Origin of the sequence: Mesorhizobium sp. M1217 (assembly GCF_040318275.1) — a bacterium.
In the GTDB taxonomy this organism is placed as follows: domain Bacteria; phylum Pseudomonadota; class Alphaproteobacteria; order Rhizobiales; family Rhizobiaceae; genus Mesorhizobium.
In genome coordinates this window covers 1-53,627 of the sequence record NZ_JAMYMA010000011.1, presented here as the reverse complement: position 1 = coordinate 53,627, position 53,627 = coordinate 1, and the positions used below count along the sequence as shown (strand labels likewise).

Below are 53,627 nucleotides of genomic sequence, written 5' to 3'. Positions count from 1 at the left end.
CGCGGTCGCGTGAAATTTGGTCCCGTTCCGATCGATGCGGCCGAAGGGGCAGTGCTGGCGCACGCCACCACAGCCGGAGAGCGCCGCTTCCGCAAGGCGCACAGGCTAAGCGCCGAGGATGTGTCCCTGTTGAAGGCCTCCGGGATTTCCGAGGTCGTCGCGGCGGTGTTGGCGCCCGATGATCTCAGCGAGGATGCCGCGGCCGAAAAGCTCGCCGCATATATGATCCATCGCAACATCGAGGCGAAGCGCGCTGCGACCGGCAGGGTCAACCTCCACGCGCAGGCTGCCGGCATATTCACCGTCGACGCGGCGATGATCGACGCCATCAATGCCGTCGATCCGACGATTACCATCGCCACGCTGGCGCAGCATGCGCCGGTCGAAAAAGGTCAGATGGTTGCGACGGTGAAAATCATTCCGTTTGCGGTCGCCTTCGCTTTGGTCGATGCGGTGGCAAGGATCTGCGCCGAGGGCGAGATTTTTGCGGTCAACGCCTATCAGCCGGTGCGCGTCGGCCTCATCCAGACGGTGCTGCCCGGCATCAAGCCGAGCGTGCTCGACAAGACGCTGCGCGTCACCGAAGCGCGCCTGGCGCGTTCGGGCAGCCGGCTGACGACGGAGCGTCGAACCCCGCATGAGGTCAGCCCCGTCGCCGAGGCTGCCGCCTCGCTGATCCGCGACAACGATATGGTGGTGATCTTCGGCGCCTCGGCGATGGCCGATTTCGGCGACGTCGTGCCCGCCGCCATCGAAAGGGCAAGCGGCACCGTCATTCGCGCCGGCATGCCGGTCGATCCTGGCAATCTGCTGGTGCTCGGCAATCTAGGCGGCAAGCGCATCATCGGTGCGCCCGGTTGCGCCCGTAGCCCCAAGGAGAACGGCTTCGACTGGGTGCTCGACCGGCTGATTGCTGGTCTCGACGTGACCGCCAGGGATATTGCCGGCATGGGCGTTGGCGGGCTGCTGATGGAAATTCCGACGCGGCCGCAGCCGCGCGAGCCGCTGCCGGCCAAAGCAGAACCAAGGGTCGAGACGGTGCTTCTGGCGGCCGGCCGCTCCAGCCGCATGAGCGGGCCGAACAAGCTTTTGGCGCTGTTCGACGGCAAGCCCCTGGTCCGCCGCACCGCCGAACGCGCGGTCGGTTCGAAAGCCGCGGCCACCATCGTCGTCACCGGCCACGAGCGCGAGCGCGTGCGCAGCGCACTGTCGGGCATGGATGTGACCTTCGCCGACAATCCGGATTTCGCCGAGGGTCTGTCTTCGTCGCTGAAGGCAGGCATCGCCAAGGTTTCTGGCGACGCCGCCGGCGCCCTGATCGTCCTCGGCGATATGCCGGGCGTCGCCTCGGCCGACCTCGACAGGCTGATCGAGGCGTTCCGCAAGTCCGAAGGGCGATCGGTGGTGCGCGCCTCTCATAATGGCCGGCGCGGCAACCCGGTGCTGCTGCCGCGCTCGCTGTTCGCCGCCATCGCTCACCTCGAAGGCGATACCGGTGCCCGTCATCTGGTCGAGGCCGAAGGGCTCGACGTCATCGATGTCGAGATCGGCGAAGGGGCGGCCGTCGATGTCGACACGCGCGAGGCGCTGGAAAGCGCCGGCGGCGTGCTGCAGGATTGACAAACCGAAGCCGAAAAACGCATGGCTGCGGGATGGCCTTTCGTTCTTGCTTCCGGTTCCGCTTGCCCCCCTCTGGCCTCCCGGCCCTGCTGATCGCGATTCTTTTGTCGCTCTCTTGTGCCGCCTACGCCAACGCTCTCGAACTCAAACCCTTCAAGGATGATCTGTTCGCCTATCCGGCGACGCTCTCATCCGAAAACAACGGCGCCTATACGGTCATCGACTATCGTGAGTTGCGCGACATCAACGCCCGTGACGAAGTGCCTGAGCGTCGTGTGCACGCGCAATACACCGATACCGGCGTGCGCAAGGTGCAGCAGGATCTGTTGCTGAAGACCGACGCTGGAGATGTCCGCCACATTGCCGTCGGCAAAGTCGGGGGCGCCAGCATCATCGTGCTTTACCTGCACGGGCAGGGCGGCAGCCGTAAGCAGGGCACCGACGACATCACCTTCGGCGGCAATTTCAACCGCATCAAGAACCTGATGGCCGGCAATGGCGGCCTCTATCTGTCGCCGGATTTTTCCGACTTCGGCGACACCGGTGCCGCCCAGATCGCTGCGTTGATCGGCCACTATGCCGAGCAGTCGCCGGGCGCAAAAATCTTCGTCGCCTGTGGCTCGATGGGCGGTTCGTTATGCTGGAAGCTGGCCGATCGCAAGGACACCGGCGGGCGCATCGACGGGCTGCTGCTGCTCGGCTCGCTGTGGGATGAGAGTTTCTTCTCAAGCCCCGCATTCAAGCGTCGTGTGCCGGTCTTCTTCGGCCAGGGTAGCAAGGACCCGGTGTTTCCAATCGAGAAACAGGAAGGCTTCTTCCGATCGATCCTAGCCAAATCGAGAACCTATCCGACCCGCTTCGTCCGTTTTGAAACTGGCACGCATGGCACGCCAATCCGCATGACCGACTGGCGGGGTACACTCAACTGGATGTTATCGAAGGCCCCCTAGGGCGCGGTGTTGTAGTCGACGACCGTCTGCGGATTTTCCTCGCCGTCGTAAGACGCGTCGACGTCGTACTGGACCAGGGAAAAATCGCCGTTGCGAAACAGATATGTCCCCGATGAAGAGGCATCGCCGATGCCACGCCATTTGTTGAACGTAGCGATCGTCTTGGTCTCTTCGTCGTAATCGGAATTGGTTGCCCAGCCGGAGGTCTGGAAGCCAACTATGGTCATGCCCAGCAGTTTGCCTTCGCTGTCGTTGTTTTCGTAGCGAATGTCCATTTCGGGTTCGGCGAACTGCAATTGCCTGACGCCGAGCACGTCGTCGCTCATGTAATAAATAGAGCTTTCGTTATAGGCCGCGGCCGAGCAGGAGAAGTGGAAAAGCCGCGTTTCCCTTTCGGGATCACTGGCAGCCGCATCCTTGTCTTTATACTGGATCGAGAAAATGTCCGGCTCGGTGCTTAGAAACTCCTTGTCACATTGGTCGCCATAGGTGGCGCCAAACGCCTTTTTGGCCTGCTCAAGCGCCGCGTCCTTCTTCGGCGGCGGCGGTCCTTCGCCGCAGCTTGCCGGCACGGCATCTTCGAAATCGGCCCTTGACGGTTTCAGCGCACCCTTGTCGATGAAGATCGGGCGAAATGGCGGTTCCTGGATCGAGGCGTTGATCTGTCGCAGCGTATAGCAGCCGGCAAAGACATTTTGGCTGCCGTCCTTGGCCGTCGCCCGAATGGCGACCGGAACGCTGTAATAGATACTGCCGGCAGCACCGTCTTCGGACACACCACCGGTTTTTACGTCGACCGTGTCGGTGCCGTCATAGCCTTTGACGAAGGAGTTGAAATCCTTGGCCGGCTTGGTGTCGCCGAAATAGTCCCAGGCGCGCGCGAATTCGTGCCGGCTGATGGCACTATAAAGCGACCGGATGACCGCTTCGGCATTCGACCTGTCGTCGATATAAGGCGCGTCTGCGGCGAGCGCCGATTGGCCGGCAAGAGAGATAAAAGCGGCCGTTGCGAAAAGGGCGCGTCTCATCGGGAACCTCCACTCGATGAAAAATCCTATCATATCGATTGCGGCGACGTGGTGACGCTTGAACAATCGCGTGCGAAAGCGCTACCTCTCGCCGTCGGCAGTCGGGCCGCGTGGAGATTTCTTGTGACCATATCAATGTATGAAGCATCCGTGCCGGTATTTTCGGCGAGGCTGAAGGCACTGGCCAACGTCCTGAGCATTGCCGAGCAAAATGCGGCTGACCGGAAGATCGATCCGCAGGTGTATCTCACGGCGAGGCTGGCGCCGGACATGTTCGCCCTGACCAGGCAGGTACAGATTGCCACCGATCACGCCAAGGGCGCGCCGTCGCGGCTGGCCGGGCGTGAGGTGCCAAAATACGAGGACAATGAGGCGAGCTTCGCCGATCTGCAGGCCCGCCTTAGCAAGACATTGGCTCATCTCGCGACATTTTCGGCGGCCGAATTCGATGGTTCAGATGACAGGATGGTCGAACTGAGGCTTGCGGGACGCGAGGTTTCGATGCCAGGAATGCAGTATCTGTTGCATGCCGCCATGCCCAATTTCTATTTCCACCTGACCACTGCCTATGACATCCTGCGCCACAACGGCGTGCCATTGGGCAAGTCGATCTTCCTCGGATTGCGTTGAGATTCGCTCAGGAGATATCCCGGCCGCGCCGGGATATCTCGCGGTGCACTGTTTAGCGCAAGGACATTTCCCGGGCGATGCGTGGGAAATCGGCCGGCTTGACCCCGATATCGGCGCGATCGGCATTGCTCATCGAATGGAGTAGCGCCAGTGCCGCGCGATAGCGCAGCTGTTCCCGCGGACGCGGACGGGCGAACATTTCAGTGAAGAATCCCATGATTCAAGCCCCTCTATTGAAACCTCCGCGGCCTTCAATATAGGCGGATCATGACGATTGTGCAGTGCAGCATTCGCATGGCAGCCATGCTGCCCCGATCTTTTTTGACATAATTCGGCTGGTCCGGCGAAACTTCTGCGGCACTTCGACCGTATGCGTCAGTGCCGGCATTTGGCCGGTTTTTCCTCGCCATTCCTGGCGAACTTCCGGACTGCATGCACATGCAGTCCGGCTTTTTATTGGCCGTGGGGATAAACCCCGTTCGCCGGCATCCTGGGAAAGTCGCCTGGCCTGCCGGCGGCGGGCTTGGAAGCGGCCGGCGCTTTCCTGTATGCTATTGCTTCCTCCTCGCGCAGCCGCGCAAAATTCCCGCCGGAGAACCTCCATGCACAAACGCCGCATCGGCCAGACCGATCTTTTCGTGTCGCAGATCTGCCTCGGCTCGATGACCTGGGGCCAGCAGAACACCGAGGCGGACGGTCACGCTCAGATGGATTTGGCGTTTGCGCGCGGCGTCAATTTCATCGACACCGCCGAACTCTATCCGATCCCGCCCAAGGCCGAGACGCAGGGCCGCACCGAGACAATCATCGGCAACTGGATGAAGGAGAAGCGCAATCGCGGCCAGGTGATCATCGCCTCGAAAGTGGTTGGCCGCACCGCCAACACCTGGTTTCGCGGCGACCGCCCGTCGAAGCTGGTGCGCGCCGACATCTTCGACGCTATTGATAAGTCACTCGCCAGGCTCAACACCGATTACATCGATCTCTACCAGATCCATTGGCCGGAACGCGACGTACCGTGGGGCGCCAATCCGAACCGCATCGGCGCCGTGCCGCGACGCTCCGATGCCGCCGGCGTGCCGGAGGGCGAGACGCCGATCGCCGAGACGCTTGGTGTGTTCGACGAGCTGGTGAAGGCCGGCAAGATCCGCCACTTCGGCCTGTCGAACGAGAATTCCTGGGGCGTCATGCGTTTCATTGCCGAAGCCGACAAGGGCCTCGGCCCGCGCGTCGTCTCGTTGCAGAACGCCTATAATTTCGTCAACCGCACCTTCGAGGTGAACCTTGCCGAAGTCTGCGAGCGCGAGCAGGTGTCGCTGCTTGCCTATTCGCCGCTGGCGCAAGGCTATTTGACCGGCAAATACGATCATGGCGCGCGGCCGCAGGGCTCGCGCTCGCAGTTGTTCAACCGCGGCCAGCGCTACGAGACGCCGAATGCTGCCGAAGTGCAGCTCGAATACAACCGGTTGGCGCGCACCTTCGGCATGGAGCCGGCCCTGTTTGCCAATGCCTATGTCTCGAACCGGCCCTTGGTCACTTCGAACATCATCGGTGCCACCACCATTTCGCAACTCGAAATGGCGCTCTCTTCCGCCAACGTGGTCTGGACCGAGGACATGCAGAAAGCCGTCGATGCGATCCACCAGCGCGTCGGCAATCCGTGCCCGTGAGGCGTCGAGACGTGATCGTCCGATGATCATAAGGGGAGGGGAACAGCCATGGACTTCCGGATCGACGCGGTGCGCGCAAAATTTCCGGCCTTGTCGCTGACCGACAAGGGCCGCAGGCGCATCTATCTCGACAATCCTGCCGGCACGCAGGTGCCGCAGGCGGTGGCGGACGCGGTGTCACGCTGCCTGCTGACCACCAATGCCAATCTCGGCGGCTTCTTCGAGACCACCATCGCGGCACAAGACATCGTCGACGAGGCCCATCTGGCGATGGCGGATTTCCTTGGCGCGGCAAGTCCGCGGGAAATCATCATCGGCGCCAACATGACGACGTTGACCTACCACATGTCGCGAACGCTTGGCCGTACGATGAAGCCCGGCGACGAGATCATCCTCACCCGCATGGACCATGAGGGCAACGTCTCGCCCTGGCTGCAACTGGCTGAAGACCTTGGCCTTGTCGTGCGCTGGCTGCCTTTCGACCAGCAGAGCTGGCAAATCGAGGAGGCGGCGCTTGCCGCGTTGCTTTCCGAGAGGACGCGGCTCGTTGCGCTCAACTACGCCAGCAATCTCACCGGGTCGATCAACCGGGTGAAGGCGTTGACCCGCACTGCCAGGCAGGCCGGTGCGTTGGTCTACGTCGATGGCGTGCAGTTCGCCCCGCATGGCCTGATCGACGTCCAAAATCTCGGCTGTGATTTCCTGATCTGCTCGGCCTACAAGTTCTTCGGCCCACATATGGGAATTTTGTGGGGCAGGCTGGACGTCGTCGATGCGCTGAAGCCGTACAAATGCCGTTGCTCGTCCAATGCCTTGCCGGAGCGCTTCGAGCTCGGCACGCCGCAAATTGAATTGATGGCCGGCCTGTCGGCGGCGGTCGATTATCTTGCCGAGCTGGGCGGGGCGGCCGGCGATCAAGCATCGCGCCGCCAGAAAATAACCAAGGCCTTCGAATTGTCGATCGCTTACGAGAACCCGCTGGCGCAACGGCTGATCGACGGTCTGTCGGATATTGCCGGCCTGACCATCCACGGCATCACCGATCCGAAGCGGATCAATGAGCGCGTGCCGACGGTGTCCTTCACCGTCCAAGGCATCGTGCCGGAGGCGATCGTGCGGCAGATGAATGCGGAAAACATCTTCCTATGGTCCGGCCACAACTACGCCTGGGAGATTGTGCACCAGCTCGGCATTCCGGCCGACCAGGGCGTCGTGCGCATAGGCATCGCTCATTACAACACTTTAGCCGAGATCGACGAGACGCTGGAGAGTGTGCACCGCGTTGTCGCCATGCTGAGGCAGGAACGATCCTGAGCGCGCCTCGCGGGCCGATCATCGCTTGTGGGCGCCGCCAAAACCGGTGAGGAAGGCGGTGAGATTGTCGCCGAGCTCGTCGCAGAGATAGCCGCCTTCCTGGACGATGACTGTCGATAGGCCGAGACCGGCGATGGCCTCGCCAATGCGCGAGAAACCGGGCGTGCTCACCGACAGCCCACCGAACGGATCGCCCTCGAAGGCGTCGAGGCCGAGCGCCACCACCAGCGCTTCTGGCGCAAAGGCGCGGATACGCTGGAAAGCCACGTCCAGTGCTTCGAGGAATGCGGCGTCGCCGGATTTGCGCGGCAGCGGCAGGTTGAGATTGTAGCCGAGGCCGGCGCCTTCGCCGCGCTCGTCGGCATGGCCCCAGAAAAACGGATAGAAGCGCACCGGGTCGGCATGCAGCGACACGGTGAGCACGTCCGGCCGGGCATAGAAGATGCCCTGCGTGCCATTGCCGTGATGCAGGTCGACGTCGAGGATCGCCACCCGCGCCGCTTGCTTGCGCAGAACCCGTGCGGCGACCGCCGAATTGTTGATGAAGCAGAAGCCGCCGGCGACCTCGGCAAAGGCGTGATGGCCGGGCGGACGGCAGAGCGCATAGGCTGAAGGCACGCCCGACATCACCGCCTCGGCTGCTTCAACCGCGCTCCAGGCGCTCCACAGTGCGCTCTGCCACGTCTCGCCGGAGATCGGGCAGGCGGTGTCGGCCATGTGGTAGCCGGCCTGGCCGACTGCCGAGGCAGGATAGGAGCCGTGCCGCGCGATCGGATGGATGTTGGGAATGACCTCGGCAGAGGCACCCTCGATGCGCTGCCAGCGCGCGAAGATATGCTGGAGGAAATCGAGATATTCGGGCGTATGCACCGCCGCAATCGGGCCGAGCCCGTGATCCCGCGGCCGTTCGATCGTGCAGCCGGCAGCCTTTGCGCCGGCTAGCAATCGCTCGACCCGTTCCGGCTTTTCCGGATTGGGCTGCGGCGCGCCGCTTGAGAGGAACGCCTTCGGGTCGTGGCGCTTCTGTTCTTCGGCATAGAAGGCTTTCATGTTGGCTCCTCCGGTGCATCGGCGAAGGCGAAAAAGGCGTCGCCGACGATCTTCTGCACCTGCTCGTAGCTCGACCAGGCAATGCCCAACCGTTCGTAAAAAGCCTTGGCGGTCTCGTTGTCGGTATCGACGGACAGCCTGAGATAGACGCCGCCTGCCTTCCGGCACTGCGCCGCCACCCGGCGCAGCAGGCGCTCGCCGATCCTGCGGCCGCGAAACCGGTCCTCGACGTAGAGGTCCTGCACATAGACGCCGGGTCGTCCCATCCATGTCGAGAAGATCGGAAAATGCAGGCAAAGCCCGGCAAATTCGCCGCCGACTTCGGCGATCAAGGTCGAGAAGGCAGGCTTTTCGCCAAAGCCATAGGTGCGGAGATCCGCAGCTGTCGAGGTGATCTCCTGATGTGCGCCGACATGCGCGCCGAGCCGTAGGAGTGCGGCGTGGATGGTTTCGACGTCCTCCACCCGGCCGGGGCGGATAAGCACGTTTGTGGATGGCGTACTCACGGCAGGCAGGGCGCCCAGGCACCCCCCTCTGTCCTGCCGGACATCTCCCCCTCAAGGGGGGAGATTGGATGTCGCGCCGGGTTTCGCCATTCACCAACGTTGCAGGGTGGGCAGCGAGATCGAAGCTGCCGATCTCTCCCCTTGAGGGGGAGATGGCCGGCAGGCCAGAGGGGGGTGTGCCGGAGCGCAACCATCAGAACGCCACACGGTCGCCGCCCTTGAGCGCCAGCATCTGCCGCGCCTCGGCCGGCGTCGCGACGTCCAGCGACAGCCCGTCGAGCACGCTGCGGATACGGCGGACCTGGTCGGCATTGGACTTGGCCAGTTGGCGCCCGTCGTAGAGGCTGTCCTCCAGCCCGACGCGGACATTGCCGCCCATCGCCGCCGCAATCGAGATCATCGGCATCTGATGGCGTCCGGCGGCCAGCACCGAAAACTGGTAGCTGTCGCCGAACAGTTTGTCGGCGATGCGCTTCATGTGGATCAGGTTTTCGGGATCGGCGCCGATGCCACCGAGGATGCCGAACACGAACTGGATGAACAGCGGTCCCGACACCAGCCCGCGGTCGCGGAAATGCGCCAGCGAGTAGAGGTGGCCGACATCGTAGCACTCGAATTCAAAGCGCGTGCCGCAACCACGCCCAAGCTTCTCAAGCACCGTCTCCATGTCGGCAAAGGTGTTCTTGAAGATCGTGTCGCGGGTCGCCTCGAGCAGCTTCGGCTCCCATTCGTGCTGCCACTCCCGCGGCCGCTCGAGCATGGGGAACAGCGCGAAATTCATCGAGCCCATGTTGAGCGAGCACATTTCCGGCTCCGCCCTGAGCGGGGCGGCCAACCGCTGGTCGAGCGTCATCAGCGAGGAGCCACCGGTGGTGATGTTGATCACTGCGTCGGTCGCCTGCTTGATGCGCGGCAGGAACTGCATGAACAGCTCGGGGTCGGCGGTCGGCCTTCCATCCTTGGGGTCGCGGGCGTGAAGATGCAGGATCGAGGCACCGGCTTCGGCGGCGGCGATCGCGTCGGCGGCGATCTGGTCCGGCGTCACCGGCAGATGCGGCGACATCGATGGTGTGTGCACCGACCCGGTGACGGCGCAGGTGATAATGATTTTTCGCGGCGCCATGGTTCGCCCCTCAGCCTTCGACCGGCAGGTCGAGTTCACCGGCCAGCACTTCGAGCGAGTCGCCGATGATGGCTACGATCTCGCCGATCTGCGCGGCGGTGACGATCATCGGCGGCGCGACCATGAAATTGTCGCCGTCGACGCCGCCCTTGACCTTGCGTCCGTAGATGATCAGTCCGCGCTCATAGGCGAGGTCGAGCAGCCGCTGGGTGGCCTTCTTTGCCGGCTCGATCGGCCTCAGCGTATCTGGGTCGGCGACCATTTCGGCACCTGTGAGCAGGCCCTTGCCGCGGACGTCGGCGATGAACGGAAACCGCTTCGCCAATCCCTTCAGCTCGTCCATCAAAAGCTTGCCCATATCGGCCGCATTGGCGATCAGGCCGAGACGGTCCATCTCGCCGAGCACGGCGAGCCCGGCGGCGCAGGCGAGCGGGTTGCCGGCATAGGTATGGCCATGCTGGAAGCCGCCCGATGCGAGCAATGGCTGCACCAGCCGCATCGGTGCCGCCAGCGCGCCGAGCGGCGCGTAGCCCGAGCCCAGCCCCTTCGACAGCGCAACGATGTCGGGCTTGCAGTTCCAGTGATCGCCGCCGAGGAATTTTCCGGTGCGACCGGCGCCGCTCATCACCTCGTCATGGATGAGCAGGATGCCGTAGCGATCGCAGATCTCGCGGATGCGCGGATAGTAGCTGTCCGGCGCCACCAGTGCTGCCGTGGCAGCGCCGCCGACCGGCTCCATGATGAAGGCGAGCACGCTGTCCGGCCCCTCGGCGAGAATCTTCTCCTCCAGCATGTCGGCATAGCGGATGCCGCGCTGTTCCATCGAAAGATTGTCGCGGTCGCGCCAGGCGATGGGCGCCGGCACGGTCGGCATCACTTGCATCATCGGCGCAAATGTTTCGGCCAGCGCATCGTCGCCGGTGACGGCGAGCGCACCCAGCGTGCCGCCATGATAGGACGGAAAACGCGTGATCACCTTCCAGCGGCTGGGCTGGCCGGTGGCGACCGCCCATTGCCGCGCCAGCTTGACGCAGGATTCCGTTGCCTCCGAGCCGCCGGAGACGAAAAAGATGCGGTCCAGGCCCTCGGGGAGTTTGGCCGCCAGTTGCCGCGCGAGCTCCTCGGCCGGTTCGTTCTCGAAATGCAGGCGGTAGGCGAAGGTGGCGCGGTCCATCTGCCGTTTCATCGCGTCGAGCACGTTGCGGTTGGAGTGGCCGATATTGGCGACCATCGGCCCGCTCGATCCGTCGATGAAGCGGCGGCCATCCTGCGTCCACATGTAGATGCCTTCGGCGCGGTCGATCAGCGGCCGACGCAGGCTGGACAGATAAAACAGATGCGAGGCTTCGCGGGCTTCCGGGACAGGGGACTTCAGCATGTCATGGCTTTCCAAGATAGCGGTCGAGGACATTTCTGGTGACGCGCTCGACCATCGCGTCCTGCCTTAGCAGGCCGGCGACCCATTCGCAGCTTCCTGCGTGAAACACCTCGCCCTTGCCGCGCGGGAAATTGACGATCATGCCGTTGCCGCGTTTGACCTTGTCGAGATTGGCGTCGCTTGCCTCGCCGAACAGCGTTTCGGCGGTGAAGCGACCGTCCTCGTCGCCGAGGAACTGGTCCTCGAACGGAATGTCGGCGCTTTCCTCGACCTGGGCAGCCATGCCGACCGCGAGCACCTGCAGGCCGTCCGGTGCGCCGCTGTCGGGCGTGGGGTAGGGCAGGCCGCCGCGGATCTCGAAATCGAGCCCGTCGACCTCGTAGCCATAGACATGGCTGTCGGCGCCGAGCAGGTCGCCATAGTAGATGCCGGTGCCGGCAAACGCCCAATGCTCAGGCCGGTAGACCGGAAAGCCGCGTACGCCGCGCGGCGCGCAGCCGCCCCAGCCCGCATAGACGCCTCTTGTCGCATTGAGGCCGAAGGTCGCCGCACCCGGCCGGCCGATTTCCGGCGCTTCCCAGGAATTGGTGGCGCGCCTTATATCGCCGCCGCGATAGGCCGGGTCCTCTGCGCGAGCGCGGTATTTGTAGCAGACCTGCCGGCGGCCTTCGTCCTCCAGCCTGGTCTGCCACATGAAATTGCCGGCGAAGCGCGCCGCATGGCCGCCGCGCTCGACATAGGTGTCGACCGCATCGCGCATCTCCCAGGTCCAGTATTCGTCGTGGCCGACGAAGACGACGCAGTCGTAGCCGTCGAGAATGTCGGGCGAAAAATGCAGATCGTGCTGGCTGGCAAGATCGACGGCGTAGCCGGCACGCTCGGCGAAGCGGAAGAAATGGCTGTCATAGCTTGCCCAGCCGGACGAGGCGTATTTCTTCGAATGGCCGGTGGCAAACGCCCATTCCATATGCGGATAGCGCGGCACGGTTTTCGGCGGCACGGCGACTTCGAGCGGCACGCGCGGCGCGTCCCTGGGCAGCACGACGAAGCCGCGGCACCAAGGCCGCTGCGTCGACACCATTCGTGCATACTTGTCGCGGCCTGGCCCGGTGATGCCTTCGTAATGGTTGGAACCGCCCCATGTGTTGTAGGCGAGCCAGGTGCCGGTGGCCGCCACCTGCAGCACACGACCAAGCTTCTTGCCGGGCTGCGGCGCGACGATGAAAAGATGATGGCAGCGGATCGGGTTGCCGTCGCGAGCGTCGGCTTCAAGCGTGACGCGATAGGCACCGGACGGCCAGTCGTCGCCGATGCGAAATTCGAACGATGCTTGCCAGCCGCAGCCCTCGACCGAACACTGATCCGGCGTATCCTGCCAGCGCGCCGCGATACCGGCCTCCTCGAACGTCGTCACTTCCATGCCGCCGTCACGGACGACCACAATGCCGAAGCTGGCGGCCGTCGAGCTGACATGCAGCGCCACCATGTCGCCGGGGCGGTAGGAAAAACGATCGCTATAGCACCAGATCTCGCCGCGCCCGCCATCCATGCCCGGCCATTCCCAGTAATGGCTGCGCACCGCCTGGCGTCGCTGCTCCGGCGTCAGTCCGAAATCGGGAAACTCGGTCGGCAGATGGTTCATGGACACCGCTAAGGTCGAAAGGCCGCCATTTCGGCCATCCGCCGGCCAAGCGTCAATTGGAAACGATCGGGCCAGCCATCGCCGGGCTGCTCCCTTGGCCTTGCCGGACAAACAGACTATCTCACAAACCGCGGCCTTGTCCGCCACGGGAGCCGATATGCTGAGAGTGCAAAAGGTTAGGGTCAACGACATTTACGTGCCGACCGCGCGCAAGAAGACGCTGCATCCCGAGACCGTCCGCCATCTGGCCGAGGACATTCTGGAAAACGGCATGAAGACGCCGATCCAGGTGCGCCATGACGGCAAGCGCCACATCCTCGTCGAAGGCCTGCACCGGTTGGAAGCGGCCAAGTGGCTGGGCGAGACCGAGATCGACGCCTACCTCGTCCAAGCCAAGCGCCACTGAAGCCACTCGGTTCCGTCGTTCGAATCTCCGGTCCCGCGGATTTTTTCTCGCGGACCCGTGTCGGCTTGCGTCTTGTCGGTTCGTCCTAGACACGAAAGCCAAACCCGACATGTGAGGAAACACCATGACCACCAAGCTCGACATCGCCCCCAACTCCGACCGCGAACTGGTTCTCGCCCGCATCATCGATGCACCGCGCGAGAACGTCTATCGCTGCTGGACCGAGCCGAAGCTGTTGACGCAATGGTTTGCGCCGAAGCCGTGGACGACGCCGCGCGCTGAGATGGACGTTCGCGCCGGCGGCACCAGCCTGGTCGTCATGGCCGGTCCCGACGGCAACGAGTTTGCGAACCCCGGCGTCTTCCTCGAAGTCGTGCCGGGCAGGAAGCTCGTCTTCACCGATGCCTATACCAAGGCGTGGGAGCCTTCCGCCAAACCGTTCATGACCGGCATTGTGACACTCGAGGACGAGGGCACGGGCAAGACCCGCTACGTCGCCCGGGTTGCGCATTGGTCGGTCGCCGACCGCGAACAGCACGAGAAAATGGGTTTTCACGAGGGCTGGGGCCAGTGCGCCGAACAACTCGAGGAAGTCGCAAAGCGACTTTGATGCAAACGGGAGAGGGAGACTGACATGTCCAGATCGATATTTTTCGCCATTTTCGCTTCGGCCGCCGCGCTGTTTGCGGCGCCGGGCACCATCAACGCTGAGGAGGCCAAGCCCGCCATGACGACCGCAACCGCAACATTGCCGAAGCCGGAAAAATCCGGCCTGCTGCCGATCAACGGTTTGAACTATTATTACGCCGTCTATGGTAAGGGAGAGCCGCTGCTTCTGCTGCATGGCGGGCTCGGCACGACGGATATGTTCGCGCCGATCCTGCCGAAGCTTACCGAAAACCGCACCGTCATCGGCGTCGACCTGCAGGGCCATGGCCGCACCGCACTCGGCGACCGGCCGCTCAGCCTGGAGGCGATGGGCGACGACATGGCGGCGATCGTCAAGGCGCTCGGCTACGACAAGGTCGACGTCATGGGTTATTCGCTGGGTGGCGGCGTCGCCTTCCGCATGGCCGTGCAGCATCCCGAGGCGGTGCGCCGGCTGGTGCTGGTCTCGACCCCCTACGCCGCGGACGGCTTCTATGCCGAGATGCGTGGCCAGCAGGCACAGGTCGGCGCGGCGATGGCTGACATGATGAAGGACACGCCGATGTACAAATCCTACGTCGCCGTTGCGCCGCATCCGGAGGATTTTCCGAAACTCCTCGATCAACTTGGCGCCTATATGCGCAAGGACTACGATTACTCCGCCGACGTGCCGAAGCTGAAAATGCCGGTGATGCTGGTGTTCGGCGACAGCGACATGTACCGGCCCGAGCACGAGATCAAATTCTACCAGATGCTCGGCGGCGGATTGAAGGACGCCGGCTGGATGCGCGAGAACCTGTCGCAGAACCGCCTGGCGATCGTGCCGAACCGCACCCACTACGATGTGTTCTTCGCGCCGGAGCTGACAGCTGCCGCGCTGCCGTTCCTCAATGGCGAGACCAAGGTCAAGACCTGGGACGAAGTCGTCAACGAAACGAACTGACACGCAGTCAATTGTCTGCCGGCCGTCTCCCGCGAGACGGCCGGCATTTCGTCAATGAGGCCTTGGCGCGGCGCATCGGCCAGTCGTGTATCGGTCGCATCACAGCTATAGATGGCGCCATCAAAGCTTTTCAATTGACGCTACCGCGCCTATCGATAGGTATGCCGCCTATCCTCACAGGCAGGGACACGGGCGATGGCTGGGTATCAGGGCGGGTGTTTGTGCGGCGCGGTGCGCTACCGCGCCGAGGCAGCACCGATCAATGAGCGCGTCTGCCATTGCCGGTTGTGCCAGAAGGCGCTGGGTGCCGCCTTCAACGCGCGCATGCTGTTCCGTATCGACGATGTGACGGTCGACGGACCGCTGGCGATGGTGAATTCCTCGCCCGATCTCAAGCGCGGCTTTTGCCCGCGCTGCGGCACGACGATGTTTTCCCGGCGCGATTCCGCCGGCATCATCGGCGTCACCACCGGCTCGCTCGATGACCCCTCAGTGTTCAGGCCCGAGATGCATATCTGGACCGCCTCGAAGCAGCCCTGGGTGCAGATCGACGACGGCCTGCCGCAATATGAAGGCGCGCCACCTCCGGTTTGAGGTGAAATCTGGACAAAATTTAATCCAAAGCGACACGAGATAGCCGGCAAAGCGTCATTGGCGGGCCATCATTGCTGCCTATCTATTGCGTGCGGGCGGCAGTCGAGGAGGCGACGGAATGAACGACAGCATCAACACCCTGGACGAACTCTTGAGCGATCCGATGATCAAGCTGGTGATGGAGCGCGACCGCGTGCAACCGGCGCAACTTCGCACGCTGCTCGAAGAAAAGGTCCGGCGGGCGGACGATGATGTGGCGGTCAACGATCGTTTTGTACCGCCGGCCCACCTGATGGCCACGACCTGCCACAAGCTGTGGCTGTGCGGCTAGGGTCTTGAAGCGGTTAGCCGGAATTTGCCGGCAAATAGCTGTAATGGCAGCGGAAATAAGCGAGTTTGAAGCCGAGACGTGCATAGTTGCGATAGGCCGGCCCGTCGCGTTCGGCTTGCGGCGCCTCGATATCGGCCACGAACAGTTTTGCACCGGCCGCAAGTCCGTCGCGCACCATCGCTTCGCCGAGCATTGCATCGAGATCGAAGCTCGGCGCCATGATGCCGGGCACCGGCGCGTCGATGCCGCTCCAGGCCATGCCGTCGGTGCCGATGAACATCGAGCGCACCGCCGCCGCGCCGTCGCGCCGCAGCATGTAATGGTGCCAGCCGCGCCGGCCGGCCAGCGCCAGTAACCACGGTGAGGTCGGCAACCGGTATTGGCTGTCGATGAACCCAGCCCATTCCCTTGCCGTTGCCGGCGTCACCCGCTCGACCGAGACATCCTCCGTCGGGAAAAGCGGCTCCGCTGGCAACGGCGTGGCGTCGCGAAAGATGCGTTCCCAGCCTCCCTGACGCTGCAGGCCGCGCGCCTCGAGCCAGCAGCTGAGCGTCGCGGGCTCGGTGTGTGGGTTGGTGTAGAACCAGGGCCGCAGAATGCCGGCGTCGCGATAATGCCTCAGAAGCGTATCGAGCCGGCTCTCGGTGGCCGCGCTATCGACACCAAGGTTCTTGACGCAGTTGAAATGGATGAACGGGATCGTCGTGCAGGTGGTCCAGACGAGATCGCCATCTTCGGCGATGGCTAGGCCTTGCCTTGCGGCAAAGTCTGCCGGGGCGGCGCGATAGAGATCGAGCCAGGCATCGACCTCAGCGCGTTCGATGACGCGGCTGAGATCGCCGGATATCTCGTCGATCCCGATGGCGGGCGAGCGTGGCTCCGGCGTGACTAAGGGCTGCAATTCTGACAAGGCGGCGGGCTGCATGACTCCCTCCCAAGTATGGCCTTACATCGTAAGATTAGCGAAGACTAATCTCACGCAGTGAGTTGTCAAGCGGGATTGCGAAGCCAGCGACGTGGCCGAACGGTGGAAGGGCAGCGTCCCTTTGCCCGCCGACGTCTCGACGAGAGCCCTAACAATTCGATTCAAACTTTGTTGGTAGTTTCTTGTTAGGAATCCAGCTTGGTTTGTCCGGCGGCGTTGTCCTGCCTTCGGTCTGTTGTGTTTTGCGTACAGGTCCAGATGCGGATATCAGGCGTCGTCATCTTTTCGATCGCAGCGCTGTGCCTTGCCGGTTGCACGTCGACCTCCGGCGTCGATGCGCTGCAAGTGCCGTCCAGCGAGACCACCAGCTCGGTTGTGCGGCCACCCGCGCCGGTGGCATCCGTGGCGAAAACTGATGCTGCGCCCGCTTTTGCCGAACAGGAGCAGGACGAACAGCCGGTCGCGATGGACGTACCCGATCAGGACGTCGAACCGCCGGCCGAGGTGATCGCGCTGATGTCGCCGCCGAAACGGCTGACACGCGCAGCACCGGCGATGCTTGCAGAGCCGGTCACGCGCTATGGTTTTCGCGACGCCAAGCCGATCAATTTCGGCAAGTCCTCCTCGCCAAGGCGCCTTGCCGTCCATGGCGTCGACGTTTCGCGCTGGCAGGGCAATGTGAACTGGCAAAAGCTGCGCGCCCAGGGCGCCAATTTCGCCTACATCAAGGCGACCGACGGCGGCGATCATATCGACCCGATGTTTACCAGGAACTGGCGCAATGCCGACGCCGCCGGCCTGAAGCGCGGCGCCTATCATTTCTTCTACTGGTGCCGCACCGCCGGCGAGCAGGCCGACTGGTTCATCCGCAACGTGCCGAGGGTCGAGGGCGCGCTGCCGCCGGTGATCGACGTCGAGTGGAACGGCGAATCCAGCTGCAAGCGCCGCCCGTCGCGGCAAAAGGTTCTGGAGAAGATGCAGGTGTTCATGGACAAGCTCGAGCGCCACTACGGCCAGCGACCGATCATCTACACCGCGCCCGACTTCTACCGCGACAATCTGCGCGGCGCATTCCCCGATTATCCGTTCTGGCTGCGCGCCGTGGCAGCCCACCCGTCAAAGGTCTATCCCGGCCGCAAATGGCTGTTCTGGCAATATTCCGGCTCCGGCCTGTCGCACGGGGTCAGGGGCCGCATCGACCTCAACGTGTTCCATGGCGATGAGAGGGCATGGCGCGACTGGGTTGGCGGCCGGCAGATGGTAGCGGAGGCGGAGTAGCGGCAGCTCTTGCCTTCTCCCACAACAAGGGGAGAAGGGAACACGCAGCTTTCACGCCTCTACATATTCCGCCAGGCTGACCCCTTCGGGCACGTCCAGCCCATCTGCACGCAAGCCTTCGATATGAAAGCGTATTGCATCGCGAATTTCGGCTTCAACCTCAGGCACGGTCGCACCGGTCGCGATGCAGCCAGGTAGGTCTGGTACGTACGCGGAAAAATTGTTTCCGGCTCTTTCGATCACCACCGCGTAACGCATATCATCACTCCTTCAAACCGGACTGCCTGAGGATACTGAACGTTTTCAGTTGAAATGACATCATGACCTTGGTGCGGAAGAGGGGGGCCGCTCTCAAGAAAAGAGACGTAATGGACGACTTCCTGCACTCGGGGAACGACCATCACTATCATCGAACAATTGGGTCGAGGACCGATCCTGCAGACAGGCCACGGAGCCTCTGGTACAAGCCTGTGGCTTCGCTTTCGGTTAGGCTTGAAATTAGATCTGCAACTGCGCGTGGGATGCCAACGTCTGTTTGCTCAAAAAGGTGCTGGAAGCGAACTGGGACAATGCTTTTCTTTTCGTCGTTCATGAAATCTTGGAACAACGATTCAATGATCAATTTTTGTCCATGTTGTTGTGCGGAGAGGGCAGGGTTTAAAATCAGATAGCTTCTTGTCATCTGCTTCAAAAGAATAACTTCGTCTACCTTTTCCTCCTCCAAATGGAGGCCGTCACCTAACCCTGTAGACAGGGATGTAGAGTTGATGTAGCGGCCAATTAACTGTGACGTAAAGAACCTAAGTTGTTGTCGGTGTTCGATTCTTCCGTCATAGGATTCCGTAAGAATATGCGGAGCTAGAGGTGCGGCAATTTCGTCAAAGATTCTTCCGTACGCGAGTCTCAGGCGGCCTTCAGCGTCAGAAGGGGCATTATGCCACCCTTCAGCCGCGGCTTTGACAAGAAATTCGCGACCATCTCTCGTTTTTAGAAATGTCCAAGGTATTAAGCGGCCGCGATGCAAATCCTCCATGTCGTGAACAGAATATGCAATATCGTCAGACCAGTCCATGATTGCGGCTTCGATAGTTTTTTCGTTGCCGTATCCGCTCATTGTTCTAGCAAAGTCGAAATCATCCTTGTCTAATCTATATGCACCCCATTTTTTTGAACGGTCGGGGTTGTTCTTGTCGCGAAACCAAGGATATTTGCATGCAGCCGCTAATGTGGCAGCTGTTAAATCGAGCCCCGCCGCCTCTTCGAATCTTACACAAAGCTTCGTTACGACACGAAAGGACTGCGCATTTCCTTCGAAGCCATCGTTGTCGCCAGCGCTTTGTACAAGGTGGTCAAGGGTCTTTTCCCCCAAATGTCCAAATGGCGGATGTCCTAAGTCATGTATCAGACATGCTGCTTCCACAACTTCCGCATCCAAACCTAGGTCGATCGCCTCGGTTGGCTGCCGCTCCAACAACATCTCAGCAAGGCGCCTTCCAATCTGGGCGACTTTGAGAGTGTGAGAAAGGCGATTGTGAAATATGTCGACTTCGCCGGCGCGCACGATCTGTGTCACGCCACTCAAACGTCGAAAGGCTGAGCTATATAGCACTCTGTCGCGGTCACGTTGAAACGGTTGCCGCTGGTCTCGCTTTCCGAGTTGATGGCGTCTTTTTATGCGCGCGTTATTGAACCACCTCGGCAACCGGCATATCCCCCCGATCTGGCACCCTTAGTTTCATGTTGTCCAGAATCTCTACGTCACCGCGTTCGATCGCAACACGAAGCGCTTTTGCGATTGCCTCTCGCGAACCCGCAGAATCAAGCTTTTGCTGCACTTCACGTGCCGATAAAAGCGAATCGGTGCGAAGTATCAATTCGCTGATTTCTTTCACTAATTTCTGGACTTCCGTCGGGTCAACGTGCGTACTTTTGATCGCATACATCGTGTATCTCCCTTCAGTCTGCATACCACAGATTACATGATTCCATGAATCTGTGACCTAATTCCTTATGAAGTAGGATACGAAGGTGACGATATCAAATCGCGAATTGTCGCGCAAAAGTTAAGGCCCGGATTGCACCGGGCCTTTGGTACCTGCGAAGTCAACTCAAAGCCGCTTCTCAGCTACACCCGCTCGTCGCCCCGCAAGTATCGCACTTCTCGCAAGTCCCGTTCCGCACCATCGTGAAATTATGGCACTCCGAGCATTCGTTGCCGGTGTAGCCCTGCATCAATGATTGCTGGCGCCGGTTGGCGGCGAGCGCTTTGGCTTCGGCTGCTTCTTTTGCGGCCTCGTCGGTGAACAGCTCCGTGGGGTCGGACGCTTCCGCGTAGACGATGTCCTCGACCAGTTCCCTGGCGCGTTCCTCATAGTCGCGCTTGTAGGCGATGGCTTCGTCGCTGGCCGGCTTCAACGTCAGCACGTTGGAGCCGGAGAAGGCGGTCGGGGCGGTACGGGACGGAGTTCCGGAGCCCGCGCCGGCAAAGCCCTTGGGCTCCGCTCCCATGCCCGACACCAGCTTGACCGGCGAGGCACCGCGGGTCAGGCCCTTGGAGAAGGGCGTCGCCTTGCCTTCGTTGATGCCGCGCCCGAGTGCGGTCTTGTCGAAATCCGACTGGTCGACATGGGCGAGATCGTGGCGGCCGAGATAGGATACGGCAAGTTCGCGGAACACATAGTCGAGGATCGACGTGGCGTTCTTGATGGCGTCGTTGCCCTGCACCATGCCGGCCGGCTCAAACTTGGTGAAGGTGAAGGCCTCGACATATTCGTCGAGCGGCACGCCATATTGCAGGCCGAGCGAGATGGCGATGGCGAAGTTGTTCATCATCGCCCGGAAGGCGGCACCTTCCTTGTGCATGTCGATGAAGATCTCGCCGATACGGCCGTCGTCGAACTCGCCGGTCCTGAGATAGACCTTGTGGCCGCCGACGACCGCCTTCTGGGTATAGCCCTTGCGGCGGTTCGGCAGTTTCTCGCGGTCGCGGTAGAGACGCTCGACGACGCGCTCGACGATCTTCTCGGTCACCTGAACGGCGCGCTGCGCGGCCGGTGCCGCGATCAGCTGCTCGACGGCTTCGTCCTCGTCCTCCTCGCCATCGGCCAGCAGCGAGGCATTGAGCGGCTGCGAGAGCTTCGAGCCGTCGCGATAGAGCGCGTTGGCCTTCAGCGCCAGCTTCCACGACAGCATGTAGGCGCCTTTGGCGTCTTCCACCGTCGCGTCGTTCGGCATGTTGATGGTCTTGGAAATGGCGCCGGAGATGAAGGGCTGCGCCGCCGCCATCATCATGATGTGGCTGTTGATCGACAGCGAACGCTTGCCGATCTTGCCGCACGGGCTGGCGCAGTCGAACACCGGCAGGTGTTCGGCCTTCAGGAACGGCGCGCCTTCCAGCGTCATCGCCCCGCAGACATGGATGTTGGCGGCCTCGATGTCCTTCTTCGAAAAGCCAAGCGCCGGCAGCATCTCGAACGAGAAATCGTTGAGCTGCTCATCGGTGAAGCCAAAATTCTCCTTCACCCATTCGGCGCCCAGCGTCCACTGGTTGAAGACGAACTTGATGTCGAAGGCCGACTTCAGCGCCGCATTGAGCGCCGCGATCTTGTCGTCGGTGAAGCCTTTTGCCTTGAGCGAGCCGGGGTTAATGGCAGGCGCCTGGTTGAGATTGCCATGGCCGACGGCATAGGCCTCGATCTCGGCGATCTGGCTCTCGGAATAGCCAAGCGTGCGCAACGCTTCCGGAACCGCACGGTTGATGATCTTGAAATAGCCGCCGCCGGCGAGCTTCTTGAATTTTACCAGCGCGAAGTCGGGCTCGATGCCGGTGGTATCGCAATCCATCACCAGGCCAATCGTGCCGGTCGGGGCGATCACCGTTGCCTGCGCGTTGCGGTAGCCATGCTCCTCGCCAAGCTCGATGGCGCGGTCCCAGGCGGCCTTGGCATGGTCGGCAAGCTCTTGCTGCCTGAGATCCGAGGCGACCAGCGGCACCGGGTTGACGGCGAGCTTCTCGTAGCCGTCCCTGTCGCCATAGGCAGCACGGCGGTGGTTGCGCATGACGCGCAGCATGTTCTGCGCATTGCGGTCGTAGTCGGGGAAGGCGCCGAGCTCGGCGGCCATTTCAGCCGAAGTGGCATAGGCGGTGCCGGTCATGATCGCGGTGAGGGCGGCGCAGATGGCGCGGCCCTCGTCGGAATCATAGGGAATGCCCGAGGTCATCAGCAGGCCGCCGATATTGGCGTAGCCGAGGCCGAGCGTGCGGTACTCGTAGGAAAGCTTGGCGATCTCCTTCGACGGGAACTGCGCCATCATGACGGAGATTTCCAGCACCATGGTCCACAGCCGCACCGTGTGCTCGTAGGCGGCGATGTCGATGGTGCCGTCGGCGTTGCGATAGGGCAGAAGGTTGATCGAGGCCAGATTGCAGGCGGTGTCGTCGAGGAACATATATTCCGAGCACGGATTGGACGCCCGGATCGCACCGGCCGAGGCGCAGGTGTGCCAGTCGTTCATCGTCGTGTTGAAATGCAGGCCCGGATCGGCCGACGCCCAGGCGGCATAGCCGATCTTTTCCCAGAGATCGCGCGCCTTCAGCGTCTTCAGCACCTTGCCGTCCTTGCGGGCGGTGAGATGCCAGTCGCCATCCTGCTCGACGGCGCGCAGGAAATCGTCCTTCAGCGACACCGAATTGTTGGAGTTCTGGCCGGAAACGGTGAGATAGGCATCCGAATCCCAGTCGGTGTCGTAGGTCTTGAACGACATCGCGGTGTAGCCCTGCTTGGCGAACTGGATGACGCGGTAGATATAGTTCTCCGGCACCGCGTCCTTCTTGGCCAGCTTGATCTCGCGCTTCAGCGCGGTGTTGACCGCCGGGTCGAAGCAATCGTCGCCATTGCCTTCGCAGTTGATGCAGGCCTTCATGATTGCTTCGAGATGCTTCTTGACGATCTTCGAGCCGGTGACCAGCGAGGCGACCTTCTGCTCCTCATTGACCTTCCAGTCGATGAATTCCTCGATATCGGGATGATCGGCGTCGACGATGACCATCTTTGCCGCGCGACGCGTCGTGCCGCCCGATTTGATGGCGCCGGCCGCGCGGTCGCCGATCTTGAGGAAGCTCATCAGCCCCGACGAGCGGCCGCCGCCCGACAGCTTTTCGCCTTCGCCGCGCAGGAACGAGAAGTTGGAGCCGGTGCCGGAGCCGTATTTGAACAGGCGCGCCTCACGCACCCACAGGTCCATGATGCCGCCCTCATTGACGAGGTCGTCCTGCACGCCCTGGATGAAGCAGGCATGCGGCTGCGGATGTTCGTAGGAAGACTTCGACTTGGTCAGCTTGCCGGTGAACGGGTCGACATAGAAATGGCCCTGGCTGGGACCGTCGATGCCATAGGCCCAGTGCAGGCCGGTGTTGAACCATTGCGGCGAATTCGGCGCGACGCGCTGGGTGGCCAGCATATAGGCGAGCTCGTCGCGGAAGGCGCGCGCGTCTTCCTCCGATTTGAAGTAGCCGCCCTTCCAGCCCCAATAGGTCCAGGTGCCGGCAAGCCGGTCGAAGACCTGGCGGGCGTCGGTCTCGGAACCGTAGCGCTCGGCTTCCGGCAGCTTGGCCAGTTCAGCCTCGTCGGCGACCGAGCGCCACAGGAAAGAGGGGACTTGCGTCTCTTCGACCTTCTTCAGCCGTGCCGGGACGCCCGCCTTGCGGAAATATTTCTGCGCCAGGATATCGGCGGCAACCTGGGAGAACTGCGCCGGCACGTCGATGTTGTCCAAGCGGAACACCACCGAGCCATCCGGATTCTTGATCTCCGAAAGCGCCTTGCGGAACTCGATCTCCGCGTAAGCTGATTGCCCTGGCTTGGTGAAACGACGCTCGATGCGCATTGGTCCGGTCCCTTTTGTCTACATATAGCGCTTTTCCCAGAGGATTTCTGCCCTCTTGACGAAACGCGCATGGCCGCCGTCTGCCGGCGTTCGAAAACCCCGACTCTCATCTTCACAGTCTCCGCCGCCCTGCCGGTCGAACCTCCTGCGCGGCCGCTGTCCAACGCGCTCACGGACCCTGTGGGTCCCTCAAAACTGAAAACTTTTTGTAACACCCTCGGTCGAGGGAAATTCACATTATCTAGCGTCGAACCTACCTGCAAACACTAAATATAGTGTTAACAGACAATTTATTCAAGTCCGACAATCCTCCCCTTTCGCCCCCCAAGGCTTCAAAATCCCACGCCTTCGCCGGCCTCGTAAACAGGCGGGAATGCGGATCAAAACGCACATATTCCGGGAAAAAGACCGGCCTCGAAACTTTTCCGGTCGCACTCTCAACAGGAGCGCATGGCCTATAAAAGGCGACTCGTTTTGCGCCGTCAAGGATTCGTTTGCGTAGCTTTTATGACCCCAACATCTTGTGTGTCACATATGTGGATAACGGGGACAGAAGCGCGCTGATTTCCGTTTTTGCAGCCACAAGCCTGGTGCCGACGCTCGAAGGCCCTTGGCCGCAGCGAAGACCATGCCGACTCGGAAGCCATGTGCCGACTCAGTTGAAGCGATGCGGGTCGGCACCGAAATGGGCGATGATCTGACAGAGGTCAGGCTCGTTGACCATGCGTACCGCCTCGGCGGCGCTGACCCATTTGCGGATGCGCGCCCGCTTTTCCTTCCACCGGTCGGCGACCTTGTCGACGTGCAGCGGAAACACCAGCACCTCGCAGGGCACTTCCTCGCCGGACGCCAGCACCTTGGCATAGAAATAGCGGCCGGCCTCATGATGCGAGATCGTGCCGCGCAGCCCGGCCTCTTCGCCGGCCTCGCGCGCCGCTGCTTCGCAAAGCGGCTCCTTTGCTTCCGGCCAGCCCTTGGGAAGCACCCAGCGGCCGGTATCGCGGCTGGTGATCAGCATGATTTCGACGCTGTCGCCGCTATCGCGCCAGGGCAGCGCTGCAACCTGAAGGCGGCACGGCGCCGTGCCGAAGAGCCGCCGGACTCTTTCGGCCAGATGGTTGTGCGTCGTTGGCCTCGTCAACATCGGAGAAGCTTGCCCCAGCTCCCAGAATCATTTGCCGTCTCGTGAATCTTACGGCTAATCATAAGCAATAAAAGTAAAAAACTTCATGTGGACTGGTTAACCACTCCAATGGGGGTCGATTAAGGAAATATCGTGTGCCGGGGACACTCCTTCAAGGAGTGCTCGACGCTGTCTTCCGACGGAAGCGGCGTTACCGCGAATCAGCCGGCGTGGTCGTCGGCGATCGGCTTTTGGTAGGTGAAGCCCATGTCCCAGGGAAAATAGATCCAGGTGTCCTGGCTGACCTCGGTAACGAAAGTGTCGACCATCGGCCTGCCTTTCGGCTTGGCATAGACGGTGGCGAAATGAGCCTTGGGCATCATCGCGCGCACGATTCCTGCCGTCTTGCCGGTGTCGGTGAGGTCGTCGATGATCAGCACGCCGGCGCCGTCATCGGCGAGCAGCGCTGGGGTGACCTCCTTCAGCACCTGCAGCTGCCCCTGGCTGGTATAATCGTGATAGGAGGCAACGCAGACCGTCTCGATGATGCGGATGCCGAACTCGCGCGAAATGATGGCGGCCGGAACCAGGCCGCCGCGCGTGATGCAGACGATTGCCTTCCATTGCCCCTTGTTGGCGCCGGCAAGCCGCCAGGCGAGCGCGCGTGCATCGCGGTGGAACTGGTCCCAGGAGACCGGGAAGGCTTTTTCGGGCAGGGACATCTTTCGCGCACTCCGCAAAGCGCGCATCGCGCGCAGACACTATGGAATGCGGGCGGAATTAACTGGAAAGGCTTGGCCTTGGCAAGGGCGCGGCAAAGCGATTGTCCAACCCGTGATCTCTATGAACTTACCGCGACAGGAAAGCCGCCACCGGCGCGGTGCGCAGCACCGTTCGCGTCACCCCGCCGAACAGCAGCTGGCGCAGCCAGGAATGGCTGTAGGCGCCGAGCACGAGCAGGTCCGCGCCCGATTCGGCGACCCTGGTCTGGATGATGTCGTCGACCGAGGCGCCGCCGGACCTCAGCACCGAGACGCTGACGGTGGCGCCGTGCCTGGACAGCGAGGCGGCGATCTCGGCGCCGGCCGTTTCCGGCGCCTCTTCGAGCGTATCCGGCGGGTCGATGACGACGATGTCCGTCTTCTCGGCCTCGATGATGAAGGGCAGGGCATCGAAGGCCGCGCGCGCGGCCTCCTTGCTGCCGTTCCAGGCGAGCAGCACGTGCTTGAAGCTGGTGACCAGCGGACCCGAATGCGGCACCACCAGCACCGGCCGGCCGGCATCGTAGACCAGCGTGTCGACGTCGGCGCTCGGATCGCCGCTCGATTCGCGCTGCGCGGCGATGATCAGGTCTGCGGTGCGAACGGTCGAGATGCCGGTCAGCGCACTGTCGCCGGAAAAACTCTCGAGGCTGCGCCACTCGAACGACAGGCCGGAATTCTCGACGCGCTTGTGAAAGGCCGCCTGCAACTTCTCGGCGCGCTCCCGGTTCATGTCGGCCGAAACCTGCAGGAACTCGGTGTCCGGAAAGCCGGTGGCCGAGGTGTAGGGCACGGGCAGCGCCTCGGCATGAATGCCGATCAGATGGCTCTGGAACCGGCTGGCCAGCGGGATCGCGCAGTCGAGAACGCGCTCGGCGTCCTGTTCATTCTGCAATATGGCGACGATGGTCTTGAAGCGCATGGCAATCCCTCAGTTTTACGGCGATCCCACTCGTGACAAACGTCACTGCGCGATGCTGGTTCCGTCAAGCCGGCCGATCAGCCTACCCTGCTTGCTCAGGTCAAGCTCGCCACCATAGCCTCTACGTCGGCGCGTGCGGAGTCCAGCGCCTGCTGGCTGCGGGCGCGCACCACCAGTTCCGTCCAGAACTTGCCGTCGCCATATTTCGGATAGGAGCCGATGATCGTGTCCGGATGCGCCTTCTGGATGTCGCCCAGCGGCCCCCCGATCAGGCCTTCGCCGAACGGACATTCCACGGTGGCCGACAGCATTTTGGTGCCGGCCCGCAACGTCGGCACGACATTGTCGAGCATCGCCTGGAAAATCGCCGGCACGCCGGCCATGACATGGACGTTGCCGATGCGAAAGCCCGGCGCAACCGACACTGGGTTGTCGATGTGGTCTGCCCCGCGCGGCATCCGCGCCATGCGCTTGCGCGCTTCGGTGTATTCGATGCCGCGGGCAGCATAGCTTGCCTCCAGCAGGGCGTAGGCCCCGGCGTCGTATTCGCACGGCACGCCGAAGGCCTTGGCGATGGAATCGGCGGTGATGTCGTCATGCGTCGGGCCGATGCCGCCGGTGGTGAAGACATAGCTGTAGCGGGTGCGCAGCGCATTCACCGCAGCGACGATCTCGTCTTCCTCGTCCGCAACGATGCGCACTTCCTTCAGGTCGATGCCGATCGCCGTCATGATGTCGGCGAGGTGGCCGATGTTCTTGTCCTTGGTGCGGCCGGACAGAATCTCGTCGCCGATGACGAGCATGGCGGCGGTGACGATTTCGGTCATGGCAGGCTCCGGCAACGGGTCGCCTGAGATAGCGCGGCGAACGGCCGGCAGCAATGCCGCCAAACGACGGATCCGCCTGTGCCACCTCCCTTGCAGTGGAACCTTCGGCGGGTGATGCTGCGCCGGTTTGGGCCATGAGCAAGAACATGCCGGTATCGATTCTTCTATGGCTGCCCGGCGCGCTGTTTCTGCTGGCGCTCGTCGTGGCAGCTTATCCTGTGCTGGCGACGCTGCGGATTGCGGCGAAAGCCGAAAGGCTGGTGCCGGCCAGCGGTAAATTCATCGAGATCGACGGCAATCGCATCCATTATTTCGAGATGGGCGAGGGGCGGCCGATCGTCTTCCTGCACGGCCTTGGCGCGCAGCTTCATCAATTCCGCCACACGCTGTTCGGACGGTTCGGCCCGAACTATCGGCTGATCGCGCTCGACCGTCCGGGTTCCGGCTATTCGGTGCGGGCCAGGGGCGCCAGCGGGCGGCTACCCGAGCAGGCCGAGATCGTGCGGCATTTTATCGAGGCGCTTGGACTGCAAAAGCCGCTGATCGTCGGCCATTCGCTGGGTGGCGCCATCGCGCTGACGCTGGCTGTCGAGCATCCCGAGGCGGTTTCCGGTATCGCCTTGCTGGCGCCGCTGACCCATCTGGAGCCGGACGCGCGCGAGAAGTTCGGCCCGCTATACATTCAGTCGCCGCTGCGGCGCCGGATCATGGCTCACACGGTGGCGATCCCGGCGGCTCTCAGATACGCAGAACGCACGCTGGCCTTCATTTTCGCGCCGCAGGCGACGCCGGCCGACTATATGGTCGAGGGCGGCGGCTGGTGCGGGCTCAGGCCAAGCCATTTCTATGCAACGTCGACCGATGTCGTGGCCATCGAGCACGACCTTGGCCGTATCGAGCAACGCTATCGCGAGATCACCATGCCGGCTGGCATTCTGTTTGGTGCTTCCGACGTCGTGCTGGGCATCGATATCCATGGCTGGCCGCTGATGGAAAAGATCAGCGGGCTCGATTTCGAGCCGGTCGAGGGGCTTGGCCATATGCCACAATTCGTCGGGCCGGAACGGGTCGTCGCTTTCATCGAACGCATTGCCGACCGCGCATTTGCGCCGAAGTCCGACACCAGCAGCTGACACCCTCCCGGAACCTCACGCAAAGGTGTGCAACCCGCCGCAGCCTCGGCCGGCAGGGTGCCTCGGGACATCCCGGCCGCTGGGAATACCTCCGAACTTATTCCTTCACGGCTCCGGTCATCGAGGAAACATAGTGCTCGACAAAGAACGAATAGAGCACCACCACCGGCAGCGAGCCGATCAGCGCTCCCGCCATCAGCGCCCCCCATTCATAGACGTCCGAGCGCACCAGTTCGGTGAGCACGCCGACCGGCACAGTCTTGTTTTCGGACGACTGGATGAAGGTCAAGGCGTAGATGAACTCGTTCCATGACAGCGTGAATGCGAAGATGCCCGCGGAAATCAGGCCCGGCACCGACAGCGGCAGCACGATCTTGGTGAGGATCTGCCAGCGGCTCGCCCCGTCGATCAGCGCGCATTCCTCCAGCTCGAACGGGATCGAGCGGAAGTAACCCATCAGCAGCCATGTGCAGAACGGGATCAGGAAGGTCGGATAGGTGAGGATGAGCGCGAAGGGCGTGTCGTAAAGCCCAAGGTTGAACACCATCACCGACAGCGGAATGAACAGGATCGACGGCGGCACGAGATAGGCCAGGAACACCGCGAGGCCGACCTGCCGCGCCCCGGAGAACCGCAAGCGTTCGATCGCATAGGCAGCGAACACTGCTGCCAGCAGCGACAGGAAAGTGGCGGCGGTCGAGATGATGATCGTGTTGAGCAGCCAGCCCGGATAGGACGTCTCGAAGAGAAGATAGCGGATATGCTCGAGCGTCGGATGCACCACCCAGAATGGATTGAAATTGGCGTAGTCGGTCATCTCGAGGTTGGGCTTAACCGCCGTGATCGTCATCCAGTAGAACGGAAACAACAGCACGATGACGAATATCAGCAACGGCAGGTAAACCGTCACCACGCGGCGCGGCACACTCTGCAGGTAGCCCATGCCGCCTTCGTCGAGTTCGGGGCGTTTGCTCGTTTCGATCGCGGTCATGTCAATCTCCGCCGCCCTGCTGCCATTTGCGGCGTTGCAGGCCAAAGTAGCTGAACAGGATCGCCGCCAGCAGGAACGGGATCATGGCGACTGCGATCGCGGCGCCTTCGCCAAGCTGGCCTCCGGAAATGCCGCGCTGGAACGACAGCGTCGCCATCAGATGGGTGGCGTTCACCGGCCCGCCGCGCGTCAGCACATAGATCAGCTGGAAATCGGTGAAGGTGAACAGCACCGAAAACGTCATGGTTATGGCGATGATCGGCGTCAGCAGCGGCAGCGTCACATAGCGGAACAATTGCCAGCGGCTGGCGCCGTCGAGCGTGGCGGCCTCGTAGAGCGACTGCGGAATCGTCTGCAGGCCGGCAAGCAGCGTGATCGCCACGAAAGGAATGCCGCGCCAGACATTGGCGGCGATGACCGAAGCGCGCGCATTCTCCGGATCGCCGAGGAAGTTGATGCGATGGTCGATCAGGCCCATTTCCATAAGCGCCCAGGACAGGATCGAGAACTGCGAATCGTAGATCCACCAGAAGGCGATGGCCGACAGCACCGTCGGCACCACCCAGGGCAGCAGGACGATCGCGCGGAAGAACGACTTGAACGGCAGGTTCTGGTTGAGGATAAGCGCCAGCCAGAGGCCTAGCGCAAACTTCAGGATCGAGGCGCTGATCGTGTAGAGCAAGGTGTTGAAGACGGAGAGCCAGAAGACGGCGTCATCCCACAGATATTCGTAGTTCTCGATGCCGATGAAGATGCCGGGGCGGCCGATGCGGGCATCGGTGAAGCCGAGCCAGACGCCGAGCCCGAGCGGATAGGTCAGGAAGACCAGCAGCAGCGCCGCCGCCGGCAGCATGAAGCCGAAGCCAAGCGCGTTATGACTTTCAGACACGAACGTCAAAATGCGCGACAGCGTCGACCGGGGTGGCTGAGCGGCAGCGGAGGTCACGGCCATGGGTCGGCTCCTCTAAGTCTCATTGATCGGCCAGGCGGCCATGCGCGATTCGAAGCCGGGCAGCATGGCTGCCCGGCTGAATCCGCTCAAACGCGATAGTAGCGGTTTGCGCGCTTCTCGGCTTCTGCCATCGCTTCTTGCGGCGTCGCCTGGCCTGTCACCGCCTTGGCGAACATGTCGACCAGCACATAGTCGGCCATGGTCGCCGCCGAAGCATAGCCGAGCGGGCCGGCATAGCCGTTGGGCCGCAGCGTCGCCGAGGCCTTGGCGTAGGCGGCATTGTTCGGATCGGCCGTCCACACCGGGTTGTTGTCGAAGGCTTTGAGCGTCTGGCAGCAATAGCCCGCCGAGGACGTGATCCACTGCGACATTTGCTGTTCCTCGAACATGAACTGCAGATAGGCTTTGGCCGCATTGGGGTAGGGCGTGTAGTCGAAGATCACGGCCGTGGTCACCTGGAACAGCTCGACGGATTTCCCGACAGGACCGATCGGCAGGTTAGTCGTGCGCGTGTCCTTGGCGATTTCGGTCAGTTTCGGATCCTTGTCCTTGTTGATCTTGGCGGTGTTGTAGGCGGAAATGCCATTGGCGATCACGCTCAATTCGCCGGCCAGGTAGGCGCGGTTGTTGTTGACGTCGAGCCAGCTTTCGGTACCGGGAATGAACGTCTTGTAGAGCTGTTGCGCGTATTCGATCGCCTTCAGCGTCTCGGGGCTGTTGATCGTCACCTTGCCGCTCTCGTCGACCATCTGGCCGCCATGGCTCCATAGCAGCCAGTGGGCGTAGTTGTTGCCGTCGCCGACGCCGTGGCCATGCGTGAAGCCGGCCGGGTGTCCCTTCGCCTGCAATGCCTTGCAAAGCTCGAGCAAGCCTGCCGTGTCCTTCGGAAATTCGGAGAAGCCGGCCTCCTTCACCCAGCTTTCACGATAGACGATGGCATTGCCGATGGTGGCCAGCGGCAGGCCGAGGAATTTGCCTTGCCGTGTCGCATATTGCTTCGGTCCATCGTGCCAGCCGCCATATTTCGAGCCGAGATATTCGCCCAGTTCCGTCACGTCATGCAGCTTGTCGGGATATTGATGCGGGTCGTCGAACCAGACCAACATCAAGTCCGGGCCGGAGCCGACATTGGCGGCGACCGCTGCCTTGGGACGGATGTCCTCCCAGCTTTCCTTGTCGACGCGGACCTCGACACCGGTCGCTTCGGTGAAGCGCTTGGTGTTGGCCAGCCATTGATCCTCGTCGCCCTGCACGAAGGGCGACCAGCGCAGCAGCCTGAGCTTGGCGCCGTCCTCGGGCTTGTACTTGAATCCCTCCTGGGCAAAGGCGGGAGAGCCGATGAGCCGGCTTCCCAAGGCTCCCGCCGCAGCGCCGGCGGTGGTGCGGATCACGTCGCGTCTGGTGAATTTCATGCTCGCTTCCTCCTGCTTATTGTCCGTGCCGTCCTACTGCTTGATGGGTGTTTCGAACCGCTGTCCGGTTTTGCCGTGAAAGAGATGGATGAGGCCAGGCTCGGCCGTAAGCCGGATGGTTTCGCCCGGCGTGAAGGAATGCCGTTCCCGGAAATTGGCGACGATCTCCTCGCCGCCGGCGGTTCGGCCGATGAGCTGCACTTCGGACCCTGTCGGCTCGACCACCACGACAGTGACCGGAATGCCCTGATTGTCGGATAGCCGCAAATGCTCGGGCCGTATCCCCAGCACGACCGGCTCACCATTGCCGATGGAAAGTGCCGAGGCCAACGGGATCGAAATCCCTCCGGCGCCGCGAAACGACGGCGAGCCGTCGCTTACGATCTCGCCCCTCAGCATGTTCATGGCGGGCGAGCCGATGAAGCTGGCGACAAAAAGATTGTTCGGCCGGTCGTAGAGTTCGAGCGGCGGCCCGATCTGCTCGACGATGCCGTCGTGCATGACGACGATCTTGTCGGCCATGGTCATGGCCTCGATCTGGTCGTGGGTGACGTAAACCGTCGTCGTCTTCAGGCGCTGGTGCAGTTCCTTGATCTCGGCGCGCATCTGCACCCGGAGCTTGGCATCGAGATTGGAGAGCGGCTCGTCGAACAGGAAGACCTGCGGATCGCGCACGATCGCGCGGCCCATGGCGACGCGCTGGCGCTGGCCGCCGGAAAGCTGGCGCGGATACCGGTCGAGCAGCGGCACCAGTCCCAGGATTTCGGCCGCGCGCCGCACGCCGGCATCGCTCTCCGTCTTGGGAACGCCCTTGAGCATCAGCGAGAACGCCATGTTCTCGGCGACCGTCATATGCGGGTAGAGCGCATAGTTCTGGAAAACCATGGCGACGTCGCGCTCTTTTGGCGCAACGTTGTTGACGATACGTTTGCCGATCGCGATCTGGCCGCGCGAGATCTTTTCCAGGCCGGCGATCATCCTGAGCAGGGTCGACTTTCCGCAACCCGAAGGACCGACCAACGTGACGAACTCGCCGTCGTTTATATCGACGCTGACCCCGTGCAGGACCTCGACGGTCCCAAATGACTTGTAGACATCGCCGATTGCGACAGACGCCATCGATCTCCTCCCGACTGATTCCTGCAACGACTTCGAAGGAAACCGCTTTCTTGCCTGGCCCGCGACAGCGCCCAGGCTCCTCCCCGGTCACGCGCGATGTGAGACGGTAGCGCTACCAAACCGACCTGTAAAGCACGCCGGCATCACCTGGATATCGACACACCCTAATCCGAAACCTCGGTCTGCGGCCGGTCGCGGCCGTCGGCGAGCTCGTCGTGCCATTTGCCGTCGGCGTCCTCGTACTGGATGCCGTCGGTGTTGCCGGCGACCTGCTGTTCGGCGGAAGCGATCTCGGCGGCGCGCAACGCGTCCTGATGGGTGGGGAACGTTTCGGAGAATGTCGAGCCGACCTTGTAGGCCCAGCCTCCATCATGCTCGACGATCTTGTAGGTCAGTTTCGCCATGAAACCCTCCGGTTGAAAGCCCGTTGCCTCAATGCAGCCTGTCATCGGCCAGTCTGTCGTCTGGCGGCTTGTCGTCCGTAACCAGCACGTCCGATTCCCTGGCGGCTTCGATCAGTGCCCGGCGTGCATCGGCCGTCGAACGATAACCTTCCAGCACTTTTAGGCAAGTGTCGAGGGCATCACGATGACGCGGCCCGCGATTGAGTGGCCAGACCGTCATCAGGCACTCCGCCGCCTCCTGGGCGCTGCGGATATGCCGATATTTGCCGACATGGCCGAGTTCGACCACGACCGGCTTTTCAAATGGCTTGCTGTCCATCATCGCCGCCAACGCGGAGCGGCCGATTTGGTTGCAACAGCTATTTTAGCTCAGGCGAAAATACCTCAATAGCCGCAGTCGTTGCGCAGCCAGCGCGCATTCGCCCAGCCGGCGCGGCCGCCGAAATCGACCTGGTACCAGTTTCCGCGACGGTCAAAGATCTCGGTTTGGTCGCCGTTGAACAATTGCCCGATCATGCGCGACGACGAGTTCGGCCGGGCCCGAACGGCGAGAAAGCCGCTTCCCGTTGCCAGATTGTAGTGCCTGGAAAGACCGTGCACCGTGCCTTCGCAATATTGCGCCCCGGCCGGCGTCGATGTGGCAAACGACAGCCCGGCCAAAACCGCGGCAGCAGCCGCAATGGAAATCCCCCTGAACGACATGTCTCTGCTCCCCCAACCTGCCGCGCCCAGCCGCGGCCCTCGCCACTCTACACCGGCAGAGGATCAAAGCGAAGCTATGGTTCCCTGTCCAGCGAGGTGAGAACCCGCCCCGTCAGTTCGCCGCCTTCATCCAATGCTGCATCGTCGTCACCGAGCGGGCAAGCTGCGGCGCCGGGTGGATTTTTTCGCCGAAGGTGGCCGCGGCGCGCCAGCCCCAGCGCGGATCGGCAAGGAAGGCGCGCGCCAGCGCCACCATGTCGGCGCGCCCATCGGCGACGATCGCCTCGGCCTGTTTCGGATCGTCGATCAGGCCCACGGCCCGCGTCGCGATGCCGGCGCCCTTGCGCACCGCTTCCGCCAGATGCACCTGGTAGCCGGGTCCGGACGGCAGCTTCTGCAACGGCGAATTGCCGCCGCTCGAGCAGCAGAGATAGGCGACGCCGACTTCCTTCAGCGCTTTTGCCGCTTCGATCGCATCCTCGACGTCGAAGCCGCCATCGACCCATTCCTTGATCGACAGCCGCGCGCCCAGCATCAGCCTGGGCACCGCCTTCTTCACCGCCTTGGCGATCTCGACGGCGAAACGCATGCGGTTTTCCAGCGAGCCGCCCCAGCGGTCGGTGCGCCGGTTGGAAAGCGGCGACAGGAACTGGAAGATCAGATAGCCATGCGCGGCATGCAGCTCGATGAAGTCGAAGCCGGCCCGCTCGGCCCGCCGTGCCGCTTCGGCGAAGCGTTCGATGATTTGCAGGATCTCGTCATCCTCCAGCGCCCGCGGCACCTGCCAGCCGGTGTCGTAGGCGATTGCCGAGGCCGACACGATCGGCCACGGATCCTGATCGGCATTCAGCGGTCCGCCGCCCTCCCAGGGTTTCCGGTTGGAGGCCTTGCGGCCGGCATGGGCAAGCTGAGTGCCGAATTTCGTGCCCGGCGCGGCGACGCGCTTGGCTGCATTCAGCGTGCGCCGCGCCGCCGCCTCATTGTCCTCGGAGTAAAGGCCGAGGCAGCCATGCGAGATGCGGCCGCGCCGTTCGACCTCGGTCATCTCGACGGTGACCATGCCGGCACCCGACATCGCCAGGTTCATCCAGTGATAGAGGTGCCAATCGCTGGCCGAGCCGTCCTCGGCCGAATACTGGCACATCGGCGCGACCGCGATGCGGTTGGGGAAGGTGAGGCCGTCGAGGGTGATCGGCTGGAAAAGAGATGAGGTCATAAAAAACTCCGGAAAGGGTTGCCGCTATTTAGGCAGGCACTTGCAGATGCGCCAAACACGAGAGGGTGAACCGGCGCACTGGACCAATTGGTAGCCGGATTGCAAGAACCGCCGTTCGCGGCTACGCCTTGCCGCGGCAGCAGGGAGTCCACCATGGAAGATCGCATTCGCATCCGCTCGGAGGAAGTCCTGTCCGACGAATGGGCGGTTTTGAAAAAGACCGTCTTCGACTACCGCCGGCGCGACGGCAAATGGGAAACGCATACCCGCCAGACCTACGATCGCGGCGACGGCGCGGTGATCCTGCCTTTCGATCCCGAGCGCTCGACTGTGCTTCTGGTGCGGCAGTTCCGCTACCCCGCCTACGTCACCGGCCACAAGGAGCCGCTGATCGAGGCCTGCGCCGGCCTGCTCGACGAAGACGATCCCGAAACCTGTATCCGCAAGGAGGCCGAGGAGGAACTCGGCTATCGGCTGAAGGACGTGCAGCGGCTGTTTTCGCCCTATATGAGCCCCGGCAGCGTCACCGAGCGGCTCTGGTTCTTCGTCGCTCGCTACTCGCCCGCCGACCGCATTTCCGACGGCGGTGGCGCCCATGACGAAGGCGAGGACATCGAGGTTCTCGAAATGCCGCTCGACGAGGCGCTGGCCGGCATCCACGACGGTCGGATCATCGACGCCAAGACCATTATGCTGATCCAGCATTTGAAGCTGAACCCGATTGGGGTGTGAGGGGCCCAGAACTGGGTCGAGCGCCCGGTCTCCAGTTACGGAGACTATCAAACGAGACCAAATCTGGTGCGGACGACGGGAATCGAACCCGTACGATCAGAGATCGAGGGATTTTAAGTCCCTTGCGTCTACCAATTCCGCCACGTCCGCCGGCCAGCCCTTTTCAGCCGCCAGCCAAAGGCCGTCAAGCCGTCTTCTGCCGTCGACAAATCTGGCACTGGAAGCTAGCGAGGCCGATCACCTACAGTGATACAAACAAAATCGTTTCACCTGGAAATGTTTTTAGCGGCAGCTTCCGCGGCTACCGCGAATGCGCGTCCCCCGTTCGCAGGATGCGTTCGGGCGCTCTGCCCTGGTAAGGCTCGAAGTGGCAAGTGGATCGGCGCTCCGATACTCGACGCCATCCTCTACAAACACTGGGAGATTGTCATGCTCAAGCTTGCCTCTGCCCTGGCACTGCTGCTTGTTGGGACGGCGCCTCTGTTTGCCGATGAGATGCCGATGAACGCCAAAGACATCAAATGGGGTCCTGCTCCTGCTGCCATTCCCGCTGGGGCGGAAATGGCTGTTGTCGCGGGAGATCCCTCAAAGGACGGCGCCTTTGTGCTGCGGTTGAAGACACCCGCCGGCTACAAAATTGCCGCACATAATCATCCCACCACGGAATACGTAACGGTGCTTTCCGGCAACTTCCATGTTGGAATGGGCGATAAGTTCGACGAGGCGAAAGGCGTCGAACTGACTGCTGGCGGCTTCGGCGTCGCGCCGGCCGGAATGAATCACTTCGCCTGGACGACAAGCGAAACGATCATCCAGGTTCATGGCGAGGGGCCATTCAAGATCACCTACGTCAACCCGGCAGACGATCCGAGCAAGAAGTGACAGTTCGCGATCGAATTGATTGAACCGGCCGAAGGCTCGAACGATGGAGTGCGTCAAACTCCGCGAGCGTCGATTCAGAAGGATCCTCTAACGAGACGAAGGCTGATTGGCCGCAACGGAATCGTATTCCGCCTGGGCCATTTGCCATGAATGGCGCAATAACAAAAAAAACCCGCCTCGGGAGGACGGGTCGTTGGAGCCAATTGGCACCATACCCAAATTAGTAGCATAGCTGCCGGCACAAAGCAAGAACAAAGTTGCTGCGGCCGGCACAAAATGCCCTTGGCGATTGGCGAAAGCCATGGCGCATCGATCTCCCTCCTTGAGGGGGAGATGGCAAGTTGTGGCAATAGGGCAGGCCAGGGGGGGTCGTCGCGCGTCGAGCGCCAGCCTGTTTTGTTCGCGGTAAAGGTTCGCGTCAGGATGTCCCGACCCCTCTGTCGCCTTCGGCGACATCTCCCCCTCAAGGGGGGAGATCTGCAACTTCGCCGTCGGCGCTTACTTCCTCGCTGGTCAAAATCCTCGCGGCTTGGCACAGTCGGGCAAAGAGGAGCCTGTTGATGCCGAAGACCGCCAGTGCGACGAAACCAAAACCCTGGGCCGAGATGGCGACGCATCTGGTCGATGTCGCCATGGGCCGCAAACCCGCCGATCTCGTCATCCGCAACGGGCGCTGGGTCAACGTCCATTCGGGCGAGATCATCGCCGGCACCGACATCGCCATTGCCGGCGGCCGCTTCGCCTATTGCGGGCCGAATGCCGGCCATGCCATCGGCCAGGGCACCAAGGTGGTCGATGCCGGCGGCCGCTATCTGGTGCCGGGGCTTTGCGACGCGCATATGCATGTCGAGAGCGGCATGGTGACGGTGACGGAATTCTGCCGCGCGGTGATCCCGCATGGCACCACCTCGATGTTCATCGATCCGCACGAGATCGCCAATGTGCTCGGCCTGCCGGGCGTGCGGCTGATGCATGACGAGGCGGTCGCCATGCCGGTCAACGTGCATGTGCAGATGCCGTCCTGCGTGCCGTCGGCGCCGGGGCTGGAGCATGCCGGCGCCGAGCTGACCGTCGCCGACGTTGCCGAGGCGATGACCTGGGAAAACATTATCGGGCTCGGCGAGGTGATGAATTTCCCCGGCGTCGCCGCCAATGATCCGGTGATGTCGGGCGAGATCGCCGCGACGGTGAGGGCCGGCAAGACCGTCGGCGGGCACTATGCCTCGCGCGATCTCGGCCTGCCGTTCCACGGCTATGTCGCCGGCGGCCCCGAGGACGATCACGAAGGCACGCGCGCCGAGGATGCCATCGCCCGCGTCCGCCAGGGCATGAAGGCGATGCTGCGGCTGGGCTCGGCCTGGTATGACGTGGCCTCGCAGATCAAGGCGGTGACGGAGAGCGGGCTCGACCCGCGCAACTTCATCCTGTGCACCGACGACAGCCACTCCGGTACGCTGGTGCACGAAGGCCATATGGACCGGGTCGTGCGCCACGCCATCAGCCAGGGCTTGAAGCCGGTGACTGCGATCCAGATGGCGACGCTCAACACCGCCCAGCATTTCCGGCTGGAGCGCGAGATCGGCTCGATCGCGCCGGGACGGCTCGCCGATCTGCTGATCGTCTCCGACCTCGCCGAAATGACCATCGACGAGGTCTATGGCCGCGGCGTCAGGCTGGCCAAGGGCGGCAAGCTCGAAATCGACATTCCAGCCTACAATTATCCGCGGACGGCGAAGAACACCGTCAAGCTCGGCAAGAAGCTCAAGGCAGGCGATTTCGACATCGCGGCACCCATGGGCGCCAACGAAGTGCGGGTGCGGGTCATCGGCGTCATCGAAAACCAGGCGCCGACGCGGGCGCTGGAGGCCGATCTTGCCGTCGAGGACGGGCTGGTTGCCATGGATCGCCGCAACGATGTCTGCCAGATCGCATTGGTCGAACGCCACAAGGGCACCGGCGGCGTCACCAACGCCTTCGTCTCCGGCTTCGGCTATATCGGCGACTGCGCCATGGCCTCCAGCGTGGCGCACGATGCCCACCACATCATCGTCGTTGGCACCAACAAGCAGGACATGGCATTGGCGGTGAACCGGCTGGGCGAGGTCGGCGGCGGCGTCGTGCTGTTTTCCAACGGCAAGGAGCTGGCGCTGGTCGAAATGCCGATCGCCGGGCTGATGTCGAACGAGCGGGCGGAAATCGTCGCCGCCAAGGCGGACAAACTCAGCGACGCCATGCGCCAGATGGGCTGCTCGCTCAACAACGCCTACATGCAGCACTCGCTGCTGGCGCTGGTCGTCATCCCCGAGCTCAGGATTTCCGACGTCGGCCTGATCGACGTGACGACGTTCCAGAAGGTCGATCTATTCGTCTGAATGCCGCCCGCGCGCCGCTTCACCCGCCGGTGGCGATGGTCAGCACCTTGAACGGCGTGGTGATGACGATCTCGGCGACCGAGCCGACGGCCTTGCCGAGGCCCTGGCCGAGATTGTCGAGCTGGGCCGGCGCCGTCTCTTCGGAGGCGAGGCCGGCCGGGGCGCGCAGGCGGTCGCCGAGCAGCTGCACCAGGAACGGGTTGTCGGCGAATTTGGCGTGGTTCAGCCGGTCGCCGCCCTTGGTCTTGGTCAGGTCGACCACCGAGACGCCATAGCTGGCGAGGTCGGCCGCGTCGCCATAGTCGCCGACGCGTGGCTTGTCGCCGGAGATAAGGGTCGACAGCCTGAGCGCCCGGTCGTCGCCCGAAAGCAGCACGGCGAACGGCTTGTCTGGCTTGCCGTAGCGGATCATCTGCTTCTTGAACACGTCGACGTCGATGTCGGGGGAAGCCAGGATGACGTAGCCGAGCTTGCCGCCAAGGTCGCGGTCGCCGGTGATGGCAAGCTGGCGCAATGCTTCCATGGTCACCCAGGTCCCCATCGAATGGGCAATGATGTCGATGCTCTTGGCGCGGCTCTTGGCAAGCATACGCAGCGTCGCTTCGAGATCGTCGCGCGCCGCATTGGCGCTTTCCTTGTCGTAGATGTAGCCGGTCGTCTTGCCGCTCGACGCCCATGAAAACAGCACCGGCGTGCCGGGGTATTTGGTGTCGTGCGCGATCTGCGTCAGCCGGTAGATGCCGTCGTCGAAGCCGTTGTTGAAGCCATGCACGAAAACCAGCGCGCGGTCGCCGCGCATTGCGATGTCGGCGCCGACCGCCTTGGCGAATTGCGGCGCGCCTTCGTAGAAGGTGACGCCGGTCGCGGTGAAATCCTTCGCCGGATTGCTGTTGGCCGAGCCCTTGACCCGTTCGATGGCGCCGACCTGGTGGACCTTGGGAACGGTCACCTCGACGCTGGCAAAGCTGGTGGTCGGCGAGCGGTCTCCGTCGAACACCTGCCGGGGCTCTTTCGTCGCCTTTTGCCGGGTTGTGGCGACGAAGATCTTATGCGTCGCCGCGATATCGGCAGCAGGCACCGTGATCGTCGTCTTGTTGAGCAGATCGTGCGTGTTCTGGCCGGCGCAGCCTGCCAGCGCGAGCGCGAACGCAACGACGAGAAATATCTTCGAAGGCACGGTCACGCGGGCTCCCGCAACGGGCGACGTCGAGCCGGAGACGTCTTGGCCTATTCGATAGAGGCAGAGGCCGGCACGGTCCAGTTCAAACTGTTCCGATGGTGCGGCAATGGTCAACAATCACTGCTGCGCAATGCAGCTATTGTCCGACCGAGGCGATGCGGTCGGTCACCTCGCGGTCGCTGGCAAACCCGTCATCCTCGCGCAGCTTCTGGCCGATCAACTGCACCAATTCCGGGTTGTCGGCGAATTTGGTGTGATTGAAGCGGTCGACGCCCTTGACGCTGGAGAGATCGACGACCGACACTCCATAGCTGGCGAGGTCGGCGGCGTCCTTGTAGTCGCCGACCCGGGGCCGTGCGCCGGCGATCAGGCCGGACAGCCTGAGCGCCCGGTCATCGTCGGAGAGCAGCAGGATGAACGGCTTGTCCGGCTTGCCGTAGCGGCGCATTTGGCTCTTGAACACGTCGACGTCGATGTCGGGCGAGGCCAGCACGACGTCGCCGAGCTTGCCGCCGAGATCGCGGTCGCCGGTGATGGCGAGCTGGCGCAGCGCCTCCATGGTGACCCAGGTCCCCAGCGAATGGGCGACGATGTCGATGCGCCGCGCGCCGGTCTGCGCCAGCATTCTCAGCGTCACTTCCAGCTGGTCGCGGGCAACGCTGGCGCTTTCCTTGTCGTAGACATAGTCGGTGGTCTTGGCGCCCGACGCCCAGGAAAACAGCACCGGCGTGCCGGGATAGCCGGAATCATGGGTGATCTGGGTGACGCGATAGACCGCGGCGTCGAAGCCGGTGTTGTAGCCGTGGACGAAGACCATGACGCGGCCGCCGCGCGCCGCGATGTCGGCGCTGAGCGCGCTGGAGAATTTCGGCTGGGTGTCGTAACCGACGACCTCGGAAGCCATGAAGTATTTGGCCGGATCGTCCGACTTGCCGCGCGAGCGCCGCTCGATCTGGCCTGTCTTGTGGATGCCGGGCACGGTGACGTTGACGCGGGCATAGTTCAGCGTCGCCGAGCGCTCGCCGTCGAAGACCTTGTTGGGATCGTCGGAGCGCTTGCGCGTGGTGGCGATGAAGATCGAGTGGTTGCCGGCGATTTCCGTCACCGGCACCGCCATCATGGCGCTGCCGAGCAGTTCCTCGGTTTGGCGGCCGCCGCAGCCGGCGAGCAGCGCGGCAAGGACAATGATGCAAATCGTCTTCAAGGGCACTTAAGCAATTCCACTCCGGCCTAACCAAAGGCCCATCCACCTCCGCCGCATCTCCCGGACAGCCGAAGTGCGGCGGAAGTAAGTCGCAGGCGCCGAAATGCGCTCAGCGCCGCTCGACTGCCATCGCACTGTTGCGCGAAAGCCAGAACGGCGGCAGGAAGGCCGGAATGTTGGAAAAGGGCAGCACTTCCGGCTTCAGCCTTATGCCGAGCACGTCGGTCATGAAGGCGCGGCGCGCCTCGATGCGGTGCCAGGCTTCGGGATAGCGCGCGGCGATCTCTTCGCGCAGCGCCTCGTCAGCCAGCGCGATGCCGTCCTCGATGTTGGTGGTGAAATAATCGGTGCCGGTCGCCGGGATGATGTCGACCTGCAAGGCCATGCCCGACTTCAATCTGATGTCGGAGCCGGAAAATATCGGCGAATGCATCCATTCGTCGATATGGATGAGATGGCCGGGATTGAGCGACACGCCAAAGAACGGAGCGCCGATGCGATCGTGCACCGCTTGCCACAACGCGCCGCCGGGAACGCCGATGCCGACCGTCTCGTACCAGTCGACGACGGCACAGAAATAGGGCGCGACCAGCTTCTCGACATAGTCCTGGATGCCCCTTGGAAGCTCGGCCGCGTCCTCGACCAGAAAACCGGCGCGGGCATTGAGCGAGCCCTGGATGCCATAGGCCATGGTGATCGGGTCGCCGCGCTTGATGATTTCGAGCCGCGGGCTCGGCAGGCCATAGGCCGCCCGCCTGCCGGCCGACAGCATCGGGTGGCAGCATTGCGGCAGGCCGTTGATACCCATCAGCCGCGCCGCCTGCAATTCGGTCATGCCGGGTTCGATGCCTTGCAGCACATTGCGCAGGCCTTGCGAGGAATAGGTCGCGGCGAATTCGAACGCGGCCAGCTGGTCGGCCTCGTTGATCGCGCGCAGGCCGTCGGCAGGGTTCATCAAAAGGTTCGCCGCGTTGACGATCACGCCCCTATCGCCGGCAAGGCTGCGCAACGTGTCGGCGATGAAGGACGGCAGGTCGAGCGTCGTTTCGCCAAAACCCGCATCGCCGGGGCCGAACGGCTTCCAGCCGATGGCGCCGATGCGCTGGCGGGCTTTCAGGCCGCAATCGACGAGGATGTCGGCCAGCGCTTGCAAGCGGTCGCGCGGCTGCGCCGGCAGCGAAAACGTCTGGTAGAGCACGCGCTCGTACGGCCCGTCGCAGATCTCGGCATAGCCCCAGCCCTCATTGCCGACCAGCAGTTTCGGCGGCTTACCGGGAACGATGACCAGCAGCGTCTCCTCGAAGCGCGGATCGTAGCCGCAGAGGTAGGCGACATTGGCCGCATGTTCGCGGTCGCCATAGACGACGAAGACATCGAACCGGCCAAGTGCGACCAGCGCCGCGATACGGGCCTCATAGGTGGCGCGCGTAACCAGCGGCATCACCGTCGGCTCGCCGAACTCCGGCAGCGACACGGTTTTCCGGGCCACCGATGCGACAGGCATGAACAGACGCTCCTAACGGCCAACGAGGTTTTGGGAACACCCTTTCGGGTGACCGGACAATGGCTTCGCGAGGCCGGATATGCAATAGCGGGACCGAATTCGGCTAGCCTGTGGGGTGCTCTTGCCATGACCAGTTTCTCCTCTCGCGTCGCTGCCGCCGCTGCCGCGATCCGCGAGATCTTTCCGGAAACGCCGCTGCAGGAAAACGACTATCTGTCGAAGAAGACCGGCGCGCGGGTGCTGCTGAAGCGCGAGGACCTGACGCCGGTGCGCTCCTACAAGATCCGCGGCGCCTTCAACTTCTTCCGCAAGACGCTGGCCGCCGGCAACAATGCCGAGCTGTTTGTCTGCGCTTCGGCCGGCAATCATGCGCAGGGCTTTGCCTTCGTCTGCCGTCATTTCGGCAAAAAGGGCGTCGTCTTCATGCCGGTGACGACGCCGCAGCAGAAGATCGACAAGACGCGGCTGTTCGGCGGCGAATTCGTCGAGATCAGGCTGGTCGGCGATTTCTTCGACGACTGCTATCGCGCCGCACTCGAATTCACCGAAACTGCCGGCGCCCACATGGTGCCCCCGTTCGACCATAAGGACATCATCGAAGGACAAGCGACCGTCGCCTACGAGATATCAGGCCAGATGCCCGGGGCGCGCATGGCTGATATCGTCATGCTGCCCGTCGGCGGCGGTGGCCTGGCCGCCGGCGTCACCCATTATTTCGCCGACCAGCAGCGTGAAACACGCTTCGTCTTTTGCGAGCCGGCTGGCGCCCCGAGCCTGAGCGAGAGCCTCGCCGCCGGAAAGCGGGTCAAGCTCGCCAAGGTCGACAATTTCGTCGACGGCGCGGCGGTGGCCGAGATCGGCCGCGAGCCGCTGCGCCACCTCAGGGAGTTTGCCGCCGACGCAGTGCGGCTGATTCCGGAAAATCGGCTCTGCGCGACCATGATCGAAATGCTCAATGTCGAAGGCGTCGTGCTGGAGCCGGCCGGCGCGCTGGCGATCGACGCGCTGAAAGATTTTCCCAAAAAGGAAATCAGGGGCAAGACCATCGTTGCCGTCGTGTCCGGCGGCAATTTCGATTTCGAGCGGCTGCCGGATGTGAAGGAACGGGCGCTGCGCTTCGAGGGCTTGAAGAAATACTTCATCATCCGTTTTCCGCAGCGGCCCGGCGCGTTGCGCGATTTCCTCGAATTGCTTGGCCCCGACGACGACATCGCCCGCTTCGAATATCTGAAGAAATCGGCGCGCAATTTCGGTTCGGTGCTGATCGGCATCGAAACCAAGGACCGCCGCAATTTCGACCTGCTCAAGGCGAATTTCGACGCCGAGAGCGTCCACTATCAGGACATTACCGACAACGAGACGCTCGCCGGGTTCATCATATGAGCGGCAACGATCTTCCGAGCACTCAGGGAAAGGTTTTTGTCGCGCTGTTTTCCGGCATCAACGTCGGCGGCAATCGCATCGTCAAAATGGCAGAACTCAGGTCATTCTTCGAGGAGCTCGGTTTCTCAGATATCGCCACCTATGTGCAGAGCGGCAACGCCGTCTTCCGGTCGCCAGATGGCGATGCGGCGATGCTGACCAGGCGGTTGGAAGCGGAATTCGAAAAGAAATGGAGATTCCACTCGCGCATCATGGTGCGCGATCTCGGCTGGCTCGAGCGGCTGGCGGCGGAAAATCCCTATCCGGAAGTCGCGGGCGAGCCGACCAAGCTGCACGCCTATGCGCTGGAGCGCCAGCCGACCGCCGACGAGTTCGCCCGGCTGGCGGAAAAATGCACTGGGCCCGAACGCTTCGAGATCAAGGGCGACGTGCTTTACCTGCATGCGCCCGACGGGCTCGGCAAATCGGTCTTTGCCAATCTCATCCCGCGCGTTCTGAAGGTGCCCGGCACGGCGCGCAATTGGCGCACCGTGCTGATGCTGCTGGAGATGGCCAAGGCCGGCGGTTGATAGGTCGTCTACGCGGCCGGAGCGCGTTTCCAGTCGAATGCCAGCTCTTCGCGGAAGGCGAAGCGCTTGATGTGGTCGGCGACGACCGTTTCCAGGCGCTCGAGCGAGGCGGCCTCGTCGGTCGTCACCGCAATATGCAGCGCCGTCGGGTCGGCATCGAGAATAGTGCGGCCGAGCGTCAGATCGATGCTGCCGTGGTTCGGGTCGAATTCGACCGGGAATTTGTGCGCCCAATGTTTGCACAGCTGCTGCAGATAGCGGCTGGCATGTTCGGTGGCGACGTCGACATGGCTGGTCGGCATGAATGAATTCTCCTTGGGAATGCGGACGCGAAACCGAACCAGGGCCAGGCGACGTCCGCTCAAGATGGCGTGATCGGTTACCAGCTTCCGGTGTTCGGCATCGACGCCCAGGGCTCGGCCTTCGGCTTTGCCGGGCCTTTCTGCAACAGCTCGATCGAGATGCCGTCCGGCGATTTGACGAACGCCATGTTGCCGTCGCGCGGCGGCCGGTTGATGGTGACGCCATTGTCCATCAGCCGCTGGCAGGTGGCGTAGATGTCGTCGACCTCATAGGCGAGATGGCCGAAATTGCGGCCGCCCTTGTAGTCTTCCGGATCCCAATTGTAGGTCAGCTCGACCAGCGGCGCTTTCTCGCTGATGCCGCTTTGCTCGTCTTGGGGCGCGGCGAGGAAGATCAGCGTGTAGCGGCCCTGCTCGCTTTCGTGGCGGCGCACTTCCTTCAGGCCAAGCTTGTTGCAGTAGAAATCGAGCGAAGCATCGATGTCGGCGACGCGGACCATGGTATGCAGATAGCGCATGGATTTCCTCCGTATGTTGCGTTGCGGCGCAACATAGGGGCGGCCCGGCCAAAGGGCAATTGGCCACGCTTGCCGGCGCCGGCAAACGACAAATCCGCTATTCCTGTATGGAACCGTGAAAAAAGGCACGTCAGGTCTTGCACACACCGGAAGCCGCGGTGTTAATCTGGCGTCAAGAATCAGTTGCGGTGTTTCTTGAAAAAAGGGGGCGTTCTTATGGGGGAAAAGGCCTCTTTCATGGGGCGGGACGGGGCCGGTAGCGATGCGTTGAAGCGGGATGAGAGCGCCGATACGGCCGATCTCGTCGAAATCGCCGGCGCCATCAAATGGTTCGACGTGGCCAAGGGCTACGGTTTCATCCTTCCCGATGATGGTTCTTCGGGCGACATCCTCCTCCATGTGACATGCCTTCGAAAGGACGGTTTTCAGACCGCCCTGGAAGGCGCCCGCGTTGTCTGCCTGGTCAAGCAGGGCGAGCGCGGGCTGCAGGCTTTCCGCGTGCTCTCGATGGATGTCACCACGGCGGTGCATCCGGCAGAGCTGCAGGAGCAGCGCACCCATGTCGCGGTGACGCCGGAAAGCGGCCTCGAACGGGCGCTGGTGAAATGGTTCAACCGCACCAAGGGGTTCGGCTTTCTGACCCGGGGCGAGGGCACCGAGGACATTTTCGTCCACATGGAGACGCTGCGCCGCTACGGCATCACCGAACTCCGTCCGGGCCAGGTGGTGCTGGTCCGCTTCGGACGCGGCGACAAAGGCCTTATGGCTGCCGAAATTCACCCCGATATGGGTACCTTGCCGGTCTCGCATTAGTTCCGGCCGAGGATTTCATATGGCTCACAGGAACCGGCTGACGGCGGGCGCGCTCTGCGCCGGGATTTTCCTCATCGTCGCCACAAGCGCCTTCTTCTATTTTCAGCAACCGAGTTCGGCCGACGGCAAGGCGATGATCCTTCCGGTCGACCCGGCGCCGCTGGTCGCGGTGACGAAGGCCGGCGAGCGTTCTTTTTCCGTCGAAATCGCCGACACGCCCGCCGAGCGCGAGGCCGGCCTGATGTTCCGCCGCCACATGGCCGACAATCACGGAATGCTGTTCGTCTTCGGTGCGCCGCAGGATGTGAGTTTCTGGATGAAGAACACGCCGCTGCGGCTCGACCTGATCTTCGTCGGCCAGGACGGCCGGATCCGGGCGATCAAGCAAGGCGAGCCGCAGTCGGAGGCGATCATCTCGCCGGACGAACCGGTGCGCTTCGTGCTCGAGCTCAAGGCAGGAACCGCCGCCAAAAAGGGCATCAAGGACGGCGACCTGCTGCGCCATCCGGCCATCGGCACGGCGGCGGGGCCAGCCATGCCGCCGCCCGACAAGGGCGATGCGCCGAATGTCGATTCCGACTGAACGGGCAGGATCTTCGGCCGATGCAGTTCTTCTCCCATGACGGTTTCGAGCTTGCTTTCCTTGACCGCCAGCCAGCATCGGGGCAGGGCGATCCGGTGCTGATGATCCACGGCTTTGCGTCGAGCCACTACGTCAACTGGGTGTCGCCCGGCTGGTTCAAGACGCTGAACGATGCCGGCTACCGTGCGATCGCCTTCGACAATCGCGGCCATGGCTCGTCGTCGAAAAGCTATGACGAAGCAGACTACACGCCGGCAAAAATGGCGTCCGACGCGGCAGCGCTTTTGAACCATCTCGGCATCGAACGCGCCCATGTCATGGGTTATTCGATGGGCGCGCGCATATCGGCCTTCCTGGCGCTCTCCGAGCCGGACAAGGTGGCGACGCTGGTCTTCGGCGGTCTCGGCATCGGCATGGTCGACGGCGTCGGCGACTGGGATCCGATAGCCGACGCCCTCTTGGCCGAGGATCCCGCAGGCACCAGCGACCCGCGCGGCCGCTCGTTCCGCGCCTTCGCCGACCAGACCCGCAGCGATCGCCGGGCGCTCGCCGCCTGCATCGCCACGTCGCGCGAATTGCTGAGCGAGGCCGACATTGCCCGCATTGCCCAGCCGACCTTGATTGCGGTGGGAACCAAGGACGACATCGGCGGCTCGCCGGATGAACTCGCTGCCTTGATGCCGAACGCCAGGGCATTTCATATCGAAGGCCGCGACCACATGCTGGCGGTCGGCGACAAATCCTTCAAGCAGCGTGTGCTGGAGTTTTATGGGGAGCATCCGCTTTGATGGACGGCTCCCAAAGCGGCCATAGGGCCTGAAGCTGGGTTCTTAGCGGTTTTGCAACGATACAGCAGTAAATAAGCGCGACTTGTGGATCGGTTCAAACCCGCCACGCGCTGAACGAGGGCAGGGGGGGTACGATGGCACAATGGGGAAGAAGCGACGCCGCTTTGCCGGGCGTCGTTGCGAAAAGCAGGTTCGGCGAATGGTCCGTTGTTCTAGCGGTGGCCGCATTGGCGACAGGGGCGATTGCGATCACCGCGTTGATAGCAATGCCGAGCGACGCCTCCCCACTGCTCCAGAACAGTGCGACGGGCTTCTTCGCTGCGGTATTTTTTATGGCCGGCCCTTTGGCACATCTTATCGGCGTGGTCTTCGGCTTGATGGCCGTGGGGCGCCCAGACGACAATCGTGTGCTCGGCCTGGCTGGCATCGTGGTCAATGGCGCGTCGCTTGCGGCCGGGGGGTTCATGCTGTGGGCAATGGCATCGACTTTTGGCGCATTCACCTGATCTCGACAAGCCTCCGGCAGGCAAGCGACCGACGCGACCCCTCAGCTTCAAATCTGCGCGAGTTGCCATGGTCGATCTTGTCGTCACCTATCTGGAGATGACCGAGCCGCCGTCCGGCTGTGGCTTTGCCGCACCCGCACCGGGCGCGGCAGTGGTGCGCGAAACGCTTGGCCTCGCTGATTACATCAGCCTCTACCGCGCCGTTGGCGAGCCTGTGCAATGGGATCAGCGGCTGCGCATGCCCTTGGGCGACATCGAGCGCCTTCTCGCCAGCCCGTCGACGCATATCCATGTCCTGCGCGTCGATGGCGAAGCCGCCGGCCTGTGCGAATTCACGGGCGTCGGCCAGCCGGTTGTCGAATTGGCCCATTTCGGGGTCGTTCCGGCTCTTCAGGGCCGCAAGCTTGGGCCGTACCTGCTCGACCGGGCGCTGCGCGCCGTCTGGTCGCATGAACCCGAAAGGGTTTGGCTCCACACCGATACCCACGATCATCCGGGCGCGCGATCTGTCTACGGGCGAGCCGGTTTCAAGGCCTATGCGCAGCGCATGGAGACGTTTCCGGATTAGGATTTGTCTGGGCTGAGGTTATCGCCAAGCGCCCTGACCGAGCGCGCCATGTTTTGCCGGGCCTGGGTTTCGAAGCGCCGGCGGAATTCCTCGCTATGGAAGATATGCGGACGCGCGAGGAAGCCCTTTAGGACAGCGGCACGGCCGGCCCGCCACATCGGCTCATCGACCCACTGATATTCGCGGCGAACCGCCTGTTCGTAAGCGTCGAACACGTCAGGCGCGGCACCCAGGATCGCCAGGTCCATGTCGAGGAACAGCGCCGCGTCACGAACGGAATGCTGGTCGCCAAGGGGCGGCAATTCGTGGCTGGCGGTGGCAGTGATCATCGCTGCGATGCGACTGATGCGTTGTGCATCGGCGCGGCCGGCGAGCTTTGTCTCGGCAAGTGCGGCACTCCTCGGCTCATTGTCCTTGGCGCGGCTGTCGTAGATCGCGTCGTGGAACCAGATCGCCGCTTCGACTGCTTCAGGATCATGCAGCAACGCCTTGTAATCGTTGGCCAGCGCCAGCATCGCCTCGATGTGGCCAAGGTCGTGGTAGTGGCGATCCGCGGCGTCATACAGCGCGGAAAGCTCGCGCTTCAGCGTGTCGTCCATCAAGGTTGCGTTTTCCATGGCTGCTTGAAATTCCGCCAACCAAATCCATTTGACGAAGCACTAAGGAAAATTGAGTTCACCCGTGCTATGATCTGGCTTATAGGTGCGGCCGGAGAATAGGCAAGCCGCCAAGCCGAGACATTGGATGGCCTGAGACATTGGATGGCCGGAGACATCAGATGAACAGCGTTACGATTTCCCGTCCCACCAGGGTGCAGCCGGTAGATCCGATCTGGCGTTCGATCCGCGATGAAGCAATGGAAGCGGTCAACCGCGATCCGCTGCTGGCGGCGTTCCTCTATTCGACCATCCTCAATCAGGAAAACCTGGAAGAAGCGGTTATCCACCGGCTGGCCGAGCGCCTCGCCCACCAGGACATCGGCTCCGACCTCATCCGCCAGACATTCAAGGCGATGGCGGCCGACGACAAGGACTGGTCGACGACGGTGCGCGTCGACATCCAGGCCTATTACGACCGCGATCCGGCCTGCGACCGCTTCATCATGCCGGTGCTCTACTTCAAGGGTTTTCATGCCATCCAGACGCACCGGCTGGCGCATTGGCTGTGGAACCAGGGCCGCCAGGATTTCGCGCTGTATTTGCAGAGCCGATCGTCCTCGGTGTTCCAGACCGACATCAATCCGGCCGCCCGCATCGGCAAGGGCATCTTCCTCGACCACGCCACCGGCCTCGTCGTCGGCCAGACAGCGGTGATCGAGGACGACGTGTCGATCCTGCACGGCGTCACGCTGGGCGGCACCGGCAAGGCCGGTGGCGACCGCCATCCCAAGATCCGCTACGGCGTGCTGATCGGCGCCGGCGCCAAGATCCTCGGCAACATCGAGATCGGCCATTGCTCGAAGATCGCGGCCGGCTCGGTGGTGCTGTCGCCGGTGCCGCACAACAAGACGGTTGCCGGCGTGCCGGCCCGCGTCGTCGGCGAGACCGGCTGCGACCAGCCTTCGCGGCAGATGGACCAGCTGTTGCCGTCGCAGACGATGGACCACGTCGTCAGCTTCGACATCTGAGTGCTCGGGCAGGGGCTGAATTCCTGCCCCCTATGCCGGCTTGCCTTTACATGGCCATTGTCGACGTGCCAGAAGCGCGCTCACCAATGCATGTCGCCCAAAAGTGCCCAGCGGTTTTGGGATAGCGACATGCATGAAGCAAGATTTAAAGCGCGTCGCATCGATCTCTTCAGACGCGACGCACTTGAGCAAGCGACGATCGGAGAAGACTGTTGAAGCCGGACGAAATCAGAAAGCTGGACGCCTATTTCAAGCGCACCTTCCAGAACCCCAAACTCGAAGTGAAGGCGCGGCCGCGCAAGGAAGATTCGGCCGAGGTCTATGTCGGCGACGAGTTCCTCGGCATCGTCTTCAAGGACGAGGACGACGGCGACTATAATTTCTCGATGGCGATCCTCGACATCGATCTGGCCTGAGCAGCGAGTTTGGTGCTGGCCGGACCTGCTTGTTGCAGGCGGGACCGCCTGATGGCGGAGCGCAGACGTCGGAGACTGGCTGGAGCATCCCTCCCTTCGTCATCCCAGGGCGGAGCAAGGAGCGAAGCGACGCGGCGCAGACCCTGGGATCCATGCCGTTACCTCGCGGCAGTGCTCCACTCTGACCAGAATCGAATGCTTCTTGGCACCGGCTGGGCGTCCTCTACCAACCAGTCCCGCGAAACAGTTCGAACCACTCTGGATTGGTCTTCTCGATCAGCTCGATCTTCCACCGGCGTGGCCAGCGCTTCAGCGACTTCTCGCGCTGGATGGCGTCGCGAATGTCGAAATGTTCCTCGTACCAGACCAGACGCTGTACGCCGTAGCGGCTGGTGAAGCGCGAGCCTTCGCCAGATTTGTGCTCCGGCATGCGGCGGCCGAGGTCGTTGGTGACACCGATGTAGATCGTGCCGCGCTTCTGGCTTGCAGTCATGTAGGCGTAGCCGGTCATGGTTGAAGGGTAGCTGGCGCCGGTGCCGACGCAAGTGCAGTTCTGAACCGCTGCATTCTTCGACTGAGGTAACGGCATGGATCCCAGGGTCCCCGCGACGTCGCTTCGCTCCTGCTCCGCCCTAGGATGACGAAGGCGTGGTGGGCAGCTAATCCCAAACCCTGGAGATTGGTAGCGCGATTGGCCGGGGCTCCAGCCCTCAGCCCTTCAGGGTCGGTCAAAGGATCAAGCCCTACCGCCCGGTCTTCAGCATACGTGCCGCCTCGCCAGAAATCGCTGCTTCGAGCGCCTGCCAGTCGCCCAGGAATTCCCGGGGGAAGCGGTAGGTGAGGCTGAGATCGTCGCCGACCAGGATGTCGCGTTCGCAGGGCGCCAGCGACTCGTCCGCGCTCGGGCCGCTCAGGCAGCGGGCAACGAACGGATCCTTGCCGGGGCGGTTTGCGACCGCCAGCACTTCGTTGAGATAGCCTGATTTTTCGCTGAAAGCGTAAAGTGTGGTGCCGCCAGGGCCGGGCGTACCCGGCTTGGCGATCAGCGCGCTGTAGATCGGCGCAAAGCGGCCGCTCATGTCGCGCGACATCATCTGCGGCTCGAACGACAGGAAAATGATGTCCTTGCTGGGTCCGGTGTGGTTGAAGTCGTTGCGGGCAGCCTCGCTGTAGCCGTCCATCTCGGGATAGCGCAGATAGAGGTCGAGCCGCGAGGCGATACCGTCGCGCCGGGCCTGGGCAAAGCGGATGACATTGGCCGGCACGGCGATGACATTGTTGCCGATGACGACCTTGTGGACCGTGGTGTCGTCGGTGTACCCGGCCATGGCGATCGAGCGGCCGAACCATTTGCCGCCAAGGCTGATCGCCACCGAAAGCAGCGCCAGCGTCGCGAACGCATAAAACACCCGCTTCATCAGCGTCGAATCGACGACGCTGAGTTGCGGGCCCTCTGTGGCGGCTGCCTGCTTCATCGCGATCCTCGTTTCCCGTCCCATCGGTGTGCCTGAACGGCACATCTCGGCGCGGCACGGCTCTTGCTACGCAGCTTTGCAGGCGACTGTGCGATTTCATGGTAAACGGAGGGTAAAGATGAGCCCGGTCGAACAAATCATATTCAGTTTTATGGCTGGGCTGACGGCTTGCGGCCTGGCCGGATCGGCGATGGAACTGGTCGCCGGCCGCAAGCTTGCCTTCGTCCAGCCCTATGTATCGTCGAAGCACATGCTGCGCTCGCTCGCCGCGACGGCTTGCGCCGGGCCGCTGATGTTCGTCAACGAGGCGCTGGACGCCTGGCGCGAGCGTCGCATCTCGGTGCTGGGGCTGATCTCCTGCGGCTGTACCGCAACCATTTGGGCGCTGGCGCTGGGCATGGTGGTGATCGCCATTGCGTCGTGGGCAGCTTCGCTTCTAGGGTCTGGCACCTTGTCGGTGTGAGACAATCTGGAGACAGCGATGCCGATCTACGCGATTGACGGAAAAGCGCCCGCCTTCGAGGACGCCGACAGCAACTGGATCGCGCCCGACGCCACGCTGATCGGCAATATCAGGATCGGCCGCAATGCCGGCTTCTGGTTCGGCGTGGTACCCCCCCGGGCCCCACCCCCCGTACGACACGCGCCCGCCCCCCACCCGGGTGGATATTAAAAAGCACGCGCCCCCCCGCCCGGCGCAGCATCAGGTATGCGCCGAGTG

The 53,627-nt window shown here is 62.6% G+C and carries 59 protein-coding genes, 1 tRNA gene and 1 pseudogene (1 of these 61 running past the window's edge); 27 read left to right on the top strand and 34 right to left on the bottom strand.

Annotation, left to right across the window (positions count from 1 at the left end):
• The 3 genes in view from NKH37_RS19450 to NKH37_RS19440 are tightly spaced (at most 32 nt apart) and all read left to right on the top strand, a layout consistent with a single transcriptional unit that may run on beyond the window.
• Positions 1–13 carry the end of an XdhC family protein gene (locus NKH37_RS19450; RefSeq protein WP_352481162.1) on the top strand. 692 nt of this gene lie to the left of the window's left edge, so 13 of the gene's 705 nt are visible here — the last part of the coding sequence; the start codon falls outside the window, past its left edge; the stop codon is at positions 11–13.
• Complete coding sequence (locus NKH37_RS19445; RefSeq protein ID WP_352495811.1) at positions 10–1,620, top strand: NTP transferase domain-containing protein; 1,611 nt, start codon at positions 10–12, stop codon at positions 1,618–1,620. Before NKH37_RS19450 ends, NKH37_RS19445 begins: the two co-directional genes overlap by 4 nt.
• 32 nt (positions 1,621–1,652) lie before the next feature.
• Entirely contained in the window at positions 1,653–2,570 is a 918-nt protein-coding gene (locus NKH37_RS19440) for an alpha/beta hydrolase (protein ID WP_352855843.1), read from the top strand.
• On the opposite strand, the gene NKH37_RS19435 is transcribed toward NKH37_RS19440, so the two are convergent.
• Positions 2,567–3,598, bottom strand: a complete 1,032-nt coding sequence (locus tag NKH37_RS19435) for a DUF1176 domain-containing protein (protein ID WP_352860914.1) — start codon at positions 3,596–3,598, stop codon at positions 2,567–2,569. The genes NKH37_RS19440 and NKH37_RS19435 overlap by 4 nt on opposite strands.
• Positions 3,599–3,721: 123 nt before the next feature.
• On the opposite strand from NKH37_RS19435, the gene NKH37_RS19430 reads away from it, so the two are divergent.
• Positions 3,722–4,228: a DUF1993 domain-containing protein gene (locus NKH37_RS19430; protein ID WP_023717410.1), complete on the top strand. Its 507-nt coding sequence runs from the start codon at positions 3,722–3,724 to the stop codon at positions 4,226–4,228.
• Between the two features lie 52 nt (positions 4,229–4,280).
• On the opposite strand, the gene NKH37_RS19425 is transcribed toward NKH37_RS19430, so the two are convergent.
• Entirely contained in the window at positions 4,281–4,445 is a 165-nt protein-coding gene (locus NKH37_RS19425; RefSeq protein WP_023674744.1) for a hypothetical protein, read from the bottom strand.
• Between the two features lie 385 nt (positions 4,446–4,830).
• Here NKH37_RS19425 and NKH37_RS19420 point away from each other — a divergent pair, with 385 nt between their 5' ends.
• Complete coding sequence (locus tag NKH37_RS19420) at positions 4,831–5,898, top strand: aldo/keto reductase (RefSeq protein ID WP_353005482.1); 1,068 nt, start codon at positions 4,831–4,833, stop codon at positions 5,896–5,898.
• A gap of 48 nt (positions 5,899–5,946) precedes the next feature.
• Entirely contained in the window at positions 5,947–7,212 is a 1,266-nt protein-coding gene (locus tag NKH37_RS19415) for a cysteine desulfurase-like protein (protein WP_353005481.1), read from the top strand.
• A gap of 18 nt (positions 7,213–7,230) precedes the next feature.
• Here NKH37_RS19415 and NKH37_RS19410 read toward each other — a convergent pair whose 3' ends face one another.
• From NKH37_RS19410 to NKH37_RS19390, 5 genes are all read right to left on the bottom strand, one after another.
• Positions 7,231–8,262 (bottom strand): histone deacetylase family protein, encoded by a 1,032-nt coding sequence (locus NKH37_RS19410; protein ID WP_023717413.1) that lies wholly within the window; start codon positions 8,260–8,262, stop codon positions 7,231–7,233.
• Positions 8,259–8,768, bottom strand: a complete 510-nt coding sequence (locus NKH37_RS19405) for a GNAT family N-acetyltransferase (protein ID WP_352495812.1) — start codon at positions 8,766–8,768, stop codon at positions 8,259–8,261. The genes NKH37_RS19410 and NKH37_RS19405 overlap by 4 nt, the downstream gene beginning before the upstream one ends.
• A 193-nt stretch (positions 8,769–8,961) precedes the next feature.
• Positions 8,962–9,891, bottom strand: a complete 930-nt coding sequence (kce, locus tag NKH37_RS19400; protein WP_352515788.1) for a 3,5-dioxohexanoate:acetyl-CoA acetone transferase — start codon at positions 9,889–9,891, stop codon at positions 8,962–8,964.
• 10 nt (positions 9,892–9,901) lie between these two features.
• Positions 9,902–11,269 (bottom strand): aminotransferase family protein, encoded by a 1,368-nt coding sequence (locus NKH37_RS19395; protein WP_352860909.1) that lies wholly within the window; start codon positions 11,267–11,269, stop codon positions 9,902–9,904.
• A gap of 1 nt (position 11,270) precedes the next feature.
• Positions 11,271–12,911, bottom strand: coding sequence for a N,N-dimethylformamidase beta subunit family domain-containing protein (locus NKH37_RS19390; RefSeq protein ID WP_352481156.1), 1,641 nt, complete (start codon positions 12,909–12,911; stop codon positions 11,271–11,273).
• Positions 12,912–13,068: 157 nt separating this feature from the next.
• Between NKH37_RS19390 and NKH37_RS19385 the strand changes: the two genes are divergently transcribed.
• From NKH37_RS19385 to NKH37_RS19365, 5 genes are all read left to right on the top strand, one after another.
• Complete coding sequence (locus NKH37_RS19385) at positions 13,069–13,317, top strand: ParB N-terminal domain-containing protein (RefSeq protein ID WP_352481155.1); 249 nt, start codon at positions 13,069–13,071, stop codon at positions 13,315–13,317.
• Positions 13,318–13,441: 124 nt separating this feature from the next.
• The gene (locus tag NKH37_RS19380; RefSeq protein ID WP_023717419.1) at positions 13,442–13,927 is read left to right on the top strand and encodes an SRPBCC family protein; all 486 of its coding nucleotides are present in this window, start codon (positions 13,442–13,444) and stop codon (positions 13,925–13,927) included.
• A gap of 24 nt (positions 13,928–13,951) precedes the next feature.
• On the top strand, positions 13,952–14,908 hold the full coding sequence (locus NKH37_RS19375; RefSeq protein ID WP_023717420.1) for an alpha/beta fold hydrolase: 957 nt from the start codon (positions 13,952–13,954) through the stop codon (positions 14,906–14,908).
• A gap of 195 nt (positions 14,909–15,103) precedes the next feature.
• On the top strand, positions 15,104–15,502 hold the full coding sequence (locus NKH37_RS19370) for a GFA family protein (protein ID WP_023717421.1): 399 nt from the start codon (positions 15,104–15,106) through the stop codon (positions 15,500–15,502).
• 118 nt (positions 15,503–15,620) lie between these two features.
• Complete coding sequence (locus NKH37_RS19365) at positions 15,621–15,833, top strand: hypothetical protein (protein ID WP_352495816.1); 213 nt, start codon at positions 15,621–15,623, stop codon at positions 15,831–15,833.
• Between the two features lie 13 nt (positions 15,834–15,846).
• Here NKH37_RS19365 and NKH37_RS19360 read toward each other — a convergent pair whose 3' ends face one another.
• Positions 15,847–16,758 (bottom strand): hypothetical protein, encoded by a 912-nt coding sequence (locus NKH37_RS19360; protein ID WP_353005480.1) that lies wholly within the window; start codon positions 16,756–16,758, stop codon positions 15,847–15,849.
• Positions 16,759–17,016: 258 nt separating this feature from the next.
• Here NKH37_RS19360 and NKH37_RS19355 point away from each other — a divergent pair, with 258 nt between their 5' ends.
• Positions 17,017–18,036, top strand: a complete 1,020-nt coding sequence (locus NKH37_RS19355; protein WP_353005479.1) for a GH25 family lysozyme — start codon at positions 17,017–17,019, stop codon at positions 18,034–18,036.
• Between the two features lie 51 nt (positions 18,037–18,087).
• Here NKH37_RS19355 and NKH37_RS19350 read toward each other — a convergent pair whose 3' ends face one another.
• From NKH37_RS19350 to NKH37_RS19315, 8 genes are all read right to left on the bottom strand, one after another.
• A complete protein-coding gene (locus NKH37_RS19350; protein ID WP_353005478.1) occupies positions 18,088–18,294 on the bottom strand; it encodes a type II toxin-antitoxin system HicB family antitoxin in 207 nt (68 codons plus the stop codon).
• 148 nt (positions 18,295–18,442) lie between these two features.
• Positions 18,443–19,738: a deoxyguanosinetriphosphate triphosphohydrolase family protein gene (locus NKH37_RS19345; RefSeq protein WP_353005477.1), complete on the bottom strand. Its 1,296-nt coding sequence runs from the start codon at positions 19,736–19,738 to the stop codon at positions 18,443–18,445.
• Entirely contained in the window at positions 19,719–19,979 is a 261-nt protein-coding gene (locus NKH37_RS19340) for a hypothetical protein (protein WP_353005476.1), read from the bottom strand. Before NKH37_RS19340 ends, NKH37_RS19345 begins: the two co-directional genes overlap by 20 nt.
• 178 nt (positions 19,980–20,157) lie before the next feature.
• Positions 20,158–23,922, bottom strand: a complete 3,765-nt coding sequence (locus tag NKH37_RS19335; protein ID WP_353005475.1) for a vitamin B12-dependent ribonucleotide reductase — start codon at positions 23,920–23,922, stop codon at positions 20,158–20,160.
• A gap of 655 nt (positions 23,923–24,577) precedes the next feature.
• Positions 24,578–25,066 (bottom strand): NUDIX hydrolase, encoded by a 489-nt coding sequence (locus tag NKH37_RS19330; RefSeq protein ID WP_023717429.1) that lies wholly within the window; start codon positions 25,064–25,066, stop codon positions 24,578–24,580.
• Positions 25,067–25,266: 200 nt separating this feature from the next.
• Positions 25,267–25,767, bottom strand: a complete 501-nt coding sequence (gene gpt / locus NKH37_RS19325; RefSeq protein WP_353041291.1) for a xanthine phosphoribosyltransferase — start codon at positions 25,765–25,767, stop codon at positions 25,267–25,269.
• Positions 25,768–25,894: 127 nt separating this feature from the next.
• Positions 25,895–26,728: a universal stress protein gene (locus tag NKH37_RS19320; protein ID WP_023717430.1), complete on the bottom strand. Its 834-nt coding sequence runs from the start codon at positions 26,726–26,728 to the stop codon at positions 25,895–25,897.
• Positions 26,729–26,823: 95 nt separating this feature from the next.
• Positions 26,824–27,555 carry a competence/damage-inducible protein A gene (locus NKH37_RS19315; RefSeq protein WP_353041289.1) on the bottom strand — a complete coding sequence of 244 codons (732 nt, stop codon included), beginning with the start codon at positions 27,553–27,555 and terminating at the stop codon, positions 26,824–26,826.
• Positions 27,556–27,689: 134 nt separating this feature from the next.
• On the opposite strand from NKH37_RS19315, the gene NKH37_RS19310 reads away from it, so the two are divergent.
• Positions 27,690–28,688: an alpha/beta fold hydrolase gene (locus NKH37_RS19310; RefSeq protein WP_353039448.1), complete on the top strand. Its 999-nt coding sequence runs from the start codon at positions 27,690–27,692 to the stop codon at positions 28,686–28,688.
• A gap of 97 nt (positions 28,689–28,785) precedes the next feature.
• On the opposite strand, the gene NKH37_RS19305 is transcribed toward NKH37_RS19310, so the two are convergent.
• The 8 genes from NKH37_RS19305 to NKH37_RS19270 all read right to left on the bottom strand — a co-directional run bounded on the left by NKH37_RS19305 (position 28,786) and on the right by NKH37_RS19270 (position 35,484).
• Entirely contained in the window at positions 28,786–29,679 is an 894-nt protein-coding gene (locus NKH37_RS19305) for a carbohydrate ABC transporter permease (protein ID WP_023717433.1), read from the bottom strand.
• Between the two features lies 1 nt (position 29,680).
• Complete coding sequence (locus NKH37_RS19300) at positions 29,681–30,532, bottom strand: carbohydrate ABC transporter permease (RefSeq protein WP_376705884.1); 852 nt, start codon at positions 30,530–30,532, stop codon at positions 29,681–29,683.
• Between the two features lie 185 nt (positions 30,533–30,717).
• Complete coding sequence (locus NKH37_RS19295; RefSeq protein ID WP_023717435.1) at positions 30,718–32,043, bottom strand: ABC transporter substrate-binding protein; 1,326 nt, start codon at positions 32,041–32,043, stop codon at positions 30,718–30,720.
• A gap of 33 nt (positions 32,044–32,076) precedes the next feature.
• The gene (locus NKH37_RS19290) at positions 32,077–33,162 is read right to left on the bottom strand and encodes an ABC transporter ATP-binding protein (protein WP_353005472.1); all 1,086 of its coding nucleotides are present in this window, start codon (positions 33,160–33,162) and stop codon (positions 32,077–32,079) included.
• A 164-nt stretch (positions 33,163–33,326) separates the two neighbouring features.
• Positions 33,327–33,566, bottom strand: a complete 240-nt coding sequence (locus tag NKH37_RS19285; protein WP_023674770.1) for a DUF2188 domain-containing protein — start codon at positions 33,564–33,566, stop codon at positions 33,327–33,329.
• 28 nt (positions 33,567–33,594) lie between these two features.
• Positions 33,595–33,888 carry a DUF982 domain-containing protein gene (locus NKH37_RS19280; RefSeq protein WP_031193527.1) on the bottom strand — a complete coding sequence of 98 codons (294 nt, stop codon included), beginning with the start codon at positions 33,886–33,888 and terminating at the stop codon, positions 33,595–33,597.
• Positions 33,889–33,950: 62 nt separating this feature from the next.
• Positions 33,951–34,268 (bottom strand): SH3 domain-containing protein, encoded by a 318-nt coding sequence (locus tag NKH37_RS19275; protein WP_023717438.1) that lies wholly within the window; start codon positions 34,266–34,268, stop codon positions 33,951–33,953.
• A gap of 112 nt (positions 34,269–34,380) precedes the next feature.
• Complete coding sequence (locus NKH37_RS19270) at positions 34,381–35,484, bottom strand: NADH:flavin oxidoreductase/NADH oxidase (RefSeq protein WP_352481138.1); 1,104 nt, start codon at positions 35,482–35,484, stop codon at positions 34,381–34,383.
• A gap of 153 nt (positions 35,485–35,637) precedes the next feature.
• On the opposite strand from NKH37_RS19270, the gene NKH37_RS19265 reads away from it, so the two are divergent.
• Positions 35,638–36,216: an NUDIX domain-containing protein gene (locus NKH37_RS19265; RefSeq protein ID WP_023717440.1), complete on the top strand. Its 579-nt coding sequence runs from the start codon at positions 35,638–35,640 to the stop codon at positions 36,214–36,216.
• Positions 36,217–36,280: 64 nt separating this feature from the next.
• On the opposite strand, the gene NKH37_RS19260 is transcribed toward NKH37_RS19265, so the two are convergent.
• Positions 36,281–36,366, bottom strand: a tRNA-Leu gene (locus NKH37_RS19260).
• 351 nt (positions 36,367–36,717) lie between these two features.
• Here NKH37_RS19260 and NKH37_RS19255 point away from each other — a divergent pair.
• Positions 36,718–37,098, top strand: a complete 381-nt coding sequence (locus NKH37_RS19255; RefSeq protein WP_352681862.1) for a cupin domain-containing protein — start codon at positions 36,718–36,720, stop codon at positions 37,096–37,098.
• 87 nt (positions 37,099–37,185) lie between these two features.
• Here NKH37_RS19255 and NKH37_RS19250 read toward each other — a convergent pair whose 3' ends face one another.
• A complete protein-coding gene (locus tag NKH37_RS19250) occupies positions 37,186–37,401 on the bottom strand; it encodes a hypothetical protein (RefSeq protein WP_156948018.1) in 216 nt (71 codons plus the stop codon).
• A gap of 257 nt (positions 37,402–37,658) precedes the next feature.
• Here NKH37_RS19250 and ade point away from each other — a divergent pair, with 257 nt between their 5' ends.
• A complete protein-coding gene (gene ade, locus NKH37_RS19245) occupies positions 37,659–39,470 on the top strand; it encodes an adenine deaminase (protein WP_353005471.1) in 1,812 nt (603 codons plus the stop codon).
• Positions 39,471–39,489: 19 nt separating this feature from the next.
• Here the strand turns inward: ade and NKH37_RS19240 are convergent, their stop codons facing one another.
• The 3 genes from NKH37_RS19240 to NKH37_RS19230 form a co-directional block, all read right to left on the bottom strand.
• Complete coding sequence (locus NKH37_RS19240) at positions 39,490–40,653, bottom strand: alpha/beta hydrolase (protein ID WP_352495838.1); 1,164 nt, start codon at positions 40,651–40,653, stop codon at positions 39,490–39,492.
• A 133-nt stretch (positions 40,654–40,786) separates the two neighbouring features.
• Complete coding sequence (locus NKH37_RS19235) at positions 40,787–41,860, bottom strand: alpha/beta hydrolase (protein WP_352481136.1); 1,074 nt, start codon at positions 41,858–41,860, stop codon at positions 40,787–40,789.
• A gap of 103 nt (positions 41,861–41,963) precedes the next feature.
• The gene (locus NKH37_RS19230) at positions 41,964–43,358 is read right to left on the bottom strand and encodes a hypothetical protein (RefSeq protein ID WP_353005470.1); all 1,395 of its coding nucleotides are present in this window, start codon (positions 43,356–43,358) and stop codon (positions 41,964–41,966) included.
• Between the two features lie 126 nt (positions 43,359–43,484).
• Here NKH37_RS19230 and ilvA point away from each other — a divergent pair, with 126 nt between their 5' ends.
• Both ilvA and NKH37_RS19220 read left to right on the top strand, forming a co-directional pair.
• Positions 43,485–44,741, top strand: a complete 1,257-nt coding sequence (gene ilvA / locus NKH37_RS19225) for a threonine ammonia-lyase IlvA (RefSeq protein WP_352495840.1) — start codon at positions 43,485–43,487, stop codon at positions 44,739–44,741.
• Positions 44,738–45,310, top strand: coding sequence for a DUF1697 domain-containing protein (locus tag NKH37_RS19220; protein ID WP_352641165.1), 573 nt, complete (start codon positions 44,738–44,740; stop codon positions 45,308–45,310). Before ilvA ends, NKH37_RS19220 begins: the two co-directional genes overlap by 4 nt.
• An 8-nt stretch (positions 45,311–45,318) precedes the next feature.
• Here NKH37_RS19220 and NKH37_RS19215 read toward each other — a convergent pair whose 3' ends face one another.
• Both NKH37_RS19215 and gloA read right to left on the bottom strand, forming a co-directional pair.
• A complete protein-coding gene (locus tag NKH37_RS19215) occupies positions 45,319–45,612 on the bottom strand; it encodes a DUF2218 domain-containing protein (RefSeq protein WP_352481132.1) in 294 nt (97 codons plus the stop codon).
• A 77-nt stretch (positions 45,613–45,689) separates the two neighbouring features.
• Positions 45,690–46,130, bottom strand: a complete 441-nt coding sequence (gene gloA / locus NKH37_RS19210) for a lactoylglutathione lyase (protein ID WP_352481131.1) — start codon at positions 46,128–46,130, stop codon at positions 45,690–45,692.
• Between the two features lie 216 nt (positions 46,131–46,346).
• Here gloA and NKH37_RS19205 point away from each other — a divergent pair, with 216 nt between their 5' ends.
• From NKH37_RS19205 to NKH37_RS19185, 5 genes are all read left to right on the top strand, one after another.
• Positions 46,347–46,943 carry a cold-shock protein gene (locus tag NKH37_RS19205; protein WP_502895906.1) on the top strand — a complete coding sequence of 199 codons (597 nt, stop codon included), beginning with the start codon at positions 46,347–46,349 and terminating at the stop codon, positions 46,941–46,943.
• A gap of 19 nt (positions 46,944–46,962) precedes the next feature.
• The gene (locus NKH37_RS19200; protein WP_352495841.1) at positions 46,963–47,526 is read left to right on the top strand and encodes a DUF192 domain-containing protein; all 564 of its coding nucleotides are present in this window, start codon (positions 46,963–46,965) and stop codon (positions 47,524–47,526) included.
• A 20-nt stretch (positions 47,527–47,546) separates the two neighbouring features.
• Positions 47,547–48,314, top strand: a complete 768-nt coding sequence (locus tag NKH37_RS19195) for an alpha/beta fold hydrolase (protein ID WP_352481128.1) — start codon at positions 47,547–47,549, stop codon at positions 48,312–48,314.
• 134 nt (positions 48,315–48,448) lie between these two features.
• Positions 48,449–48,820, top strand: a complete 372-nt coding sequence (locus tag NKH37_RS19190) for a hypothetical protein (RefSeq protein WP_352495843.1) — start codon at positions 48,449–48,451, stop codon at positions 48,818–48,820.
• Positions 48,821–48,887: 67 nt separating this feature from the next.
• Entirely contained in the window at positions 48,888–49,388 is a 501-nt protein-coding gene (locus NKH37_RS19185; protein ID WP_353005469.1) for a GNAT family N-acetyltransferase, read from the top strand.
• Here NKH37_RS19185 and NKH37_RS19180 read toward each other — a convergent pair.
• The gene (locus NKH37_RS19180; protein WP_353005468.1) at positions 49,385–50,005 is read right to left on the bottom strand and encodes an HD domain-containing protein; all 621 of its coding nucleotides are present in this window, start codon (positions 50,003–50,005) and stop codon (positions 49,385–49,387) included. The two genes, NKH37_RS19185 and NKH37_RS19180, sit on opposite strands and share 4 nt — an antisense overlap.
• Before the next feature lie 161 nt (positions 50,006–50,166).
• On the opposite strand from NKH37_RS19180, the gene cysE reads away from it, so the two are divergent.
• Together cysE and NKH37_RS19170 are read left to right on the top strand one after the other, a co-directional pair.
• A complete protein-coding gene (gene cysE / locus NKH37_RS19175; RefSeq protein WP_023717455.1) occupies positions 50,167–51,015 on the top strand; it encodes a serine O-acetyltransferase in 849 nt (282 codons plus the stop codon).
• A gap of 212 nt (positions 51,016–51,227) precedes the next feature.
• Positions 51,228–51,431, top strand: a complete 204-nt coding sequence (locus tag NKH37_RS19170; protein ID WP_023674799.1) for a DUF3126 family protein — start codon at positions 51,228–51,230, stop codon at positions 51,429–51,431.
• Positions 51,432–51,654: 223 nt separating this feature from the next.
• Here the strand turns inward: NKH37_RS19170 and NKH37_RS19165 are convergent, their stop codons facing one another.
• Together NKH37_RS19165 and NKH37_RS19160 are read right to left on the bottom strand one after the other, a co-directional pair.
• A complete protein-coding gene (locus NKH37_RS19165; RefSeq protein WP_352481307.1) occupies positions 51,655–51,942 on the bottom strand; it encodes a GIY-YIG nuclease family protein in 288 nt (95 codons plus the stop codon).
• 232 nt (positions 51,943–52,174) lie between these two features.
• Positions 52,175–52,906, bottom strand: coding sequence for a hypothetical protein (locus tag NKH37_RS19160; RefSeq protein WP_353005467.1), 732 nt, complete (start codon positions 52,904–52,906; stop codon positions 52,175–52,177).
• Between the two features lie 118 nt (positions 52,907–53,024).
• Here NKH37_RS19160 and NKH37_RS19155 point away from each other — a divergent pair, with 118 nt between their 5' ends.
• A complete protein-coding gene (locus tag NKH37_RS19155) occupies positions 53,025–53,369 on the top strand; it encodes a DUF6949 family protein (RefSeq protein ID WP_352817541.1) in 345 nt (114 codons plus the stop codon).
• A gap of 18 nt (positions 53,370–53,387) precedes the next feature.
• Positions 53,388–53,519, top strand: a pseudogene (locus tag NKH37_RS19150) (gamma carbonic anhydrase family protein); the annotation flags it as partial.
• Positions 53,520–53,627: the final 108 nt, after the last annotated feature.

Bases quoted from the DNA above. Each gene is read 5' to 3' on its own strand.
- NKH37_RS19420 (WP_353005482.1), top strand. From the start codon at position 4,831: ATGCACAAACGCCGCATCGGCCAGACCGATCTTTTCGTGTCGCAGATC.
- gloA (WP_352481131.1), bottom strand. From the start codon at position 46,130: ATGCGCTATCTGCATACCATGGTCCGCGTCGCCGACATCGATGCTTCG.
- NKH37_RS19390 (WP_352481156.1), bottom strand. From the start codon at position 12,911: ATGAACCATCTGCCGACCGAGTTTCCCGATTTCGGACTGACGCCGGAG.
- NKH37_RS19185 (WP_353005469.1), top strand. From the start codon at position 48,888: ATGGTCGATCTTGTCGTCACCTATCTGGAGATGACCGAGCCGCCGTCC.
- NKH37_RS19410 (WP_023717413.1), bottom strand. From the start codon at position 8,262: ATGAAAGCCTTCTATGCCGAAGAACAGAAGCGCCACGACCCGAAGGCG.
- kce (WP_352515788.1), bottom strand. From the start codon at position 9,891: ATGGCGCCGCGAAAAATCATTATCACCTGCGCCGTCACCGGGTCGGTG.
- NKH37_RS19360 (WP_353005480.1), bottom strand. From the start codon at position 16,758: ATGCAGCCCGCCGCCTTGTCAGAATTGCAGCCCTTAGTCACGCCGGAG.
- NKH37_RS19300 (WP_376705884.1), bottom strand. From the start codon at position 30,532: ATGCTGCCGGCGGCGGCGCTGCTGCTGGTCTTCCTGACCTATCCGCTC.
- ade (WP_353005471.1), top strand. From the start codon at position 37,659: ATGCCGAAGACCGCCAGTGCGACGAAACCAAAACCCTGGGCCGAGATG.
- NKH37_RS19395 (WP_352860909.1), bottom strand. From the start codon at position 11,269: ATGCTGAAGTCCCCTGTCCCGGAAGCCCGCGAAGCCTCGCATCTGTTT.
- NKH37_RS19275 (WP_023717438.1), bottom strand. From the start codon at position 34,268: ATGTCGTTCAGGGGGATTTCCATTGCGGCTGCTGCCGCGGTTTTGGCC.
- NKH37_RS19190 (WP_352495843.1), top strand. From the start codon at position 48,449: ATGGCACAATGGGGAAGAAGCGACGCCGCTTTGCCGGGCGTCGTTGCG.
- NKH37_RS19425 (WP_023674744.1), bottom strand. From the start codon at position 4,445: ATGGGATTCTTCACTGAAATGTTCGCCCGTCCGCGTCCGCGGGAACAG.
- NKH37_RS19280 (WP_031193527.1), bottom strand. From the start codon at position 33,888: ATGATGGACAGCAAGCCATTTGAAAAGCCGGTCGTGGTCGAACTCGGC.
- NKH37_RS19230 (WP_353005470.1), bottom strand. From the start codon at position 43,358: ATGCCTGTCGCATCGGTGGCCCGGAAAACCGTGTCGCTGCCGGAGTTC.
- NKH37_RS19320 (WP_023717430.1), bottom strand. From the start codon at position 26,728: ATGCGCTTCAAGACCATCGTCGCCATATTGCAGAATGAACAGGACGCC.
- NKH37_RS19330 (WP_023717429.1), bottom strand. From the start codon at position 25,066: ATGTTGACGAGGCCAACGACGCACAACCATCTGGCCGAAAGAGTCCGG.
- NKH37_RS19335 (WP_353005475.1), bottom strand. From the start codon at position 23,922: ATGCGCATCGAGCGTCGTTTCACCAAGCCAGGGCAATCAGCTTACGCG.
- NKH37_RS19270 (WP_352481138.1), bottom strand. From the start codon at position 35,484: ATGACCTCATCTCTTTTCCAGCCGATCACCCTCGACGGCCTCACCTTC.
- NKH37_RS19200 (WP_352495841.1), top strand. From the start codon at position 46,963: ATGGCTCACAGGAACCGGCTGACGGCGGGCGCGCTCTGCGCCGGGATT.
- NKH37_RS19255 (WP_352681862.1), top strand. From the start codon at position 36,718: ATGAACGCCAAAGACATCAAATGGGGTCCTGCTCCTGCTGCCATTCCC.
- NKH37_RS19355 (WP_353005479.1), top strand. From the start codon at position 17,017: ATGCGGATATCAGGCGTCGTCATCTTTTCGATCGCAGCGCTGTGCCTT.
- NKH37_RS19385 (WP_352481155.1), top strand. From the start codon at position 13,069: ATGCTGAGAGTGCAAAAGGTTAGGGTCAACGACATTTACGTGCCGACC.
- NKH37_RS19265 (WP_023717440.1), top strand. From the start codon at position 35,638: ATGGAAGATCGCATTCGCATCCGCTCGGAGGAAGTCCTGTCCGACGAA.
- NKH37_RS19155 (WP_352817541.1), top strand. From the start codon at position 53,025: ATGAGCCCGGTCGAACAAATCATATTCAGTTTTATGGCTGGGCTGACG.
- NKH37_RS19285 (WP_023674770.1), bottom strand. From the start codon at position 33,566: ATGGCGAAACTGACCTACAAGATCGTCGAGCATGATGGAGGCTGGGCC.
- NKH37_RS19315 (WP_353041289.1), bottom strand. From the start codon at position 27,555: ATGACCGAAATCGTCACCGCCGCCATGCTCGTCATCGGCGACGAGATT.
- NKH37_RS19180 (WP_353005468.1), bottom strand. From the start codon at position 50,005: ATGGAAAACGCAACCTTGATGGACGACACGCTGAAGCGCGAGCTTTCC.
- NKH37_RS19370 (WP_023717421.1), top strand. From the start codon at position 15,104: ATGGCTGGGTATCAGGGCGGGTGTTTGTGCGGCGCGGTGCGCTACCGC.
- NKH37_RS19350 (WP_353005478.1), bottom strand. From the start codon at position 18,294: ATGCGTTACGCGGTGGTGATCGAAAGAGCCGGAAACAATTTTTCCGCG.
- NKH37_RS19220 (WP_352641165.1), top strand. From the start codon at position 44,738: ATGAGCGGCAACGATCTTCCGAGCACTCAGGGAAAGGTTTTTGTCGCG.
- gpt (WP_353041291.1), bottom strand. From the start codon at position 25,767: ATGTCCCTGCCCGAAAAAGCCTTCCCGGTCTCCTGGGACCAGTTCCAC.
- NKH37_RS19215 (WP_352481132.1), bottom strand. From the start codon at position 45,612: ATGCCGACCAGCCATGTCGACGTCGCCACCGAACATGCCAGCCGCTAT.
- NKH37_RS19435 (WP_352860914.1), bottom strand. From the start codon at position 3,598: ATGAGACGCGCCCTTTTCGCAACGGCCGCTTTTATCTCTCTTGCCGGC.
- NKH37_RS19310 (WP_353039448.1), top strand. From the start codon at position 27,690: ATGAGCAAGAACATGCCGGTATCGATTCTTCTATGGCTGCCCGGCGCG.
- NKH37_RS19305 (WP_023717433.1), bottom strand. From the start codon at position 29,679: ATGACCGCGATCGAAACGAGCAAACGCCCCGAACTCGACGAAGGCGGC.
- NKH37_RS19380 (WP_023717419.1), top strand. From the start codon at position 13,442: ATGACCACCAAGCTCGACATCGCCCCCAACTCCGACCGCGAACTGGTT.
- NKH37_RS19160 (WP_353005467.1), bottom strand. From the start codon at position 52,906: ATGAAGCAGGCAGCCGCCACAGAGGGCCCGCAACTCAGCGTCGTCGAT.
- NKH37_RS19340 (WP_353005476.1), bottom strand. From the start codon at position 19,979: ATGTATGCGATCAAAAGTACGCACGTTGACCCGACGGAAGTCCAGAAA.
- NKH37_RS19415 (WP_353005481.1), top strand. From the start codon at position 5,947: ATGGACTTCCGGATCGACGCGGTGCGCGCAAAATTTCCGGCCTTGTCG.
- NKH37_RS19375 (WP_023717420.1), top strand. From the start codon at position 13,952: ATGTCCAGATCGATATTTTTCGCCATTTTCGCTTCGGCCGCCGCGCTG.
- NKH37_RS19440 (WP_352855843.1), top strand. From the start codon at position 1,653: ATGGCCTTTCGTTCTTGCTTCCGGTTCCGCTTGCCCCCCTCTGGCCTC.
- NKH37_RS19250 (WP_156948018.1), bottom strand. From the start codon at position 37,401: ATGGCTTTCGCCAATCGCCAAGGGCATTTTGTGCCGGCCGCAGCAACT.
- NKH37_RS19195 (WP_352481128.1), top strand. From the start codon at position 47,547: ATGCAGTTCTTCTCCCATGACGGTTTCGAGCTTGCTTTCCTTGACCGC.
- NKH37_RS19165 (WP_352481307.1), bottom strand. From the start codon at position 51,942: ATGACCGGCTACGCCTACATGACTGCAAGCCAGAAGCGCGGCACGATC.
- NKH37_RS19295 (WP_023717435.1), bottom strand. From the start codon at position 32,043: ATGAAATTCACCAGACGCGACGTGATCCGCACCACCGCCGGCGCTGCG.
- NKH37_RS19205 (WP_502895906.1), top strand. From the start codon at position 46,347: ATGGGGGAAAAGGCCTCTTTCATGGGGCGGGACGGGGCCGGTAGCGAT.
- NKH37_RS19365 (WP_352495816.1), top strand. From the start codon at position 15,621: ATGAACGACAGCATCAACACCCTGGACGAACTCTTGAGCGATCCGATG.
- ilvA (WP_352495840.1), top strand. From the start codon at position 43,485: ATGACCAGTTTCTCCTCTCGCGTCGCTGCCGCCGCTGCCGCGATCCGC.
- NKH37_RS19290 (WP_353005472.1), bottom strand. From the start codon at position 33,162: ATGGCGTCTGTCGCAATCGGCGATGTCTACAAGTCATTTGGGACCGTC.
- cysE (WP_023717455.1), top strand. From the start codon at position 50,167: ATGAACAGCGTTACGATTTCCCGTCCCACCAGGGTGCAGCCGGTAGAT.